We start from the raw sequence: 55,941 nt of genomic DNA, 5'->3' as shown, positions 1-55,941 counted from the left end.
GCAGATCGCGGAACTGCGCGCGCACAGCGAGCGGTTCGCCGAACTGTGGGACTCCGGCGCGGTGGGCCGTCACGAGGCGTCCCGCAAGACCATCGACCACCCCCAGGTGGGCGCCGTCACCCTGGACTGCGACGTGCTCAGTGTCGCGGGCTGCGACCTGCGCATCATGATCTACACGGCCGAACCCGGCAGCCCGGATGCCGAACGCCTCGAACTCCTGGCGGTCCTGGGCAGCCAGACGCTCACCCCCGGCTAGCCTCCCTGGTTCCACGGTGACCGCCTTCGGGCCACCGTCGCCGATACGCCACCCGCGCGATCCCGGCATGCCGGAACGTGTGTCCTGACTCAGGCTGGGCATGCGGTCACACCGCAGACCACGCTTCGACGAGGGAGCAGAGCGCCATGGGGACCGATGTGTTCCGCTCGGAAGTGCCCCTGACGGTGAACGGCGAGCCTCGCCGCCCTACCGTCGACCACCGTTCGACGCTGCTGGACGTCCTGCGCGAGCAGCTGGGGCTCACCGGCGCCAAGAAGGGCTGTGATCACGGCCAGTGCGGTGCCTGCACCGTCCTCGTGGACGGACGCCGCGCCAACAGCTGTCTGCTGCTGGCCGTCGCCCACGAGGGCTGCGACATCACCACCGTGGAAGGGCTGCGCGCCGCTGACGGTGAGGGCCTGCATCCCGTGCAGCGGGCTTTCCTGGAGCGCGACGCCTTCCAGTGCGGCTACTGCACGCCGGGCCAGATCTGTTCGGCCGTCGGCGCCCTCGCGGAGGCCGCGGCGGGCCACGCCTCGCACGTGACGGATCCGGGGGCGGACACCGGCGCCCCCGTGGAGCTGACCCGGGACGAGATCCGTGAGCGGCTCAGCGGCAACCTGTGCCGCTGCGGCGCCTATCCGCACATCGTCGAGGCCGTCGAGGACGTGGCACCGTGAAGCCCTTCCGGTACGTACGCGCCTACAGCGTCGAAGAGGCGACCGCGGCCCACGCCGGCCGCCAGGGCTCCCGCTATCTGGGCGGCGGCACCAATCTCGTCGACCTGATGAAGCTGGGCGTGGAGCGCCCCGGGACGCTGATCGACGTCAGCAGGCTGCCGCTGGACGCGGTGGAGGAGCTGCCCGACGGGTCCGTCCGCGCGGGCGCGACCGTGCGCAACAGCGACCTCGCCGCCCACCCCCTGGTGCGCGACCGCTACCCCGTGCTTGCCCAGGCGCTGCTCGCGGGCGCGTCGGGCCAGCTGCGCAATGTGGCCACCACCGGCGGCAACCTGCTCCAGCGCACCCGCTGCCCCTACTTCCAGGACCTGGGCAAACCGTGCAACAAGCGGGAGCCCGGCACCGGCTGCGGCGCGCGCGACGGCGTCCACCGTGACCACGCGGTCCTGGGCCACTCGCAGCAGTGCATCGCCACGCACCCCTCCGACATGGCGGTCGCGCTCGCCGCGCTCGATGCCCGGGTCGAGCTGCACGGCGTACGGGGCCGGCGCACCCTGCCCGTCGCCGAGTTCCACCGTCTGCCCGGCGACCGTCCGGACCTGGACACCGAGATCGCACCGGGCGAGCTCATCACCGGTGTGGTGCTCCCGCCCGCGGCCGCGGGGCTGCCCTCCGCCTACCGCAAGGCCCGCGACCGCGCCTCGTACGCCTTCGCACTGGCCTCGGTGGCCGTGGTCCTGGACGTCGAGGACTCCGTCGTACGCCAGGCGCGGATCGCGTTCGGCGGCCTTGCCCACCGGCCCTGGCGCGCCCGGCATGCAGAGGAGGCGCTGCTGGGCGGCGCGCCGAGCGACGAGTCGTTCCTGCACGCCGTGGAGGCCGAGCTCTCGGCGGCCCAGCCGCTGCGGGACAACGCGTTCAAGGTCCACCTCGCCCGCAATCTCGCCTGTGACGTCCTGCGCCGCCTGGCCGACCCGTCCCCCACCCACTGACCCCAACACCGACTGACCCCCGCTTTCAGGGAGAACCCCATGCCGGACACCGTCAGCGCCCTCGGGGCGCCCGCCGAGCGCAGGGAGGGCCCCCAGAAGGTGACCGGGACCGCCCGCTACGCCGCCGAGCACACCCCCGAGGGGTGCGCCTACGCCTGGCCGGTTCCCGCCACGGTGGCGCGCGGCACGGTCACCGCCGTCGACGCCGCGGCGGCCCTGGCGCTGCCCGGCGTCGTCGACGTCCTCACCCACCTGAACGCGCCGCGCCTGGAGAAGCCGGACGACGGCACCCTCGCCGTGCTGCAGGACGCGCGCGTTCCGCACCGGGGCTGGTACGTCGCCCTGGTCGTGGCCGACAGCCTGGAGGCGGCCCGCGCGGGCGCCGCGGCCGTCCAGGTCACCTACGCCGAGGAACCGCACGACGTCACCCTGAAGGCCGATCACCCCGAGGCCTACGTGCCTGAGGACGAGGACGGCACATCCGGCGAGCACGTGCGCGGTGACGCGGAGGCCGCGTTCGCCTCCGCGCCCTCCCGCGTCGATGTCGCCTATCGGGTGCCGCCGCTGCACAACCACCCCATGGAGCCGCACGCGGCCACCGCCCACTGGCAGGACGGGCGGCTGACCGTCCACGACAGCAGCCAGGGCGCCACCACCGTCCGCGACGTCCTCGCGGGCATGTTCTCGCTGCCCAAGGAGCAGATCACGGTCGTCTCCGAGCATGTCGGCGGCGGCTTCGGCTCCAAGGGCACGCCACGCCCACACGTGGTGCTTGCCTCCATGGCCGCCCGCGTGACCGGGAGGCCCGTCAAACTCTCCCTGCCGAGGCGCCAGTTGGCTGCCGTGGTGGGCCATCGCTCGCCGACCGTGCACCGGGTGCGTCTTGGGGCGGAGCGGGACGGCAGGCTGACCTCCGTGATCCATGAGGTGAGCGCGCACACCTCGCGCGTCAAGGAGTTCGTCGAGACGGCCGCCGCCGCGACACGCGTCATGTACCCCTCGCCGCACGCGCGCACCACCCACCGTGTGGTGGCGCTCGACGTGCCGAGCCCTTCCTGGATGCGGGCCCCGGGCGAGGCACCCGGCATGTACGCGCTGGAGTCGGCGATGGACGAGCTCGCCCTGACCCTCGGCATCGACCCCGTCGAACTGCGCCTGCGCAACGACACCCAGCGGGAACCCGACAGCTCCAAGCCCTTCAGCAGCCGCCACCTCGCCGAGTGCCTGCGCGAGGGCGCCCGTCGCTTCGGCTGGTCCGAGCGTGACCCGCGCCCCCGCTCGCGCGCAGAGGGGCCCGTCCTGGTGGGCAGCGGGGTCGCCGCGGCCACGTACCCGGTGGTCGTCGCCCCGTCCCGGGCGAGCGCCCACGCCTACCCGGACGGCACCTTCGTGGTCCGGGTCAACGCCACCGACATCGGCACGGGCGCCCGCACCGTGCTCGCCCAGGTCGCCGCCGACGCGCTCGGCGTCCCGCTGGAATCCGTGCGCACCGATATCGGCAGCAGCGACCTTCCGGCCGCGTCGCTGGCGGGCGGTTCCTCCGGGACGGCCTCCTGGGGCTGGGCCGTCCACGAGGCCTGTACGCGGCTTGCCGCGCGCCTGGCCGGACAGCAGGGGCAGCAGCTGCCCCCGGAGGGCGTGGGCGCCACCGCCGACACGGCGGGCGAGGCCGACGCGGACAGCGACTACTCCCGCCACTCCTTCGGCGCCCACTTCGCCGAGGTCGGCGTCGACACGGTGTCCGGCGAGGTCAGGGTGCGTCGGCTGCTCGGCGTCTACGCCGCCGGGCACATCCTCAACTCCCGTACGGCGCGCTCGCAGTTCATCGGCGCGATGACGATGGGCCTGGGCATGGCGCTGACCGAGGGGAGCACCATGGACGCGGCCTTCGGCGACTTCGCGGAGGCCGACCTCGCCGCGTACCACGTACCGGCGAACGCGGACGTACCCGCGATCGAGGCGCACTGGATCGACGAGGACGACCCCCACCTCAACCCCATGGGCAGCAAGGGGATCGGGGAGATCGGCATCGTCGGAACGGCAGCGGCCATCGGAAACGCCGTGCACCACGCGACCGGGCTGCGGCTGCGCGAACTGCCCCTCACGCCGGACCGGGTGCTGGCGGGCGGCATCTGAACCGAAGGGCGCCGGGGCGGTGCCGCCGCCCTCAGGCCACGGCCCGCTTCTCCCTCGTCCAGGCCAGCAGCTTCTCCGCCGTCCAGGTCGTCACCACGCGCTCGGCGGGCACCCCGCACTCCTCGGCCCGCGCGCACCCGAACACCTGCCAGTCCAGCTGACCCGGTGCGTGCGCGTCGGTGTCCACGGAGAAGAGCACTCCGGCGTCCACGGCCTGCCGCAGCAGCCGGCGCGGCGGGTCGAGCCGTTCCGGCCTGCTGTTGATCTCCACCGCCGTGCCCGCCGCCGCGCACGCGGCGAACACCGCGTCCGCGTCGAACTGCGATTCCGGTCTGCCGCGCCCGGTGACGAGGCGGCCGGTGCAGTGGCCGAGCACGTCGGCCCGTGGATTGCTGACGGCGGCGACCATGCGCCGCGTCATCGCGGCGGCGTCCATGCGCAGTTTGGAGTGCACGGAGACGACCACCACGTCGAGCCGGTCGAGCAGCTCCGGCTCCTGGTCGAGCGAACCGTCGTCGAGGATGTCGCACTCGATGCCTGTCAGCAGCCGGAAGGGCGCCCAGCGCTCGTTGAGGTCGGCCACCACCGCGAGCTGCTCGCGCAGCCGCTCCGGCGAAAGGCCGTGCGCGATGGTCAGCCGGGGCGAGTGGTCGGTGAGCACGGCCCACTCATGGCCGATTGCCCGGGCCGCGCGGCCCATGTCCTCGATCGGGCTGCCGCCGTCGGACCAGTCGGAGTGCAGATGGCAGTCGCCGCGCAGCAGCGCCCGCAGCCGGGCGCCGCCCTCGGCGAGCGGGGCGTCCGCCTCGCCCTCGAGCTTCTCCAGATACCCCGGCACGTCACCGGCCAGCGCCTCGCGGACCACCCCGGCGGTCTTGGGGCCGATGCCCTTGAGCGACTCCAGGGACCCTTCGGCGACGCGCCGCGCGGCCTCGCCGTCGGCCAGCTCGCCGACCACCGCGGCCGCGGTGCGAAAGGCCCGCACGCGGTAGGTCGGGGCGCCGCCGCGCTCCAGCAGAAAGGCGATCCGTTCCAGCGCCACCACGGGATCCATCGGCACCTCCGGCCGCCGGGGACTGCGACGGCGTACGTGTGCTTCCAGCGTCGCCCACAAAGGGCGGCGGGGCATGTGAAGGGCCGGAGCCTTCACCGCCCCGGGGGACGCCTACGCCGCGGGTTCGGCGGACGGGGCGTCCGGGACGGCCGCGATCGGCCCCCTGAAGTCCAGCACGGCCTCGGCTCTCTGCTGGGTCTCCTCGGCGGCCTTGCGGGCTGTCGCGAGGACGTCGCCGTGCTCCTGGACGAGGGTGTCGTAGATCGGCGCCTGAGCGGCGTCATTGGCTGGCATGACCAGCGGCTCCTTGTTCGGGTGACTGTATTGGTTCAGTTCGGCCGCATGCGGCCGGTCCGCGACCTTACGCTGCGCTTGCGGGCCTCTGCGGACCGGGGTCGACCGCTGAGACGGCGGGACCGGTGGTCCGGGGAGCGCCCGGGTACGCCGGAAATCCGGCGGACACAGGCGAATGCGCGCCTCGCGCGCCCGCGCCCGGGCGGGATCCGGGGCCCGATGTGAGACTGCTGGTGAGGCGGTGATCACAGATGTCGAGCCAGCCCAGGGAGTCCGGGCCCGAGAGCCCGGGCACCGGAAGCTCCGGTTCCGAGAAGCAAGGCCCCCGGCAGCCCGGCCCCGGGGAGCAGCTGTTTGAGCAGCTGCTCGCCGCGGCGCACGCGGCGGCTCCGATGGAGCTTCCCCTCCTTGCGCAGCGGTTCGCCGATGCCGTCGGGCTCGACCGGGTCGAGGTGTACCTCGTGGACATCCAGCAGCGGTGTCTGGTGCCGCTGGCCGAGGGGCCGCCCGCCCTCGGTGTGGACACCTCCGTCGCCGGTTCGGCCTACCGGGCGCACGAGCTGCGCGTCGAGGAACTGGCCCAGGGCAGGATCGTCGCCTGGCTGCCGCTGATCGACGGCGCCGAGCGCCTCGGCGTGATCGGTGCCACGGCGTCGGTCATCGACGCCGCGCTGCTGCGCCGCTGCCGCATGCTGGCCTCCGTCCTGGCCATGACGATCACCTCGAAGCGGGAGTCGAGCGACAGCTTCGCGCGCCGGACACGGTCCGAGGCCATGCAGCTGCCCGCCGAGATGCTGCGGGCCTTCCTGCCGCCCAGGACGATCGGCAACTCCCATGTGATCTCGACCGCCGTGCTCGAACCGGCGTACGAGATCGGCGGCGACGCCTTCGATCACTCCCTGACCCCTTCGACCCTGCACGTGGCGATCCTGGACTCCATGGGCCACAACCTCGCGTCGGGCCTCACGACCGCCGTGGCGATGGCCGGCTGCCGCAACGCCCGACGGGCCGAGGCCGAGCTGCCCGAGCTCGTCGACACCGTCCAGCACGCACTGGCCGGATGGCTGCCCGAGCAGTTCTGCACCGGAATCCTCGCCCAGCTCGACCTGGCCGAAGGCGTGCTGCGGTGGTGCAACTGCGGCCATCCGCCGCCCCTGCTGATCCGGGACCACCGCGTGCTCGACCGCGCGCTGGAGCGGCCGCCCCAGCCGCCCATGGGCACGCCCGCCCTGCTGGCCGACGTGGAGTGGCAGGTCCACGAGGAGGCGCTCGAGCCGGGTGACCGGGTGCTGATGTACACCGACGGCGTCACCGAACTGCGGACCGGCGGCGGCGCCGAGTTCGGCCTGGAGCGATTCACGGACAGCATCATCCGCGCGACCGCCGCGGGCGAACCAGCGCCGGAGGCACTGCGCCAGCTCATCCACGCCATCCTCGACCGGCAGGACAACCAACTGCGCGACGACGCGACGCTGTTGCTCCTCGAGTGGCGCCCGCCCGGATCGCGCTGACCTGCCGGCCTTTCGCGGCCCGCTCCCTCCCCGCATGCCGGAACGTGTGTTCTGGATCAGGGTGGATACACGGCACAGCAGGACCATCAGTCGCGCGTGAAGGAGGACGAGCAGCGTGGGAGACGACGAGGTCATGGGCGACGAGGTCTACCAGCCTGACGCGGAGGAGGTCCGCGAGGACGAGGGCATCCTCGACGCGGAGGACACCCTGAACGACCGCGGGGCGGATCCGTACGACGAGGGCTGGTCGCCACCCGAGCGACCCCTCGGGGTGGCACATACCGGCACCACCGCCCAGGAGCAGCAGGACGGCGAGAGCCTGGCGGAACGCCTCTCCGAGGAGCGGCCCGACCCCGCGCTCGAAGTCCCCGGGCCGGCCGAGGACGACGACGGCATCGGGGACACGACCGACACCGACGGCGAGCCGATCGACGCGACTGAGGTCGGGGACGCCCGCGCCGGGCGTCTGTTCGCCCCCGACGACGGGGCCAGCGAGGACCCGGAGGACAACGCCGAACAGGACATGATCGGCGAGGACATGGGCATCGACGGCGGGGCGGCGTCCGCCGAGGAGGCCGCGGTGCATCTCATCGATCCGGACGCCGCCGAAGCGGCGGACTCCGCCGGCTGACGGGGGCCGCCCACGGCCGTGCCGGACGGCGATGGCTCCTCCCCCGCCGGCGTACGGCATCGCTGTGTCAGCGCAGGTCGAGTCGCATCAGGATCCGGGGATGACCGGCCAGCACGGAGGTCGTGTCGGCGGCGTGGGTGAACCCGGCACGCTCGAAGTTCTTGCGGATCCCGGCGTACGCCATCGTCAGGTCGACCTTGGCGTCACCGTTGTCGAGCGGGTACGCCTCGACCGCCGGTGCGCCGTGGGCGCGGGCGAACTCGACCGCGCCGGCGATGAGTGCGTGCGAGATCCCCTGCTTGCGGTGACCGGGGCGCACACGAATGCACCACAGGGACCAGACCGGCAGGTCGTCGATGTGCGGAATCTTGCGGTTGCGCGCGAAGGACGTCTCGGAGCGCGGTGCCACGGCCGCCCAGCCCACCGGCTCGTCGCCGTCGTAGGCGAGCACTCCGGGAGGGGGCTCCGCACCGCACAACGCGGCGACGTACTCACCGCGGGCCGGACCGCGGAGCTCGTTGTTGAGCTTGGACGGGATCCGGTAGCTCAGGCACCAGCAGACATTGGCGCCAGGTGACTTCGGGCCGAGCACGGCACGGACATCCTCGAAGACCGAGGCCGGGCGCACGTCAATGGGCATGGCACCACAGTGGCACGCGTTCCGGCCGTGGCAGTAGCAGTGGCAGGGGCAGTGGCTGTGAATGTGGCGCGCGGCGTGCGGGGCCGGGCTACTCGTCCGCCTGACCGTCCCGCGCGGCTTCGGCCTCGGCCACGGACGCGGCGGCGCGGACCAGGGCCGCGGTGGCCGTCGAACGGGACTGCTGCGGCCAGGCGACGGCGAGGATCGCGGGCGGTGCGTCCGTGACCGGCCGGTAGACGACACCCGGGCGCGGATAGCGGTCGGCGACCGAGGCGGGCAGCAGAGGGATCACGCCCCCGAGGCCGACGAGCGTGAGCAGTTGGGCCAGGTCGCGGCTCTCGCGGCGGATCTCGTCGAGGTACTGGTGCATGTCACCGGGGCGCAGGCCGAGGTCGGCGAGGGCCAGGCGGTCCCGGGCGGCGAGCGGATGGCCGACGGCAAGTGCCGCGACGCGCGGTTCGGCGGCCAGCGTCTCGGTGTCAAGGCCGGTGCGGTCGAACGGCTCGTGGACCAGGGCCACATCGGCTTCGCCCAGGCGCAGGAGCCGCGGCTGTTCGTTCCAGCCGCACAGCCGGACGGCCACCGGCAGGGCAGCCGGCTCCGACGCGAAGCGCGCCAGGATCGGCTCCAGGAGGCCCGCGTCCCCGTCGGCCTTCACGGCCAGGACCAGCTTGGGGTCGCGGGCGGCCGCGCGCTGGGCCCGCCGCCCGGCGGCCTGCAGAGCGTCCAGGGCGATCCTCGCCTCGGCGAGGAGCACCGTCCCTGCCGGGGTGAGGGCCACGCTGTGGGTGGTCCGCTCAAAGAGGGTGACGCCCAGCTCCGTCTCCAGCCGGCGGATCGCGCGGGACAGCGGGGGCGGGGAGATGCCGAGCCGCTCGGCGGCGCGGGCGAAGTTGAGCTCCTCGGCGACGGCGAGGAAATAACGCAGCGAACGGGACTCCACGCTTCCACTCCCCTCCGTTCGGTCGGTATTGCCCTGAGGGTAACAAGCCGGAGCGGATCGATCCTTCAGTTCGACCGCGCGACGCAGCAGGCTCGACGGCATCCGACAACGCATCCCTGGGGAGCCCTTTTCATGATCGTCGTCACCACCCCCACCGGCCAGATCGGCCGCCAGGTCCTGGACCTCCTCCTCGACGCCCCGGAAGGCACCGCGGGGATCCGCGTGATCGCCCGCGACCCGGCCCGCCTGCCGGCGCGGGTACGCGCGGGCGTCGAGGTCGTACGGGGCTCGCATGCCGATCCCACCGTCCTGAAGGAGGCATGCGCGGGCGCCGACCGCGTGTTCTGGCTTGTTCCCCCGACGCCGTCGGCCGACAGCGTCGAGGGGCACTTCCGCGACTTCACCGAGCCGCTGCGCGAGGTGATCGGAGATCAGGGCGTCCAGCGGGTCGTCGCCGTCTCCACCCTGGGCCGCTCGGTGGCGGAGAACGCCGGACTCATCTCGGCCTCGCTCGCCATGGACGAGGCCATCGCGGACACGGGCGTGCACTACCGGGCGCTGTGCCCGCCGTTCCTGATGGAGAACCTGCTGGGCCAGGCCGCGTCGATCCGGGACGCGGGCGCGTTCTTCCTTGCGCTGGCGGAGGAGCGCGTACTGCGCACTTGCGCGACCGGCGACATCGCCGCCGCGGCGGCCCGCCTGCTCCTGGACGACTCCTGGACGGGACAGGAGGACGTCCCGCTGGTCGGACCCGACGACCTGTCCCCCGCGGGCATGGCACAGGTCATCTCCGAGGTCCTCGAACGCCCGGTACGCATCCGGCGGACCAGCAGCGCGGACTACAGGGCGACGATGCTGCGCCACGGGGCGAGCGAGGCCTGGGCCCAGGGTCTCGCCGACATGACAGAAGCCCTGAACACCCAGGGCTTCTACGGCGCCGACGTACCGAGCACTCCGGAGGCCGCGCCCACCGGCTTCCGCCAGTGGTGCCAGGAGATGCTCAGGCCGGCCGTCCTGGCCTAGGCCCTGTCCGGCTGCCCTGACAGGGCCCCGGCCGGATCAGATGTGCAGTCGCAGCCACGCGCCGATGGCGGCGAAGTCCTCTTCGGTCAGGCCTCGCCCGGGGTCGATCCGATACAGGAGGGCCGGGCCCGAGTGGTGTGCCGCCACCCAGGCCCGGTCGGCTTCGGAGATTTCGTCATCGACCCAGACGAAAGGGCGGCCGGCCGCCCAACCGAGAAGGGGACGGGTCTTCCAGTGGAGTCCGTGCCATTCATCCTCGCCGGACGGCTCCGGCCAGGCCACTACGGGCAGCTCCGGCAGGCCGAGCCACGGTCCGACGCAGTCGTTCGCGTCGGACATCCACGTCGTGGCCCACACCAGATCGCACGGCAGCGCCAGCAGCCTGGGCCCGTGCGCCGGGTCGATCCGCGTGATCAGCGGATTCACGTCGGCTCCCTGCGGCCCGCGCCCGGTCTCGTAGGTCGGGTACCCGCCCGGAAGCTGTTCCCGTGTCGCCCCGAAGGGGATGAGGGGTCCATCGACGTCGAGAAAGAGTAGGGGCAGCGCAGAACCGATCACGCCTGCACGGTAGCGATGTTCAGGCGCGTCGTCGCAGGGCACCTGAGCGGAATGACCCCATGTGCTCCACATGATCTTCACGTGAACCCCTGCCCAACGGTTGAGGCTTCGACCAACTCCCAGGTCAGGGGCGTTTATTACTCAATCTTTGGCAGATTTTTGCTCTGTCATCAGAGGTTAATGCGATGGCAAAGTGAGAGACACAGCTGCCGTACAGGCTGTCACCGGGGCGACGTGGTGCCCGCTGTCACTCAGCGGTCCGCGCCGCCTCACTGTCACCATCGACCCGACCACACCGCGTCCCGGCTCCGCCGCAGTGACGCAGGAGGCAGGCCATCATGAAGTCCCTGATCGACAACGCCCGTTCCTTCGCCGCGACACATGTCGCGGCGCCCCAGAACACCGCGGCCTTCCAGGCCCTCGGGGCCGGGCAATCGCCCGAAGCCCTGTTCGTCACGTGCTCCGACTCACGCGTCGTACCGGCCCTGATCACCGGCGCACGCCCCGGCGAACTCTTCGAACTCCGTACGGCGGGCAACGTCGTACCGCCCTACCCCTCCGGCGAAGACACCGGCCGGGAGGGCCGCCCCATGAGCGAGGCGGCCACCATCGAGTACGCGGTGTGCGTGCTCGGAGTCCGCGACATCGTCGTCTGCGGGCACTCGCACTGCGGCGCGGTGGGCGCCCTGGTGCGGGGCGAAGACCTGTCGGCCGTACCGGCCGTGCGGGACTGGCTGGACCACTCCGTCGCCGCGGACGCCGCCGTGCGCTCCCTCGTCCCGGCCTCCGCGGACGTGGCGGAAGCCGTGCAGACACACGTGCTCGCGCAGGTGGAGAGGTTGCGCGCGTACCCCTGCGTGAGAGAGCGGATCGCCGACGGCTCGCTCACCCTGCACGCCTGGTACTACGAGGTGCACACCGGCACCGTCACCGCCCACCGCCCGTCGTTCGACGACCGGCCCGCGTTCGGTCCGCTGTGAGAGCCGCCGCCACGCCCCACCGCCCGGCCCGCTCCCACGACAGGACTCCCCACCCTCATGTCCTCCCTTCTCTCCACTCTCCGCTCCCCCTTCAGCCCACTGCGTGAACCCGGCGTCAAGCGCCAGGACTTCCTCGCCTCACTCGTCGTCTTCCTGGTCGCCCTGCCGCTGTGCGTCGGCGTGGCCGTCGCCTCCGGCGTGCCCGCCGAACTGGGCCTTGTCACCGGCATCGTCGGCGGCCTGGTCGTCGGCTTCCTGCCGGGCAGCGCCCTGCAGGTGAGCGGGCCCGCCGCCGGACTGACCGTGCTCGTCTTCGAGGCCGTGCAGGAGTTCGGGCTCGGCATGCTCGGCGCGATCGTGCTGCTCACCGGCGCGCTGCAGATCGCCCTCGGCCTGCTGCGCTGCGGCCGGTGGTTCCGCGCCATCTCCGTGTCCGTCGTGCAGGGCATGCTGGCGGGCATCGGACTCGTACTGATCCTCGGTCAGCTGTACACCATGGCCGGGGCCGAGCAGCCACGCTCCGGGCTCGACAAGATCGCCGGGCTGCCCGGACTGCTTGCCGACGTGCTGGGCGACACCACCTCACTGACCGCCGCGGCCCTTGGCCTCGGCACCATCGCCGTGCTCGTCCTTTGGCCGAAGCTGCCCGCGGCCGTGCGCGTGGTGCCCGCCCCGCTGGCCGCCGTCGCTCTGGCCACGGCTGTGTCCGCAGGGCTGAGCCTGGACGTGGCCAACGTGACGGTGCGCGGCCTTGTCGACGCCATCCAGCCGCCCGGGTTCGGCGACCTGGCCGCCCTGGGCAGCGTGGCCGTACTCGGCACGGTCCTTGCGTTCACCCTCATCGCCTCGGCCGAATCGCTGTTCAGCGCGGCCGCGGTGGACCGCATGCACGACGGCCCACGCACCCACTACGACAAGGAGCTGGTCGCCCAGGGCATCGGCAACGCGACGTGCGGCGTGCTGGGGGCCCTGCCGATGACCGCGGTCATCGTCCGCAGCTCGGCCAACGTCGAGGCCGGCGCACGCACTCCGCTCTCCCGCATCCTGCACGGCGCGTGGCTGCTGCTGTTCGCCGTGCTGCTTCCGGCCGCACTGGGCATCATCCCGCTGGCGGCGCTCGCCGGCGTGCTGGTCCACGCGGGCTGCAAGCTGATCCCCGTCAAGGAGATCGTCCCGCTCGCCCGTGCCCACCGGGGCGAGGCCCTGGTCCTCGCCACCACCGCGATCGCCATCGTGGTGACCAACATGTTCGAGGGCGTGGTGCTCGGCCTGGTGCTCGCGGTGATCAAGTCCGCCTGGGACACCTCCCATGTCCACCTGGACGTACGGGAACTGACCGGCGGCCGGATGGTGGTCACCCTCACCGGCAACGCCACGTTCCTGCGGCTGCCGCGCATCCTGGAGACGCTGGAGGGCCTGCCCAAGGACCGGCCCATCGAGCTGGATCTGACCGCGGTGCGCCATCTGGACCACGCCTGCCGTACGACGCTGGAGAACTGGGCGATGCGCCACAACGACAGCGGTACGGAAGCGGTGCGGATGAAAACAGCCTCGGTGACCGCTGAGCGGAGCTGACACCGCCCGACCGCGCCTGCGGGGGGCCAACGGCCGAATGCCGGGGGCGCGCGAAAATCAATCAGCCGAAGCATGCATGACCTTCGCTTCGCCGGGCACTCGCTTACTTGGCCCCGCCGCGTCCCCCCGTCGCGGCGGGGCCGCTGCGTGCCTCGGTCGACGATGGCCCCCACCGATCGCGGGGTGCTGTTGGGGCGCCTGGGAAAATGGCCCGCATGACACACGACAGTGAAATGGGCGCCGCCCACGACATCGACAGGGAAGGCCCGCTGACCATGGTGGCAGCCGCGATCGTTCAGGCGGGGCGCCTGCTGGTCGTCAGCAAGCAGGCGGCTCCCCACGTCTTCTATCTGCCGGGTGGCAAGCCTGACGCAGGTGAGGCGCAGCTTGAGACTCTCTCCCGTGAGCTGGACGAAGAGCTCGGGGTGGAGCCCTTGGAGCCTCAGTTCCTGGCCGATGTCGAGGCCATGGCTGCCCTTGAGCGGGTTCCGATGAAGGTGTCGGTCTTCGAGGCGCGCATCAGCCAGGTGCCCGAGCCCGCCGCGGAGCTGGCGGCACTGCGGTGGGTTTCCGGGCATGAACGGGACGTTCAGCTCGCTCCCGCGGTCAGGGACCACGTCCTGCCGTTGCTCAGGCAGCGCGGCACCATGGCGTCCTAGCGGGAACGCGGCCGCCGTCCGCTACCGGCGGCTGCGCACCAGCAAGTACACGAAGTAAGGCGTCCCGACGACGGCCGTCATGAGCCCCGCGCCCAGTTGGGCCGGGGCGATCACGGTCCGGCCGAGCAGGTCCGCGAGGCAGACCAGGCTCGCGCCCATCAGCATCGCGACCGGCACGACCCGTACGTGCCGTCGTCCCACCAAGGCGCGTGCCGCGTGCGGTGCCACGAGGCCCACGAAACCGATCGTGCCCGCGGCGGCCACCGCGGTGGCGCTGAGCAGCACGCTCACGACGAGGAAGCCGAGGCGTCCGCGTGCCAGGTCGAGGCCGAGGAGCCGGGGGGTGTCCTCGTCGAGCGACACGAGGTCGAGTTCCTTGCGGCGGGCGACGGCCACGACGGTCGCGGCCACGAGCACGGCCGCGACCGGCAGGATGTCGGTGCCGGTCCGTCCGTAGGTGGAGCCCGAGAGCCAGATGAGCGCCTTGGTCGCGCTGAACCGGTCGGTGAGCACGATCAACAGGCTGATGAGCGCCATCGTTCCCGAGGACACACCGATGCCGACGAGGACGAGCCTGCTGTTCTGGAAGCCGCCCTTCGCCGCGAGTCCGAAGACGACGACAGCGCTGACGGCGGCGCCGGCGAACGCCGCGCCCGCGATGCCCCACGACCCGGAGCCCGGCGCCGATGTGACGAGGATGATGGCGCCGAGCGCCGCTCCGCCGGAGACGCCGAGGACACCGGGTTCCGCGAGTGGGTTGCGGGTCACGGACTGCACGAGCGTGCCGGACAGCGCGAGCGCGGCACCCGCGAGGAGTGCGGCAAGCACCCGTGGCACCCGGGTGTCGAGGACGAAGGTGATGGCCTGACCTGATTGGCCCCGGGCCCAGTTGACCACGTCGCCGAGCAGGAACGTGCTGTCGCCGACGAGCACCGCGGCGATCGTGACGCCGACCAGCACGCCCACGAGGAGCACCACGGTGATGACGTACGCGGTCCTGCTGGGAATGCGCAGCCGGTCCGGCGCGGCGGCACCGGCGCCGTCGCGGGTACGCATCGCCATCACGACGAGGAAGACCGCGCCGACGACGCTGGTGATGACGCCCGTGGGGACGGTGACTCCCGTCTGGGTGGACGTCACGGCGCGCAGGAGTACGTCGGAGCCAAGCACGAGGGCCGCGCCCACAAGACCCGCGACGGGGATGCGGGTCCGGTGGCGTAGGAGGGCACGGACGCGGCCGGCGAGTGGGCGCACCAGGGCCGGCGCGCACAGTCCCACGAAGGCGATCGGCCCTGCCAGCGTCACCGCGCCGGCCGCGAGCAGCGAGGCGAGGACGACGGCCGTGACGCGGGTGCCGCGGACCGGGATGCCTAGGCCGCGCGCGGCGTCGTCGCCCAGGGCCAGGGCGTCGACGCGGCGGGCGATGAGCAGGAGGCCCGCGAGTGCGGCCGCGATGACGGGTGCCATCTGGGCCACTCCGTCGAAACCGTTCTGGCTGATGCTTCCCTGGCCCCACCGGTAGAGGCCCTGGGTCTGTTCGGGGGCCAGCAGGAGCAGCGCCTCGGTGATGGCGTTGAGCCCGAGGGCGAGCGCGCTGCCGGCGAGGACGAGGCGGACGGTGCCCGCGCCGCGTCCGGCGAGTGCGAGGACCACGGCGGCAGCGGCGAGGCCGCCGACGAACGCCACTCCCGACGAGGCGAGCAGCGGCGCCGTCGCACCGCTGGCGACCAGGACGGTCATCGCAAGGTACGAACCGGCGTTGACCGCGAGGGTGTCAGGTGAGGCGAGCACATTGCGGCTGACCGCCTGGAGGGCGGCGCCCGCCGCGCCGAGCGCGACGCCTACGAGTATCCCGGCGATCATGCGTGGCAGGCGTGAGGCGATGACGACGGATGAATCGCCCTGCTCCGCCTGGCCGGTGAGGGCCTTCCACACCTGGCTCGCGCCGACGGAGGCGGTGCCTTGCGTGATGTCGACGACGGCGAGAACGGCGACCAGAAGGACGAGACCGGCCGTCACCGCGACCGCGCCCGAGGGGGACGCGACCGCGCGTTCGGGCGTGGCTGAGGGCGTTGCGGTGACGACCACGGTCTCCTACTTCTTCAGGCTGTCGATGAGGGCGTCGATGTACGCCTCCATCGCCCCGGGGCCGCCGAACATCCAGATGCCGTCGGGCAGGCGGTGGACCTCGTCGTCCTTGACGAACGGCAGCGACTTCCAGACGGAGTTGTCGGCGAGCTCGTCGGTGAACACGTCGGAGCTGTCGTCGCCCTTGTTGCCGATGTAGACGAACTTCACGTCGTCGCCGAGCGCGGTGAGACCCTCGACGTCGGTGGTGGCGAGTCCGTAGTCCTTGTCGCCCTTGAGCTTCCAGTCGTTCTTGAGCCCGAGGTCCTCGTTGACGGCGCCGAGGAGGGAGTTGCTCGTGTAGCCGCGTATGGAGACCTGGTTGGAGGCGGCGTAGCCGTCGGCGAAGGCGATCTTCGAGCCGTCGAGCTTGGCCTCCTTCAGCGCCTTCTTGCCTTCGGCGACCTTCGCCTCGTACGACTCCTTGGCCTTCTTGGCCTCGCTGGTGGTGCCGGTGGCCTTGGCGATGACGTCGAGGGTGTCGAACATCTGGCCCACCTGGTCGGAACCGTCGGCGGCCTTGACCTGGAGGACGGGACCGATCTTCTTCATCTGCTTCACCGCGGAGGCCGACATGTCGGTCGTGGTGACGATGAGGTCCGGGGTGAGACCGGCGAGGGTGTCCATGCTCGGCTCGCCGCGGGTGCCGATGTCCTTGGGGTCGTTCTTCAGCGGAACCGCGGAGTCCCACGCCTTGTAGCCCTTGACGTCGGCGACACCGACGGGGTCCACGCCCAGCGTGACCATGGACTCGACGACGTTCCACTCGGTTCCGACGACCTTCTTGGCCGGACCGTCGAGCTTCACCTGCGCGCCGTTGGCGTCGGTGAGGGTGATCGGTTCGGACTTCTTGTCCGAACTGCTCTTGGCGGGCTCGGACGTGCCACAGCCGGACAGGATGAGGGCGACGGCGGTGGCGGCCGCCGCGGCGATGAGGGGGCGTCTCATGAGGAGGTGTGGAGCCTTTCGCTTCTGCTGTGGTGGCGGCCTATCGCGCGGGTGCGCAGCCGGCCGGTGAGGGGGTCTGTGTCGACCTCGATGCGGATGCCGTACGTCTCGGACAGGCGCTCGGGCTGCAGTACGTCTTCGGGGGCGCCGTCGGCGACGATGCGCCCGGCGTCAAGGAGGGCGATCCGGTCGGCGACGGCGGGCGCCTGGNNGCCCGCCTGGTCGAGGTCGTGCAGGACGACTCCGACGGCGATGCCGCCTTCGTCCGCGAGGTCACGCATCAGGTCGAGGAGTTCGATCTGGTAGCGCAGGTCGAGGTAGGTGGTCGGCTCGTCGAGGAGGAGGACGCCCGTCTCCTGGGCGAGGCAGCTGGCGAGCCACACCCGCTGCAACTGCCCGCCGGAGAGCTGGTCGACGGCGCGATCGGCCAGGTTGTCCACGCCGGTCAGGGTGAGCACGCGCTCCACCACGGCGGCGCCCCCGGCGTCCGCCTGACCCCAGCGGCCCCGGTAGGGATAGCGGCCGAACTCCACGACGTCACGGACGGTCAGACCGCCCGGCGTGGGGCGTCCTTGAGTCAGGAGCGCGACATGCCGGGCGAACTGGCGGGCGGTGAGGTCGAAGCCGTCGGCGGCGTCGGCCGTGCCGGAATCGAGGGTCAGTGTGCCGTGCCGGGCGCCCTGCAGGCGGGCGACGGTGCGCAGAAGCGTCGACTTGCCGCTCCCGTTGGGGCCGACGAGAGCGGTCACTTCGCCGGGCCTGAGCTGGATGGCGGCGTCATGGACGACGTCGACTCCGTCGTACGACACGGTCATGTGCTCGGCGGACAATTCGTGACCGCGCGGACGTGTGGCGCTACCTGCGCGTTCACTGGATCTCACGAGCGTGAAGGTTAGCCTAACCTTAGTCTGGCTGGAAATAGCGGCCCCATAACCGACCTTCACGGCAAGCAAGTCGCACCACGCCTCCTCTCGGCGGGCGCAACGAGAAGAGGCCACCCCGCTCCTTCGCGGGGTGGCCTCTGGCCTGCTTTCGATCACCTGCGCCGTGGACGGCGGCCGATCGCCGTCAGTAGAGCTTCTTGACGGCCTTGATGGTCGTGGACTTGAAGTCGGCCACCTGCGCGTGGGCGAAGTTGCCCATCTGCCCCCACTGGACGAGTGTCACGGTGTTGCCGTCCCGGCCGACCGAGAACAGGTTGATGTCCGAGGCTCCCCACGTGGCCTCGGTGTGGATGCCATAGACGTGGGCGCCTTCCTCGACGTTCAGCTTTCCGTAGTACTTCTGCGTCGCGGTGATCTCGGGATCCTGCTGCATCAGCTTCTTCGCGCAGCCGGCGAGGTCCTTGCGCATCAGGGCCGCGAAGTCCTTGGCACGCTGCTCGCTGCGCTCGACCACCGTCACCTGGAGGGCGCCGGTGTCGTAGTCCGTGCGGTAGGCACGGTGCACGGAGATCGACGGCAGGGCCTCCCCCACACACATCGGCAGCGGGTCGGGCTGCCCGGCGGTCACCGGGCCGGCAGTCCACGCCGACGACGCGTGCGGCGGCAGTTCGGACGGTGCCAGGAACCGAGGCGAGTCGGCGGCGGCCGCCGGAACCGCACCGGCACCAACACCCGCCATGGCCACCGCTGCCCCCAGCGCACACAACCCTCGGCTCATACGAACGCTCATGATCGTCAACTCCCCGTTCTCGAACGACTCCAACGCCACGTACGACCCGCGACACCCCGCACCCGTTGCCCCCGCTCACGTCACAGCCCTGTCCGCGAAGTCACCGAACGGTAACGTCCACTGCTCGGTGCGCGACGGTGCCACGCTCCGGCACCCGCACAGGGCCCAGCACCCCGGGCGACTGCGGTCGGCGAGCGGGGGCAAGGGTGGAGCGGGGAAGGCGGCGCGGTATGCCGCGTTCGACAGACAATGAGGAGTAGCCCATGGACAGTTCCGCGACGCCTGCGCACGCGGCGTCTGCCCGCGAGCCGGACGGATCCGGCACGTGGGCTCGACGGGGCGCCGCACTGCGCCGTACGCCGGCGGCGATGTGGAACGACGACGTGTCGGACTGGGCCGCGGCGTTGACGTACTACGCGATTCTCGCCCTGCTGCCCGCACTCCTGGTCACGGTCAGCCTGATCAGTCTGGTCAGTCCCGACACGACGCAGTCACTCATCACCGAGGTCACCGACTGGGCTCCCGCGCAGTCGGGCAGCGCCTTGAACGAGGCACTCACCGAGATGGCCGGCGCGCGCTCCGCCGCCGTGACCGTGGTGATCGCCGGGGGTGTCAGCGCGCTGTGGTCCGCCTCCAGTTACGCGGCGGTCTTCCGGCGGGCGCTGCACGCCATGCACGGCGTGAAGGACACCCGTCCCGTGTGGCGCAAGGCGCACCGTGTGCTCATGACCGCCCTCGCGCTGCTCGCGCTGCTGGCCGCCAGCGCGCTCGTGCTCGTCCTGAGCGGCTCGCTCGTCCAGGCCGTCGGGCGGCGCGCCGGTGTCGGCGACGCGGGGCAGACCGTCTGGAGTGTCATGAGGTGGCCCGCTCTGGTCTGTCTGGTGGTCCTGCTCGTCCTCGTCCTCTTCCGTAACGCACCGCCCGCGGAGCGCGGTTGGCGCCGCAGCTTGCCGGGCGGACTGCTGGCCGCGCTGCTGTGGCTCCTGTCATCGGGCCTGTTCACCTTGTACGCCTCGGGGTTCGGCACCTACGGCAAGCTCTACGGCTCGCTGGCGGGCGTGGTCGTCTTCCTGGTGTGGCTCTGGGTGTCCAACCTGGCGCTGCTGGCCGGAGCGCAGTTCACGGTGGAGATGACCCGCGGCCCGGTCGCCGTACCCAGGTCCTGAGACTCACCTGCCGATGCGCCCCGCGCGCCTCGCCGCCGTCAGGGACTCCATCAGGCCCCCGGGCCGCATCCAGTTCACTCTCCGTACGACGATGATCAAGTAGTCGGTGTCGATCGCCGCGCCCGCCAGGATGAACAGGCGACGGGAGCGTGCCCACGCCCCGGACACGAAGGCGGCCTGGCGCTCCAGATCACGGACGAGCGACGATGCCAGTTCCTCCCGGGTGGACGCGTCGCCCATCAGGCCGGGAACGCTGGGGCGGCGGTGGACGAGAGGGGCGTCGTCAGCCGTGAACGGGACGAATTTGGTCACGACCCGGAGTGCTTCCTCCATCGTGGGAGGAATGCGGCCGTCGCGGGCGACGACAACGCCCTCGATGCTTTCGGGGTCCGTCGGCACGACGTCATGACGTCCGGTCGGAAGCACCGGGGTCGTCAGTACGCCGTCACAACCGGAGGCCGGGCAGGGCTGCGAGACGATCTCCGCCATGTCGACCGGGTCGGTGTACGACTTGGGCCGCTGGTTCCGGCACTCCCGGCAGAGGGTGTACCGGCAGGACGGGCACTGCAGGCCGAGCGGATTCATCACGTCGAGCGTGGCCGCTGGGCCATGGAGCAGGAGCGGGTGGTTCGAGCACCACACACCGCGACAGCCCGAGCACTCGGTCATGACCGGCGCGAGCAGCGCGCTCGACGTCTGCTGTTCCGTCACGGGTTCGGGGGAGGTCAGCCGGGCCGTGCGGCTCTGCATCAGCGTCAGCTGCGCGGCGAAGAGACCGCTCGTGCTCTCGGGATTCCGGCGCAGGTGCCGCAGGACTTCGTCCAGGGCGGAGCGATGCCGGTCGGCGTACAGCAGCTCTTCCACTCGTCGTTCCAGCGCCCGGTCGTGATTCCAATCCGCCGGCAGGTCGAATCTCCGCATGCCCGTCAACATCCTTCTCCCAAACATCCTTCTCCCATCGCGGCCGCTTCGGCGTGACGGCCCGTTGCCGTCAAGGCCTCCTGGGCCGCCCGGCATGCCGCCGCCACCAGGTCCCCCGGGAGCGATGTGGCCGCCAGCAGCCGGTTCAGACGGTTCACCGCCTCGTCGAATCTGCCAAGCCGGATCAGTACCTGCGACAGCGTCAGTTCCCTGTGCTGCCAGTCGATCTCGGGCAGCGAAGTGGCCGAAGTGTCCGTGCCTTGTACCGGCGGTCTCCGCAAGCCCCTCGAGAGCATGGTGGCCAGGCTCGCGAACGACGCCGGGCGTTCGTCCATGTGCTGCATCAGGCAGCTGGAAATGACCATGCCGATGTCGGAGCTCGGCGGGGCGAGCGGATACTCGGTCGGCGTGAGTGAGCCGTAGTACAGCTCCTGGGTACGACTCCTGGGCCCGGAGGTCTCGTAGTACTCCAGCAGTTGCGCGCGCTGCTCGGCCGGGGTCGGTGCCGGACGGAAGGGGTACGGCAGCCGCCCTGTGCACGCTTCGTACAGGAGCACGCCGAAGGAGAAGATGTCGGCCCGGATGTCGCACGGCTCTTGCCGGAGCACTTCAGGTGCGGCATAGGCCCAGGTGCCGCCGCGCGCGGAAGGGAAGCGTCCGTCGCGGATGCGCACCTGCTGGGCCAGACCGAAGTCGGCGACCTTGGCGTGGCCCGCACCGTCGAGGAGCACGTTCGACGGCTTGAGGTCGAGGTGGGCCATCTCGGTGGTGCGGGACAGATGAGCCATGCCCTCGCACACCTGCTGCAGGACGTCGGCCAGGTCGTCGGGTACGGGCGGGGGCGTGTGGGTGTGCGTGTGCGTGTGCGTGTGCGTCGTGAGGGTGTCGTGGTCGGTCGTCCCGCGTCGCTCCCTGAGGAACTCGGCCAGTGTCGAGGGCACGTATTCGAGGACGATGCCGGGCGAGTCACCGATCGCGATCTCTTCGAACGTCGTGACGACGTGCGGATGCGGTGCGAGCCCGAGCAGCACGGCGAGTTCGGCGTCTCCCGCGAGCGCGCGGGACAGCGGGGTCTTGATCGCCCGGCGGACGCCCCGCTCGACGTCGTCGGCGATCAGGACCCACGCCTGCCCGCCGCGCCGGATCTCCGCCACCGACCAGCGTCCGTCGAGCACCGCGCCCACGGCTGCGGGCGCGCCCTCGAACGGTGGGGGCGGGTCGCACGGCCCCTCGGCTGTCGGCTCGTCCGCCGTCCGGTCATCCACCCCTCGTCAACTCCTCGTCCTCCGACTCCGTCGGCCTCGCATTGGGGTCGTAAAGATCAGGGGCGGAGAATTCGACCAGCATCGTTCCGCTCGCGACCCGCAGCCGGTCCTTGTCGCCGACCGTGCAGGACTCCCCCTTGCCGATCCTCAACTGCCGTGTGGCGCCGTCCAGATACGCGGGATGAGGCCCCAAGTGCCGGTAGACGAGCGCCGTGCCGACCAAGGACAGGTGGCCGTGGAAGCGGCTGTCGCGGGGGTCCGGCAGGTACACGCGATTCGCCGCGTTGCGACCGAGCGAGACATGGAAGTCGTCGGTCTCCAGGACGGGTTCCTTGGCGTCTCCCCGTATCCACGACAGCCGCAGGGTTCCGTCCACGAAGCGGTGGACCGGCGGGACGAGGCGGAGGCGGTCGGGTGCGAGCGCGACGAGCTGCTCGACCGGGGCAAGCAGCACGGAATCCCGGTTCCAGCGTGCGGCGTTGAGGCGCAAGGACACGACGCCGATGACGCAGCCCGTTCCGGTGAGGAGCACAGGAGCACCGCTCATGCCGTGCTGAGCGTGCCGGCAGCTGATCTTCACCCAGGCCCGGCCGTCCTGCGACGTCTCGCCCACGTAGCTGCCCACCCCGGCGTCGTAGTCGCGCGACTCGGCGAATCCGCGCAGGTGAACAGAGGCACCCGGCGTGGCGTTGCCGTGCGGGGCCAGAGTCATCGGCTGCCAGTCGACGGCCCCGCCGATCTGCAGGAGCGCCACGTCGGCCGCCTCGTCGACGAGCGGCAATGTCTCGACCGGCAGTGGCCGGCCGGGCATGGTGAGCGGCACGAACGTCCAATCCGCGTCCGCGTGCGCGCCGATGACATGAGCGGCGGTGGCGGCGAGACCGTCAGCGGTGACCACGAATGCGGTCCCGACGGGAACACCGTCACGTACCAGCCTTCCGATGGCGTCCACAGCGACGCCTACCGGCAGCCCTGGAAGGGACAGATCATCTCGGCCGCACGGCCCCCCTCCACGTATTCCCCTGCGCCGGTCACTCAGATCCCCCTGCTCCGGATGACACCGTCGACACCCTCCCATCGGGCACATCAACTGCCCTTCACTATGCGGGAGTTACTGGTCCGACGCACAATTTCCACCACTTCCGTGTGGTGTTCTCACAAACCGCTGGACGCCGACAGGGGTTCGGCCGGTCACCGGACGCCTCTACCAGGGCGCGATCGGCTCCATGCCCGTGCGGCGGCCGTCGCCGTCCAGGAGATGACCCATGCGCTTGACCGTGCGCAGGCCGACGATGCGGTCGGTGACGGTGAGCGAGGGCAGGCGCGCGCAGAGGGCCGTCTCGCGGCGCTGGATGTCCGCGATGTCGCGCACCCAGAGGGTGGCCAGGACGTTGGCGGGGCCCGTGACGCCCGCGACCAGGCGGCATTCGGGGAGCGCGGCGAGCGTGCGGTGGACGGCGCCCATGTCGCGCGCCGGGACCTGGGCGAGGAGGGTCACCGGCACCGGGTGCCCGGCCAGCGGTGCGGCGAGGTCGCAGCGGAAACCCAGCACGCCCGCGTCCGTCAGGCGGCGCAGCCTGCGGCGGACGGTGGCGGGGCTGGTGTCGGTGCGGTCGGCGAGTTCGGCCAGGGCCAGGCGGCCGTCACGGACCAGTGCGTCGAGCAGGGCCCGGTCGACGGCGTCGAGGTCGAGCACACGGATCTGATCGGCCGCCCCCGCGGTGGAGTTGCCCAGCGCGGAGAGCTGGGCGGGGTCCAGGGAACGCAGCCGCCAGCGGCTCCCCTCGACGTACAGCGACGTGGCGAAGAGGCAGCGCACCGAGGTGATGCCGGGCAGCCCGTCCAGCGTCTCGGTCACGAAGCGGCCGAGCGAGGCGAGGTCCGGGGCGAGCACATCGAGGAACAGGTCGGCGCTGCCGGGCGCGGTCACCTCGATCGTGGCGGCCTCCGTGGACGCGCTGAGCTCGGCGATCAGCCGTGACCGCGCGCCCGGGGCGCAGCGCAGCAGTACGAAGGCGGTGCACCGGCTGCGCGTGAACTCCCGGCCCGGCACGGCGTACACCCAGGCGAGCCCGGCGCCGCACAGCCGCTCCCAGCGGCGTGCCAGGGTGCTCGCCGTGACGCCGAGCAAGGGGGCCAGCTCGGACCAGGGGGCGCGAGGGCGCAGTTGCAGGGCGTTCACCAGGGCGAGGTCCAGCTCACTGGCCGTCGTCTCTTGGCCCATCACTCTCGCCCACCGTTCTTGCCGCACCGCTCGGGCACATCACGTGACCGTTTCGCGCATCCGATGCGCTTCGTGCGTACGAATCCTTCGATATGCACGGCCACTCGCACCATGGCCCGCACAGTAGCCACCACTTCCGGTCCCCGGCCACCAGATGAGGTGAGTCTTTGTCCACGCGCACATCGGAACTGTGGCCACGAGCAGCGGGTTCAGGCTCCGGGATGCTCCCGGCCATGGCCGTCGTCGTGCTGTTCAGCGGCATCGTGCAGGGCTACCTCACGCCCTTGCTGCCCGAACTCGGCCGTCAGCTGCACATCGGCGGCGTCGGCCAGAACAACATCTATCTGCTCTCCCAACTGGCCTTCGCCGTACTGACGCCGCTGCTGTCCCGCCTCGGCGACCTCTACGGACACCGCAGGATGCTCCGCGTGGCACTCGCGATGGTCGCGGGCGGCTCCCTGCTGATGGCCGCATGGCCTACGGCGGTCACGCTCGCCGTCGGGGTGGTGCTGCAAGGCGCGCTGGTCGGCTTCTTCCCGCTGCTCGTCGGGATCCTGCGCTCCCGGGCGCCGGAGCGGAACCGCACCGGGATCTCCCTCCTCGTCGGCGTGCTGCTGATCTCCATCGGGGTGGGCGGTCTCGTCGCGGGCGCGCTCAGCGAGCGGCACGCGGCGGCGGGGCTGTGGACGGCCGTGCCCATCGCGGTGCTCGCCCTGCTCGCCGGGGCCGCGCTGCCCGACAGCGACGTGCCGCGCGGCGGGCGCTTCCACTACGGGGCTGCCGTCCTGCTGACCGGCGGGCTCATCGCGCTCGTCCTTGTCCTGGCGCAGGGCAGCTCCTGGGGGTGGGCCGCGCCCCTGACGCTCGGCCTCGCGGCGGCGGCCGTCGTCCTGCTGGCCGCCTGGGTGGCCGTCGAGCGGCGGTCCACACATCCCCTGGTGAGCGTGCGGATGCTGCGCAATCCGCGGCTCGCGGTGGTCAGCGGCCACACCTTCTGCGCCGCCTTCGGCACGATCGGCTTCCTCGGCGCCAACGCCCTTTTCCTGGGCGCATCTCCGGCCGAAACGGGTTACGGCATGGGCATGGGGCCGCGGACGATCGCCACCGTCTCACTCGCCATGGTCATCGCCGGGTTCGCGGGCTCCACGCTGACACCACGGCTGGCGCGCCGCGTGGGCGACCGTGCGGTGCTCGCCGCCGGGGGCGGCCTCATCGCGCTCGGCTTCGTGGGGATGGCGCTCTTCCACGACACACTCACGCAGTATCTGGCCGCCGCGCTCGTCGTCGGATTCGCCACCGGGCTCTTCGAGTCGATCACGCGCACGCTGTCCGCCGAGGTCGTCGCGGACCACGAGACCGCGCTCGCCGTCGGCCTCAACGAACTGGCCCTGTCGCTCGGCGCGGCCATCGGCGCCGCCGTGATCGGCGCGTTCTTCACCGCGCACGCGGTGCGCGGCACCGGGCACATCGGGATGTCCGGCTATCTGTGGGGCTGGGGCGCGTGCGCGGCGGTCGCCGCCGCGGGCTCGCTCCTCGCCCTGCGCTATCGCGGACCTGGGACGGCAGGAGCGGCAGGAGCAGCAGACGCGGCAGGCAACCGGGCAGTACGTCCGTCCGAACGCGTGGCGGAGAACGGAGGACTGGCATGACGAATGTGACAGCCGTGACGGACATGACTGATGTGAAGGACGTGACGGACGTGACGGACACGGACACCCGGCGGAATCTCGACAAGGTCCGTGACACGGCGACTTCGGCCGTACGCGCCTGGAGCGAACGCCTCGTCGGCCTGAGCCACAGCCTGCACGACGAGCCCGAGACCGCGCTCCAGGAACACCGCTCGGCCGCGAAAATCGCGGACCTGCTCGCGGAGGCCGGGTTCCAGGTGGCCCGGGGCGTGGGCGGACTGCCCACCGCGCTGGTCGCCACCTACGGCAGCGGAGAACTGGTGCTCGGGTTCTGCGCCGAGTACGACGCGCTGCCCGGCATCGGGCACGCCTGCGGGCACAACGTCAACGGCGCGGCGGCGGTCGGCGCCGCCCTGGGCCTGGCGGCCGTCGCGGACGAACTCGGCCTGACCGTCAAGCTGATCGGCACCCCGGCCGAGGAGGACGTCGGCGGCAAGGTCCTGCTCCTGGAAGCCGGGGTCTTCGACGACGTCGCCGCGGCGATGATGGTGCACGCCGCCCCTGACGACACCGTCGGCGCCTCCTCGCTTGCCATCGGCGCCTGGGACATCACGTACACGGGAACGGCATCGCACGCTGCCATCGCCCCGTGGGAAGGGGTCAACGCCCTCGACGCGATGGCCCTCGCGCACACCGCGATCGGACTGCTGCGCCAGCAACTGCCGCCCGGCACACTGGTGCACGGCATCGTCACGGACGGCGGCCAGGCCGTGAACGTCATCCCCGCGCGGACCGCCGCCCGTTACGAGATCAGGGCGCCTTCCCTGGAACTGCTCTCCGAGGTACGCGGGCGGGTGCGGGCGTGCTTCGAAGCGGGCGCCCTCGCCACCGGCGCCGGTCTCGAACTACGCGTCCACGGCCGGGACTTCGCCGAGCTGCGTCAGGATCCGTACCTGACTGAGGCGTACGTCAGAGCGGCCCACAGCCTCGGCCGCACGGTCACCTCACGCCAGGGCGAGACCCTGGCCTCGACGGACATGGGCAACGTCTCGCGGCTCGTGCCCACCATCCACCCGACCATCGGATACGACACCGGGGGCGCCCACCAGCACACCCCCGAGTTCACGGCCCACGGCAAGAGCCCCGGCGCGGACCGCGCGGTGCTCGACGGCGCGACGGCCCTCGCCCTCGTGGGCGCCGACCTCGCCACTTCGGCCGAGCAACGGCGCAGACTGCTGGCCGGGGTCTCCCGACGGAGCAGCAAGGGGTAGCGGTCGACGGCAGCCAAGCCGGACCCGAGTTGTGCGCCCCCGGCGGAAATCCTGGCCGATGTGCCCGCGTGCGCCCTTCCCTGCGCGCCGCGTGCGCTCCCCCCGCGGGGGCTCGTGTCAGGCACCCACCGGTGATACGCCTGAAGGACAAACTGCTCGTGCGCGTGTTCGCCCCTGCGGCATCGAAGAGGAGTCATCCCATGGCCTCGTTCGACACGGGACGGTTGTGTGCGATCGTCAAAATCCTGGACCAGGCAAGCACCCACCTTCGGCTGGCTGCCCGCGAGTGCGCCGTCGCCGGACCCGCACCCGGCCCCTCACCCGCACCCGCACCCGCCGTGACCCGGCCGACCGCAGACCCCACCGCGTCCGGCATCACCGCGCTCCTGAGCGTCTCGGAACAGGCATCAGGGAGTGTGCGGCGCGCTCTCGTCCACATCCGCAACGGCGAGGACCAGCGCGCCCAGCACGAACTCGACCGAGCACGGACCCAGCCCTGCGGGGCAGCCCTCACTCCAGCGGGGCTGCCCAGGCCACTCCCCCAGCGCGTGACCATGGCGTTGCGTCTGATGCAGGGGATCACCAACTTCTTCCCGTCGGAAACGGAACAGGTCCTGGTGCGGGCAGCCCTCCCCTAGGCAGCTAGGCAGCTAGGCAGCTGGGCAGCTGCAAGAGCTCAACCGCGAGTGCTCCGCGGCCCCTGACGGGACCGGCCGGACCCCCGGCCAGACCCTCACCCGTATGGGCTAATCGAGCGGACGGTGGGCCAGATCGGCCCGATCGCCGCAAACAACCCTCCGAAGCGCTTTCATCGAACTGTCCGCGCACGCTCAGTGACTCTCCTGGTTGCGTCCCGCACCGGTCGGGCGCGCGATGGAGGGGACGCGTGCGACGTCCGTGGCGAGATTCGATTCTGCCCGTCGCGCGCTGCGAGGGAGTGATCACCCATGACTCAGGGCGAGGCCTTCACCAGCGCCGACGGGCTCGCGGGCCTGACGGCCTACGACCGGACCGGCGAGAAGATCGGCAGCGTCGAGCAGGTTTATCTCGACGACCGAACTGGGCGTCCCGAGTGGGTGACCGTCAAGACCGGTCTCTTCGGCATGAAGCAGAGCTTCGTCCCGCTCGCCGGAGCCCGCCGCCAGCAGGACGAGCTGCACGTGACGGCCACGAAGGAGGCCGTCAAGGAAGCCCCGCGCGTGGACGCCGACCAGCACCTCGAGCCGGGCCAGGAGCAGGACCTCTACACCCACTACGGACTCACCCGGACCGGTGGCACGCCCCGCTCCGCACCGACGGCAGGTGGTCGCGACCGCGCCGGTGCCGCGGGCATGGCCGGAGCCGGAGCGGGCGCCGGTATGGGTATGGGCGCCGGCGAGGGCCGCGGACGCAACGCGGGCGCGCGTGAGTTCGCGACGCGCTCCGCCGCGGGCGACGACGGCAAGACGGACGAGATGATCCGCTCGGAGGAGCGGCTGCGTGTCGGGACGGAAGAGCAAGAGGTCGGGCAGGCTCGACTGCGCAAGGTGGTCGTCACCGAAGACGTGAAGACCTCCGTCCCCGTCTCCCACGAGGAGGTTCGCGTCGTACGCGAGCCCATCCGCGAGGGCGACCGCACGCGGGCCAACATCGGCGAGGAGCAGACCGAGGTCACCCTGCACGCCGAGAAGGCGGTCAGCCGCAAGGAGGCCGTGCCGGTCGAGCGCGTCCGCCTGGAGACCGAGAAGGTCACCGAGACCCAGGAGGTCTCGGACACCGTGCGCAAGGAGCAGATCGAGTTCGACGACGCCAAGGGCGAGCGCGGCGTGAAGGGCGAACGCGGCGCGAAGGGCGAGGACTGGCGCGACCGGAAGCAGGGCCCGCGTCACTGACGCCCCTCAGTGCGCCCTGATCGAGGGCACCTGACGGACGGAGGGAGGGAGCACTCGGCGGGAGTGCTCCCTCCCTACCTCCACGTCCGGCGCCTTCAAGGCTTGCCGCGGCCCGCGTCCGCGCACTCGAGGCAGGCAGGCTTTCCGTCGACCGTCACCCCGTCCTCCGAGGCGGCTTCGCAGATGCCCGGCCGCCCGGGGTGGTTGGCCAGGCAGTGGCAGGTGCAGGTGTCGGTGACCGCTTCCAGGTCGGAGTCGCGTTGGGGGGCCAGACCCATGCGGATGTCGTGGCAGTTGCGGCACAACGGCACGTGCCGCTGGCCGGCGGCGGGCGAGTTGGCGACCACGCTGAGGCCTGGTTCGGCGTAACCGCGGCACGTCGCGGGGAACTCGGGGTGGGTGTCGCACAGGCAGTGGCACGAACCGAGCTCGGGGTGCCGGAGGTCGGACATCCGCCGCACGGCGGTCACCACCGCACGCCTGAGCGCCTCGGAGAAAACCTGGAACTGCTCTGCGTTCGGTGCGGGCGGTGCAGGCTTCGTCATGTGTCCATTGTCCCGCCAAGTCGCGCACCAGGGGCCGAGTACGACGACGCCCCCACCCACCGGGTGGGGGCGTCGCGCTGATCAGGCGCCGGTTCGGGCGGGGTTGGCAACGAAGGCTCGCTGCGGGCTCCCTCGTGTGGCTGCACACCGGTCCGTTCGGCGTTGCGCTTCGAGCGGAGTGCCGCAACACGCCTCGATATCGGGGCCGTTACCTGTTCGGCCATCTGAATAAGAATCATGTACATGACCATTGACGCGTTCATGGCCTGGCAATAGCTTCCAAGGCAAGCGCTTTCCCTCGGCAAATGCAAGGCATTGCTGCCTACCCATTCATCCTGCCGAACTAGTCCGCTTCGCCGTACCCAGAACTCAGAACCCGGAACCTGGAACAGGCCGGCCAATCAATCTGGAGACCATCGATGCGAATAAGACCCGTCACCGCCTGCGTCGGCTTACTGGCCGGCACGCTCGTCGCGCTGTCCGGCAACGCGGCGCAGGCCGCGCCCACCCTCTACGAGGCCGAGAACTCCCCGGCGGTCTGCACCGGCACCGTCGACTCCGACTGGGCCGGCTACTCCGGCAGCGGGTTCTGCAACGGCACCAACGCGACGGGCGCCCACGCACAGTTCACCGTGAACGCCTCCGCCGCGGGCACCGCGACACTGAAGGTCCGGTTCGCCAACGGAACAACCACCGCTCGGCCCGCGGACGTCACGGTGAACGGCTCGGCAGCCACCTCAGCGTCGTTCGAGAGCACCGGCACGTGGGAGACATGGTCGACGACGACGCTCACGGTGCCGGTGAAGTCGGGCAGCAACACGATCCGCCTCAGCCCCACCACCTCCGCGGGCCTGCCCAACATCGACTATCTCGATGCCGAGGCCGGAGACGACACCACGCCGCCGCCTTCGGCCTCCGCGCTGTACGTGGCCCCGAACGGAACCGACGGCGCGAGCGGAACGCAATCGGATCCGACGACGCTCACCTCGGCGATCACCCGCATCACCCCCGGCGGAACGATCTACCTGCGCGGCGGGACCTACCGCCACTCGCAGACGGTCACCGTCCCGCAGGGCAACAACGGCACCGCGAGCGACCGCACCGAGCTGTCCGCCTACCCGGGTGAGACGCCGGTCCTGAACTTCTCGGCCCAGAGCGAGAACACGTCGAACCGCGGGCTCGCCGTGAACGGGTCGTACTGGCACGTCAAGGGCATCGTCGTCGAGCGCGCCGGTGACAACGGCATCTTCGTCGGCGGCAGCAACAACATCTTCGAGCGCACGGTGACGCGCTACAACCGTGACACCGGCCTGCAGCTCTCACGGATGCTCTCCACCACCCCCGGCAGCCAGTGGCCCTCCAACAACCTCATCCTGAGCGCGGAGTCGCACGACAACGCCGACTCGGACGGTGAGGACGCCGACGGCTTCGCCGCCAAGCTCACCTCCGGGCCCGGGAACGTCTTCCGCCACGCCGTGGCCCACAACAACATCGACGACGGATGGGACCTGTACACCAAGTCGGACACGGGCCCCATCGGCGCGGTGACCATCGAGGACTCCCTCGCCCTCGGCAACGGCACCCTCAGCGACGGCTCCCAGGCCGGCAACGGTGACCGCAACGGCTACAAGCTCGGCGGCGAGGACATCGGGGTCAACCACGTGATCCGGCGCAACATCGCCTACAACAACGGCAAGCACGGGTTCACCTACAACAGGAACCTCGGCACGATGTCGATGTCGGACAACGTCAGCATCGACAACGACGAGCGCAACTACTCGTTCGACGGGGGCACTTCGGTGTTCCGGAACAACACCTCGTGCCGCAGCGGCAGCGGGACGAACGACAAGATCGTCGGCAACTCCGACAGCTCGAACCAGTTCTGGTCCGGTTCGAACGGGTCGCGGTGCTCCTCGTACGCCGGGGCCCTGAAGTGGTCCTACGCGGCCGACGGGCGTCTCGTCGTGTCCTTCGGCGGCAACGCGGTTACGCCGTAACCGCTCGGTGCCCCGCGTGCGACACACGCGGGGCACCTCCGTGCTCAGGCGCCGGGAACCGACCCGGTGGCGAAGTACGGCTTGCAGACCGAGCCGGACCAGTCCGTGGCGATCTCCAGGAGCCTGTTGCCGTCGGCCGACGGCAGCAGGCTTGAGCTGTAGTTGGGGCAGTAGTCGACGGTCGTCGACTCGACGGCCACCGGTGCGGGGATCTCCCGCCAACTGCCGGAACCACCGGAGCTGTTGACCCAGACAGTGCGCCCGCTCCCGGCCGCCCGACTGCCGTCGCGGTTGTACAGGACCTGGCCGACGAGGAACAGCCTGCCCTTGGGGTTCCCCGCCTCGGGCGCCCACGCCAGGTTCGGCGCGTGCTTGAAGTACTTGCCGTCAGCGGTCTCCGGGCGGATGCCAAGGGAAGTGGTGGCGCCCCAGTTCCAGCCGTCGGACGAGGTCCTGTAGTGCACCACGCACTGGAACTGGCCCGCGGCAGCGCAGATCTCGAACGACATGAAGTAGGTCCCGTCGCCCATCTTGCGCACCACCGCCATGCCGGGCCGGTCCGAGGCCAGGGTGCTGGCGACGGTGTCGTGGTGCCCGGTCCAGTTCACCCCGTTCGCGGTCCGGGCGGCCACCAGCTTCTGGCTGTGCGCACCGTCGGTCTCGTCGGAGTAGTGCGCCACGAGCTGCCCCGATGCGTCGACGGAGAACTCGGGCTCCCACAGTCCCTTGTCGTTCGACGCCGTGGCGATCGTGGACAGATAGCTCCAACTGCGGCCCACGTCACTGCTCTTGAAGACCCGCAGGGCCATCCGCCGGTTCGGCTCGTCCTGCCCGACCGACGCCGCCCACAGCAGCGTCCCCGCGGGCAGTTTGCCGATGCGCTGCGGGAGTTCGTACAGCGTCGAGCAGCACAGACCCTGCCCGCCCGCCGCGTCGGGGTCGCGCACCGTGCCGACTTCACGGAACGACGCGCCCCCGTCCGTACTCTCGTGAATCGCGCCGAGCCCGTTGTTCCCGGAGAACGTGACCACGGAGGCGAGGACGCGGCCGTTCGCGTCGCCGCTGTGGGCGAGTCTGACGGCGCGCGGGTACAGGCCGGTGCCGTCGCGCAGCAAGGTGCCGGTCGCGGCGTCGGCGGACGCCCCGGCCTGCGTGACGAACAGCGCCGCCAAGAGCGCGAGCAGCAGCGGGAACAGGACGGTGGGGCGGAGGAGACGTGGTCGTGCGGGGTCGTGCGCTGACATGGGCCTCTCCTGACTCTGCGGTGGATGGAGGGGGCGAAGCGGTTCGAACTGACCGTCTTCTCAGGCGCCTTGGGGTGCGAGGCGGATGACGTTCCAGGAGACCGGCGGCAGTTCGGCCGCCAGAGCGCCATCGGCGGTGATGTGCGTCCCGGACGCGCGGCGCGGCACCACCCGGTCCGGCTCCGCCTCGGTGTTGACCGCGTCGGGGTCCTGGTCCGCCAGTACCAGGTGTTCCACGACGCGGTATCCGGCGGCGTCCCCGCGCAGCACGGCCTCGAGTCGCAGCGGCTGCTCCTGGTCACGGTTGACGGCGAGGACGGTGAGCGCGCCGCTCTCCTCGTCGTGCGTCACCACGGTGTCGAGGGCGGACACGTCCCCGTACTGAGGTGTGTCGATGCGGGGGCCGGTGGCATCGGTGCGCAGGACGCGGCCGGTCGCGAAACGGGCCGCCTGGGCGAAGGGGTGGAAGATGGTCTGGCGCCAGCTGGCGCCGCCGGGTTCGGTGCGGATGGGTGCGATGACGTTGACCAGCTGGGCGAGGCAGGCGACGGCCACCCGGTCGGCGTTGCGCAGCAGCGTGATGAGCAGCGAGCCGACGACGGCGGCGTCGGTCACGCTGTACGTGTCCTCGATGAGCCGGGGTGTCTCGGCGGTCTGAAGGTTGCGCTCGCCGGGGAAGCGGGCGGCGTACCAGACGTTCCACTCGTCGAAGGAGAGCTTGATGTGCTTCTTGGCGCCCCGCACCGCACGGACATGGTCGGCGGTCGACACCACGTCGCGGATGTACTGGTCCATGTGCGCGCCCGAGGCGAGGAAACTGGCGCGGTCGCCGTCGAACTCCTCGTAATAGGCGTGCAGGGAGAGGTAGTCGACCTCGTCGTACGTCTGCTCCAGGACCTCGCGCTCCCAGGTGCCGAAGGTCGGCATCCGCGAGTTGGAGCTGCCGCACGCGACGAGCTCGATGGACGGGTCGACCTGGCGCATCGCCTTTCCGGCCTCGGCCGCGAGCCGTCCGTACTCGGTGGCCGACTTGTGGCCCGTCTGCCAGGGTCCGTCCATCTCGTTGCCCAGGCACCACAGCTTCACGCCGTGCGGCTCGCTCACGCCGTGTTTGATGCGCAGATCCGACCAGGCGGTGCCGCTCGGGTGGTTGCAGTACTCGACCAGGGCGCGGGCGGCGTCGATGCCGCGCGTTCCGAGGTTCACGGCCATCATCGGGTCGAGGCCCAACTGCCGCGCCCAGCCGAGGAATTCGTTGGTGCCGACGCGGTTGGTCTCGATGGAGCGCCAGGCGAGGTCGAGGCGGCGCGGGCGGTCGGCGACCGGGCCGACGCCGTCCTCCCAGTGGTAGCCGGAGACGAAGTTGCCGCCGGGGTAGCGCACGAGTCCTGTGCCGAGTTCGCGTACCAGCTCGGCGACGTCGCCGCGGAATCCGTCGGCGTCGGCGGTGGGATGCTCGGGGTCGTGGATGCCGGTGTAGACGCAGCGTCCCATGTGCTCGACGAAGGTTCCGTACAGGCGCGGGTCGACGTCGCCGACGCTGAACTCGGGGTCGATGACGAACCGTGCGGTGTGCGGCATGTTCTGGTGCCTCTCTTTGCGGTGCGGCTTGTCTCTGTGGTGCGGCTTGCTGACTTGGGCAGGGGTGGGCTATTTGAGGCCGGTGCCGGCGATGCCCTCGACGATGCGGCGCTGGAACAGCGCGAAGACGGCGAGCAGCGGGATCGCGCCGAGCACGGCGGACGCCATGAGCTGGGCGTAGGGGACGCCGAACACGTCCTGGACGGAGGTGAGTCCGACGGGCAGTGTCATCATCTCCGGGTCGGTCACCACGAGCAGGGGCCACAGGAAGTTGTTCCAGACGCCGACGAACACGAAGATCGTGACGGCGGAGACGGCCGGGCGGGAGATCGGCATCACGATCTGCCAGTAGGTGCGCAGCCAGCCCGCGCCGTCCGCGCGCGCCGCGTCGATCAGCTCCCGCGGGATCCCGTCGAAGAACTGCTTGAAGACGAACACGGCGACCACATTGGGGACTTGGGGCAGTACGACACCCCAGTAGGTGTTCAGCAGGCCCGCCGACTGGAGCGCGAGGAACTGCGGGATCATCAGGACCTGCCCCGGGATCATGATCCCGGCGAGCAGCATCACGAACGCGGCCCGGCGCATCCGGAAGCGGGTCTGCGACAGGGCGAACGCGGCGAGGGAGGCCATGATCACCGTGAGGACCGTGGTGAGGATCGAGGTGATGAAGCTGTTGGCGTACCAGTAGGGCAGCTTGCCCGCGTCGAAGATCTCCCTGTACGCGTCCAGGGTCGGGTGGGCGGTGAACCATCCGGTCGGATTGGTGACGACCTCCTGCGCGGGCCGCACCGACGTGGCGAGCGCCCACGCCAGGGGTACGAGCCACAGCAGCGCGAGGGCGATGAGCGTGCCGAGCGCCACCCGGTTGAACAGGCGCTCCGAGTCGCGGCGGCGGGCCGGTGGCGCGGTGGTGCCGCGCTGTCCGGTCTCGGGGCGCGTGGCGATCGCGGTCATGGGTCAGTTCTCCTTCTCGGCGCGGCGTACGAGGGCGAACCAGACGAGGGAGACGAACAGGATCACCAGGAACAGCAGCAGTGACACGGTCGAGGCGTAGCCCACGCGGCCCTCGACGAACCCGGTGTCGTAGATGAGCTGCAGCGAGGGGCGGGTGCTGCCGTCGGGGCCGCCGCCGGTCATCATGTAGATCTGGTCGAAGACCTTGAGCGAGGCGATGACCTGCAACACCGTCACCAGCGTCGTCGTACGGCCCAGCATCGGCACGACCACGTGCCGGATGCGCTGCCAGGGCCCGGCCCCGTCGATGGCGGCCGCCTCGTGCACCTCGCGCGGCACGTCCTGCAGACCGGCCAGATACAGCACGAAGTTGAAGCCGATGGTCCACCACACCGTGGCCGCCGCGATGGAGATCATCGCCCAGTCCGGGTCGCCGAGCCAGGACGGCGGCGTCTCGACGCCGAACCACTTCACCGCCTCCTGGGCCAGGCCCAGTTGATCGGCGTAGATGAACATGAAGAGCAGCGAGACGACGGCGGACGGCAGCACGAACGGCGCGAAGAACGCGAACCGGAAGAACCAGCGGCCGCGCACGAACCGGTCGGCGAGCAGCGCGAGGGCCAGGCTGAGCAGCACGAGCGGCACGGTCGTGAGGACCGTGAACCACAGCGTGTTGCGCAGCGTTCGCCAGAATTCCGCGTCGCCGAGCACCGCCTTGTAGTTGGAGAGGCCCGCGAAGTCACCGAGGCCGCTCTTGAGCAGGCTCGTCTCGAAGAATCCGGCGACCACGGTGTAGAGGAGCGGCCCCACCAGGAACACCAGGTAGAAGAGGGCGAAGGGCAGCAGCATCCCCGGTCCTGCCCAGCGGTCGCCTCTGCTGGACGTCGGGGTGGGAGCGGTTGTCGTGGCCACGGTTCGGCCTTTCGGTCAAGGCGTACGGGATCCAAGGGAGGGTGGTACAGGGGGAGTTGAGCGGCAGCTTGGGGCGCGTCGGGTCATACGGGGGCGGGGCGCGACGCCAGGTCGCGCAGCTCGCGGCGCATGCGCGCGGCGCCCGCCGTGGGGCTGGTGTCACCGGTGAAGACGGAGGTCACCGCGTCGCCCACCACGATCTGCATGGTGCTTCCCGCGCCGCCGTACCAGGCGGCCGGGTCGTAGACCGCTCCGTCCGCGGCCGTGGCGTAGTGCGACTGCGGGACCAGCTCCTTGTACGCGCGCGAACGCTGCGTCGGCAGCCATGCCGGCACGTGGCCGCCCTCCGCCCACTGCTTGCTGGAGTGCAGCATCGAGGCGATGAACCCCAGGGAGAGATCGAGGCGTTGGGCCGTCTCTGAGGGAGCCTTCGGCAGCACCAGCGCGTGCGAGTCGGCGGCGCAGGCGTAGGGCGCGTCCTTGAAGACGCGCGGCAGGGGCCGCATGTCGAACTTCACCTTGGCCGACTGGACCGCGAGAACCTGCCAGACACCGTCCATCAGGAACCCGGCCTTGCCCGAGGTCAGCAGCGTGATGGCGCCCTTCCCGTCGGTGTTCGCCGGGATCACCTTCTCCTGGCTGAGGCGGCGGATGTACGCGAGCGCCTCGGCCGCGGCGGCCGTGTCGATGACCACCCGCTTGCCCTGGTCGGCAACGAGATCACCGCCACCGACCTGCCGGTACAGCGACCAGAACAGCCGGAACTGCATCGAGGACTCCTTCACCGAGGCGATGGAACCGCCCCAGGCGCCGGTGACCTCCTTCGCCGCACGCAGCGCGTCGATGAACGCGTCGGGCCCGTCGACATCCGCCAACCGGCCCTGCCCGTCGAGCAGTCCGGCCTTCTCGGCGATGTCCGTGCGGAAGTAGAGGACGAAGGGGTGCGTGTCGAGCGGCACGGCGTGCGGCGCCCCGCCGAACTGGGACTTCCGCCACGGCCGTGCGTCGAACTTGTCCTCGGTCAGCCCGTGCCTTGCCAGGTCCTCGGTGTGCAGCTCGGCGATCAGACCGGCCTCGGCGAGGGTGGGCAACTTCGACAGATGGACCACCGCGACCTGTGGCGGCCGGTCGCCGAGCGTGGCGAGGGTGAGCTTCGTGTAGTACGGGTTGCCCCACAGGAACGTCGCCGATTTCAGTTCGGTCGAGCGGTGCGCGGCGCGGTAGGCGTCCTGCATGGCCAGCATCCGCTCGCCGTCGCCACCGGTGAACGGGTTCCAGAAGTTCAGCCGCGACGGCGAAGGCGCGCCGCCGGTGAAGCCCTGCGCCAGCGTGCTGCCGCAGCCTCCGGCGGTGAGCGCGACGGTGCCGGTCGCACCGAGCGCGAGCCCTCCGCGCAGCACACGGCGGCGGGACGGGGCGGGCGGCGACGGGGTCGGTATGCGGTCCCGCATGGGCATGCGTCCTTCCACGGCGGACAAGGAGAACAGCTGACACATAGTGCAACGTTGGAATCTGCAGCGAAGACAATCGCGCCTCGTGACTGCCCGCTGCGTTTACAACGTTGTACTCAGCTGGCAATACGGCGTCAACACCTGGGAACGCATTACCTGTTCACGTGTCCGGAGGATCCATACCCGCACTCACCGGTTACAACGTTGGACCATGACGTACGCTGCTGCTGTCAAGGGAGGTCAGGGGGAGGGAGGACACCGTGGCAGGCACTCGCCTGAAGGACGTCGCGGAGCGCGCCGGAGTATCGATCAAGACGGTGTCCAACGTCGTCCGCGGCGAGACCAGAGTCGCCGACCGGACACGCGAACGCGTCCTGCGCGCCATAGCCGACCTCGACTACCAACCCAACGCCTCCGCAAGACACTTGCGCACCGGACGCAGCGGCATCATCGCGCTGGCCGTGCCCGAACTCGTCGCGCCGTACTTCGCCGAACTGGCCGCGCAGGTCATCGCGGCCGCGAAGAAGCGCGGCTGCACCGTGCTCATCGAGGACACCGGAGGCAGCGCGGACGAGGAACTCCGCATCGCCTGCGGGCTCAGCGACCCGCTCATCGACGGCGTCCTGCTCAGCCCGCTCCGCCTCGACGAACAGGCCCTCGCCGCCCGCGAACGCCGCGTGCCGCTCGTCCTCCTGGGCGAGCGGTCCTACGAGATCCCCGCCGACCACGTCCTGATCGACAACTCGGCGGCGGCACGCGAGGCCACCGACCACCTGCTGTCCCTCGGCAGGCGCCGCATCGCCGTCATCGGACAGCCCTCCGGTCCCGCCCACGCCACGACGGTCCAGCGCATGCACGGCTATCTGACCGCGCTGCACGCGGCGGGCGTTCCGCACGACCCCCGACTGGCGCCGGACACCCGGGCGTTCACCCGCGCCGAGGGTGCCACCGCCATGCGCGCGCTCCTGACCCTTGACGACCCGCCGGACGCCGTCTTCTGCTTCAACGACCTGTTGGCGTCCGGGGCGCTGCGGGTGGCGCACGAGCACGGCCTGCGCGTCCCGCACGACTTGGCCGTGGCCGGCTTCGACGACGTGGAGGAGTCCCGCTACAGCGTGCCGAGCCTGACCACCGTCGCCCCGGACAAGCGAGGCATCGCGGAACTGGCCGTGGACGCGCTGCTGCGCAGGATCGACGCCGGCGCGATGGCCCCGCACACGCGGCTCACCGCGGGGTACGAGCTGGTGGTCCGGGAGAGCACGCGCGCGACCGGCTGAAACGCCGTTCATCGATTCCAGCAATGTATTCCTTGACACGAATATTCTCGACAGTGAATACTCGTCGTCATGGACGCACTCCTTAGCGCACTGGCCGACCCGGCCCGCTGGCGGCTCGTGAGCCTGCTAGCCGAGCGGCCCCGTCCGGTCGGTGTCCTCGCCGAGCTCGCCGAGGCGCGCCAGCCGCAGACGACCAAGCACCTGCAGACCCTTGAGCGCGCCGGCGTCGTCACCTCCCAGCGCACCGGCCAGCGCCGCATCTACGCGCTCCGGCCCGGTCCCCTGCGGGATCTGGCGGCCGCGCTCGGCCGGCTCGCCGACAGCACAGAGCAGGCCGGGGGCCCGCGCGAGACCTACGACCGTTACGGGGCCAGCCTCCACGCGGAGCGGCTCGCCGCGGAGGAGCCGGGGTGGGCCGACGGCCGTTCGTTCAGCTTCCGCCGGTCGCTGACGGGGCACCCCGAGCTGGTGTGGCGCCACTTGACCGAGCCCTCCCTGCTCGCCCGCTGGTGGACGCCCCACGACCTCCGGGTATCTGAGCTCGTCTTCGAGGCGCGAGAAGGCGGGCGGATCGTCCAGGAGTACCGCGACGTCGAGGACGCCGACGGCTCCGACCTGGTCGCCGGGCGCGCGGAGGGAGTCGTCGACGACGTCCGCCCTGGTGAGCGCCTCGCCTACCGGCTCTCCCCGCTGCTTCCCGACGGCGGCCTCGCCTTCACCGCCCACGTCGCCTTCGACCTGCGGCCCACCGGGACCGGCACGGACCTAGACGTCCACTGGCGGATCACCGACAGCACCGTCGACTCCGCCGACTTCATCGCAGGCATCGAGATCGGCTTCGGCCAGAGCCTCGAAGAGCTCGCAGCGGCCCTCGCCGCAGACCCGCACGACACCGACAGCACCGACAGCACCGACAGCACCGACACAAGGAGCACGCGATGACTGACTCGACCGGACGCAGGGTGACCGCGAACCTGAGCCTCTCCCTCGACGGGCGTTACCACGGCCCTGGCGGGCCCAACGACTTCAGCATGTTCGCGCCGTATGTGACCTCCGAGGTCGCGCGGGGCCAACTCACCCGCATCTGGGAGGGCGCGACGACGGCGCTGCTCGGCCGGATCAACGCCGAGGGATTCCTGGGCTACTGGCCGACCGTCGCCGAGGACGAGAACGCCGATCCGCGCGACCGCGGATACGCGAAGTGGCTGGTGGACACGGAAAAGGTGGTCTTCTCGAGCACCCTGACCGAAGCGCCGTGGGAACACACCCGCGTGGTGAACGCCCCAGCCGCCGACGTCGTTGCCGAACTCAAGGCCACCGGCGAGGGCGACATCCTCGTCAACAGCTGCCCGAGTGTCATCAAGCCGCTCCTTGCGGCAGATCTGCTCGACCGGCTGTACCTCATGATCTTCCCCGAGATCGCCGGAGACGGGCAGCGACTGTTCGACGACGGCCTGCCGGCTTCGAAGTGGAAGCTCACCCACCAGGAGACCGGCGAGCTGGGCGAGATCGCCATGGTCTACGACCGAGTCCGCTGAGCCGGCCCCCTCGGGCGCGGCGCCACATCAACCCTCACCCTCACGCTCACCTTGAGGGTCAGACACCACTCGATAAGCCCACCGCCGCCACCCCGGAACATCCTGGCCAGATCCTTGCACCTCCTGGCTATCTGGCCACTCGTCGCTCGTCGGGCCGCGGCGGAGGATCGACGGCATGAAGATTCTTTGGGTATTCGCACACCCCGAACCGCGATCCCTCAACGGCTCCTTGCGCGACGACGGGACGCAGGCGCTGCGCGACCTCGGGCACGAGGTCCGCGAATCCGATCTCTACGCCATGGACTGGAGGCCCGTGGTGGACTCCGGCGACTTCCATCGCGAGACGGTCGACCGGCTCCTGGTAGGCGCCGAGCAGGAACATGCCTACAGCGCGGCCAAGCTGACCGACGACATCACCGCCGAGCAGGAGAAGATCGCCTGGGCCGACGCGCTTGTGTTCCAGTTCCCACTGTGGTGGTTCGGACCGCCCGCCATCCTCAAGGGATGGTTCGACCGGGTCCTCGTGCAGGGCTTCGCCTTCGGACTCCAGGACCACGCGGGGCGCACCCTGCGCTACGGGGACGGTGGCCTCGCCGGGAAGCGCGCCATGGTCATCACCACGGTCGGCGCGCGGGAGTCGGGCTTCGGTCCACGCGGGATCCACGGGCAGCTGGACGAGGTGCTGTTCCCGCTGCTGCACGGCACCTTCTGGTACACGGGGATGGACGCACTCCCGCCGTACGTCGTCTACGGCGCCGACCGCCTCGACGCCGCGGGCTACCGCACCCGCGCAGCCGAACTGCGCGAGCGGCTCCGCACGCTGCCGGTCACCGAGCCGCTCCCCTACCGCCACGAGCACCGCGGCGACTACGACGACGCGCTCGTCCTGCATCCGGAGATCGAGCCGAATCTCACCGGCGTCGCGGCACACCGGTCACGCACACCAGAACGCTGACGCATCCCTCCCCGTCACGGGGACTCATCCTGCCGCAGCCGCTACGTTCGATCACCATGCAGAGCTTCGGTTCGGACATCCTCGCCATCGCCGACCGCCTCACCGACGCCTACGTCGAGGTGTTCACGGCTCCGCCCTGGGACCACCGGGACCCCGCCGCCACCCGGCAGGCGTTCCGCGAGCGGTTGGAGGCCGACGCGCACCGCCCGGGTTTCCGAGCTGTCCTCTCCCTGGCGGCCGACGGCGAAGTGGACGGCTTCGTCACCGGATGGATCACGCAGGCGCCGTTTCGCGCCGACCGCGCCTACGGCAAGGTGACCCAACGGCTCGGCGCCGACCGTGTCGACGAGCTGTTGGTGGGTGCCTTCGAGATCGATGAACTGGGGGTGCACGCCCGCGTTCGCGGCACCGGGCTCGGACGACAGCTGCTGTCCGCCCTCACCGTCACCGCTCCCGGCGGCCGGGCATGGCTGCTGACGTGGGATCAGGCTCACGAGACGCTCGCGTTCTACCGCCGGATGGGCTGGCACGAGCCCGAGCCCCTGCCGGGGTGCCGGGCGACCGACATCGTCGTGTTCTTGTCCCCGTCGACACCGGTGGTGCAGCGGTGACCGACTCCGAGGCGTGCTCACCGGCGCGGTTCCCAGCGGAAGAGGCGGGAGGCCAGTGCGACGGAGACGATGACCCAGCCAAGTGTGGGCAGCAGCAGAGGCAGGGACTCCGCCACGGGAACTCCGCCTGGCGCAAGGCACCGTACGCAACTACCTCTCGAACGCCATGCAGAAGACCCAGACCCCGCGCCTCACTCCCCCGCGGTGCCGCCGTCGCCCACCCGCGCCAAATACTCATCGACCAGCGCGATCTGCCGCTCGGCAGGGAACTCCCGCGGAGCGAACAGCGCCTGGACGACCAGTCCCAGGACAAAGCTCTGGGCAGCCGCCGCGGTGTCATCGGTCGGTGTGCCGAGCGGCAGTTCGCCCAGCTCCTTGGCCTGGGCGATGTGCCCGGCCATCCGCTCGCGCGCGCGGCGGTAGCGCTCGGCGTGCTCCCGGGCCAGCTCCGGGTCGGCGAGCGCCACGTCCCAGGAGGCCACCCAGATCCGGTTGCTCGCCGCGCTCTCCGCGTCAAGCGGCAGGATGTCGAGCAGCGTCGCCCGCACCATCACCAGGCCTGACGCCTCCCCGGCCCGCTCGGCCGCCGGGCGCGGGCGATCGGCCGAGCGCCGGTCGAGCACCTCCAGGGCGTGTTTCAGCAGGGCGCGCTTGCTGGGGAAGTAGTGCGTCAGGAGGCCGGTGGTAGCCCCCATCTCCGCGGCGACCGCGCGCAGGGTGAGGCCGCCGAAGCCGTGGACGGCAAGGACTCGCCACACGGCCTGGGAGACCTCGATCCGGCGGGCGTCATGGTCTGTACGGGCTGGCGGGGTCATAGCCGTTAGAGTACATACCCAACGTTCGTTACGTACCTGGTGCGCAGCGCCCGACACCGCGCCCGCCCAGCCGGACAACCGCATAGGACCAGCCATGTACGCGATACCGCTGACCGAGGATGCCGAGCTCCGCATGCTGGAGCCCTGGCAGGACGCCGAGTTCCTGGCCCACATCGACCGGGCCCGCGCCAACACCGATCCCTGGATCCCCTGGGCCTCGCGCTCCACCGACCTGGAATCCGCCCGCACCACCCTGCAGAAGTTCGCGGACAAACAGGCCGCGGACGCCGGACGGATCTACGGGATCTGGCGGGACGGCACCCTCATCGGTGGCGTGATGTTCGTGCGGTTCGACGCGGAGGCCGGCACCTGCGAGATCGGCGTATGGGCCGAGCCGGCGGGCGAGGGCCACGGTCTGATCAGCGCCTCGGTCCGGCACTTGATCGCGTACGCGTTCGGCGAGCGCGGCATTCACCGCGTCGAGTGGTGGAACAGCGCCGGGAACACCCGCAGCCGGGCCGTCGCCCAGCGGATGGGCATGCACCTGGACGGCACCCTGCGCGAGCAGTCCCTGTACAAGGGCGTCCGCCATGACATGGAGATCTGGTCCCTGCTCGCGCACGAGTGGAAGGGCGCGCCGAACGCCGCGTGACGGCCCGCCCGCCTCAGGCGGCGACGCGTTCCGCGAGCAGCAGTACGCCGATCACGATCATGGCGGCGCCCGAGACGCGGGTGACCATGCGAGCGGCCGCGGGGCGTGCGCGCAGGATGGTGCGGGCCAGTACGCCCACGCACAGATAGATCGCGGCGCAGCTGAGCGTGTGGACCAGGCCGAGCGTGCCGATCTGCGCCGCCAGCGGCCAGCTGCCGTGCGGGGCGGTGAACTGCGGCAGCAGGGCCAGGAAGAGCAGGAGCGCCTTGGGGTTGAGGCCGCTGATGCCCACCCCCTTGAGGACCCGGGCCCCCACCGCCCCGCTCTCCGCGTCCTGCCCCGCGGTCCCGCCGACGGCCGGCCTTGCCAGCGTCGTGGCGCCGAGCCACACCAGGTAGAGGGCGCCGAGGACGGTCAGGGCGGTGAGGACGGACGGCGTCCGCGCCACGACCGCCGCCACCCCGGCGGCGACCACGGCGGTCAGCGTGACGTAGCCGAGCAGCAGGCCGCTGACGGCCGGTACCACGGACCGGTCGCGGAGCCCGGCGTTGATCGCATAGGCCCAGTCCGCCCCCGGCACGAGGATGAGCAGGACTGAGACCGCCCAGAAGGCGGTGATGGAGCTGACTGCCACGACGTACTTCTCCCTCTCAAACTGGTTCCGAGAAGGAGATTAGTTCCGATTCGCCCAAAGGTGTTTCCAAGTATTGCCAGCTGGGGCGGCTGTAGTGGCAGGATCTCCCCCATGGATGATGTGGACCGGAAGATTCTTGCCGAGCTCCAGAACGACGGCCGTCTGACGGTCACGGAACTGGCGGCCCGCGTGCGGCTGAGCCTCTCGCCCTGCCACCGTCGGCTGCGCGAACTCGAACGCATGGGAGCCATCCGCGGCTACCGCGCGATCCTGGACGCGCGCGCCGTGGGCCTGAGCTTCGAGGCGCTGGTCTTCGTCACCATGCGCCAGGAGGACCGCGACACCGTCTCCGCCTTCGAGCACGCCCTCACCGAGATCCCCGAGATCCTGCAGGCCGAGCGCCTCTTCGGGGATCCCGACTATCTCGTACGCATCGTCAGCAAGGACCTGCCCGCCTTCCAGCGGCTCTACGACGACAAGCTCGCCACCCTGCCCGGTGTGCAGCGTCTGAGCTCCACGCTCGTCATGAAACACGTGGTGAACGAGCGCGCCATGCCCTTGTGAGGCCCCTGTGAGTGTCAGCACGGCTCCGCGTCGATGACGCCGTCGTGTGTCTTGGCGAGGAGCAGAACAAGGGGGTTCCACCAGGCCGTCGGGGCGGCGTACCCGTGAATCAGCACCAGGGCGGGCGCGTTCGGCGATCCGCTCTCGGCGACGGTCCCCGCGGGGTCATGGCTTGGCATGGCCCCACCCTCACCGGCCGTAGCGCGTCACGTCTTGGACGAATGTTCCCCGCTGCTCGCCGTCAGGGATTCGTTCCTGTCCCCTGCCGTGTTCGTCTCCGGCGGCGACCCCAGCGCGCCCGGCGTGCAGCCGGCGAAGGCCAGTACGTCGCGATGCAGGTGGGACTGGTCGACGTACCCGCACACCACGGCGACATCGGCGGCGCTTCGGCCCGCCGACAGGCCTCGGACGGCGCGGTCGAAGCGTACGAGCATCGCGGCGCGCTTGGGCGTCAGGCCGACCTGGGCGGTGAACCTCGACCACAGCCGCTTGCGGCTCCACCCGCACGACACCGCAAGGTCACCGACCCGCACCTGGCCCCGGCGGGAGACGATGTGCTCCCAGCTTGCGACGACCTCCAGATCCATCGACGGTGCAGAGGCGTGGCGCCGCGCGAGGAAATCGTCCATCAGCGCGAAACGGTCTTCCCACTCCCTGGCGCCCGTCAACTGCTCGCGAAGCCGGGGCTCATGGCGCCACAGATCGTCCAGGCCGATCACGACGCCGCTCAGATCGGAGAGTGAGACGCCCAGCAGCGAGTAGGCACTCACCGGGGACATGCGGATCTCTACGCAGTCCACACGCTCCCCGCGGATGCGGGCCTCGCCCGGAGAGAGTCCGGCCGCGAAACTCCTCAACGCCCGGCTGCCGCTGGTGTTCTCGACGTCCAGGGCGTCGTCGCCGAGTTCGATCACGACCGTCACGATCGGCTGCGGGATGACCCTCAGGTCCAGTCCGCCCGCCGCCCGGTCGCGGAATCCGGCCACCTCCACGCCGTCGAACGGCGACGGGCGGCGCGGGCACGCGACTTCCCACCCGCTCAGGCGGTCGCCCTCGTACAGAGCTGAGTCCACGACTCCCACGCTACCGGCCCGCGCTCACCACTCGGCGAACGAACCGTCCTCGTGCCGCCAGACCGGGTTGTGCCAGTCCGCCTGGCTGTCGTCGGCCGCGCGCACCGCCTTCTCGTCGATGTCGATGCCGAGTCCCGGTCCGGTCGGGCGCAGGAGATGGCCCTGGTGGAAGCGGAACACCTCGGTGTCGGCGAGGTAGGAAAGGACGTCGGCGCCGGTGTTGTAGTGGATCCCGATCGACTGTTCCTGGATGAGGAAGTTGGGCACGCTGACGGCGATCTGCAGGCTGGCGGCCAGCGAGACCGGGCCCAGCGGACAGTGCGGCGCGATGAGCGTGTCGAAGGTCTCGGCCAGCGAGGCGATGCGGCGGACCTCCGAGATGCCGCCCGCGTGGGACAGGTCGGGCTGCAGGACCGCGACGCCGGCCTGCAGGACGGGCAGCACGTCCTGCCGCGAGTACAGGCGCTCGCCGGTGGCGATCGGCACGGGCGATGAGGCGACCAGGGCGGGCAGCAGGTGGTCGTACTCCGGCAGGATCGGTTCCTCGACGAACATGGGGGCGAGCGGGGCCAGGTGCGGCAGCAGCCTGCGGGCGTTCGCGGCGTGAAAGCGGCCGTGGAAGTCCAGCGCGAAGTCCCGCCCCGGGCCCAGGACTTCGCGGGCCGCGGTGGCACGGTCGACGATCTCGTCGATGTCGGCGACGGTGGCAAGCCGGTTCATGCGGCCGCTCGCGTTCATCTTGACCGCAGTGAAGCCCGCCTCGACCTGGACGGTCACCTGATCGGTGATGTGGGCGGGAGAGTCACCGCCCACCCAGCTGTAGGCGCGTACCCGCTCGCGGACCGGGCCGCCGAGCAGCACGTGCACCGGCACGCCGAGTCGCTTGCCCGCGATGTCCCACAGCGCCTGGTCGAGCCCGGCCACCGCGCTGGAGAGGACGGGTCCGCCTCGGTAGAAGGACCCCTTGGTCATCACCTGCCAGTGGTCCTCGATGCCCGACGGGTCCTTGCCGATGAGGAGTTCGGCCAGCTCGCCGACGGCCGCACGGACCGTGGCCGCACGCCCCTCGACCACCGGCTCGCCCCAGCCGACCACTCCCTCGTCGGTCTCCACGCGGCACAGCAGCCAGCGGGGCGGCACGGAGAACGTCTCGATGCGGGTGATCTTCACGGGTGAACCTCCTTGTGCGGCACGGCAGATGACAGGGCGGCGAGAGGTGAACCTGCTTCTTCAGGCGGACGTCTTGAACACGCTCCATCCGCCGTCCACGACGAGACTGGCCCCGGTGACGAAGGACGCGTCGTCGCTCAGCAGGAACGCCGCGCTGGCCGCGACCTCGTCCGGGCGGCCGAGCCGGCCCGCGGGTGTCTGCCCGATGCTGCGCGCCCGGTCGTCGGCACCGATCGTGTCCCAGGCCCGGGTCAGGATGGGGCCAGGCAGGAGTGCGTTGACCCGTACGCCGGGTGCGTACTCCACCGCGAGCTGGCGCGCCAGACCGGTCAGGCCCGCCTTCGCCGCCGCGTAGGCGGGACGTCCGGGCAGCCCCATGACGGCGTGCACGGACGAGACCAGGACGATCGCGCCTCGCGTGGCACGCAGGTCGTCAAGGCAGGCGCGTACGCCGAGGAACGCGCCGGTCAGCATGACCGACAACTGCCGGTTCCAGTCGGCCGGTTCGATCACGTCGGCCGCGCCGCCGCGCACTGTGTAGGCGTTGCTGAGCAGCCCGGTGACCGGGCCGAAGCGGGCGCGGGCGACCGCCACCGCCCGCGCCCACGATTCTTCCTCGGCCACGTCACACACCTCGAACACCGCACGCCCGCCGTCCTGACGGATGGCATGGGCGGTGCGCTCGCCCTCCTCGACATCCACATCGGCGATCACCACCCCGGCCCCTTCTGCCGCGAGCCGCCGTGCCGTCGCCGCACCGATCCCCTGGGCTCCCCCGCTCACCACCACACAACGATCGACGAACCGCCGACCGGAGCCCGCCGAACCCGACGACTCAGCACTCACAGGCCACTCCCCGCCCTTCGCACCGGCACACACAGCAACAGACGTCCCATACCCACGCCATTAACCACCACCGAACACCTTGCCGCCAACACCCCCTCCATCCCCAGATGAAGCTCGCGGCGTCACGTGGGACGGATCGCGTCCGCGGCAAGGTCGAGGGTGAAAGCCACCCGGTCGAGCCCGGGTCCGTCGTAGTCCGCCTTCACCGTCGAGGCCGTGAAGCCGAGCCGGGCGTGGAAGGACTGCGAAGCGGTGTTCTGCGGGCTGGTGATGCAGTGCACGTACCGGCGGCCGTGCGACCGGGCGAGAGCGAAGAACGTCCGGTACAGGGCTCGCCCGATGCCCTGCCCGTGCAGTTGCGGGTCGACACCGACGAAGTGCACGTACGCGGCGTCGGGCTCGGTCTGCGACAGGAAGCCGACCAGGAAGGCTGCGACCTGTCCCCCGTCGCGTTCGATCAGAAAGCTGGTGGTGGTGAAGTGCTGGAAGTACAGCCTCGGCAGGAGCAGCGCACGCTCCAACGCCCCTGCCTGCCCCTTCAGACCGCCCCACCACGGGTCCAGGACCGCGAGCACCCGCGCATGGTCCTCCTCAGCGAGGTGTCGTGCCGTCAGTCCACCAGGAAGATCGTCGATCATCGGCGCAGTGTGTCATCGCCGCCGGGCACTCCGCCATGCCGGATGGCTATCCCCGCCGTCGACTCCGCGGCGGGAGAACGGAGGTGCTCACCAGGGAGCTTCGGCGCCACCGGTTCGGCTGCGTCACCGCCACCCCAGCCGGCTTCGGCGTACCGCTTCTCGGCATCGCCGCGCCGGGTCGAGTACGGCGATGACTGCCGACCGTTGTCCTTGGCCCCGTCGCCCCTCGGCCCCGACCCCTGCTCGCGGGGCGAGGTCGGCTCGCAGATCGAGCCGGTGCAGACGTCGCCGTTCCCACGCGGTGCCTCTGGGCCGCCTTTGACGGAGGGATCGCCCTTCACGGAGAGGTCGCCCTTCTCAGAGGGGGCACCCGTCTCGGAGGGGGCGGCCCTTCCGCCTATCGACCGGGAATTCGGGGCGGCCTTCGAGGAGTCGAGCATCCATCGCTGCTCCGCGGATCCGTCACGGACCTTGACCACGACATCCGCACCCTTGCGCAAGGAGGCAGGCGCGACCGCGATCCCCTCGTGCCACCTGGGCAGCAACTCCCCCTGCACGGTCAGGTCGTAGCGCACCTCGTCGGCGTGCGCGGCCGACGGTGCCACACATGCGCCAAGGACGATCACGCCGTCGTCCCGGTGGGAGTCGAGGCAGAGGTCGGGGTGCGGGACACTGCTCAGCAGTCCGTTCTCCTCGTACGACCATTGCTGACTCGCCTTGTTCGAGCACTTCGCCAGCTTCGTCCCGGCACCGGGCTTCACCTTTCCGCCCCGGATGTCGAGGCACAGATCCGCCGCCTCATTGCGGAGCCGGCCCTGATCGGAACTGCCGGGGTACTCCGCCGAAGTGGGAGCGGGAGAACCGGCGGGCGGCGCCTCGGAATCCGCGCCCGGAGGGGCTTCACGGCTCCCCGCCATACCCGTCGGGGACACGGACCCGCCGCCGTCGCCGTCACCCGACGAGAGAGTGGTGACGAGCACGGCCGCGAGCAGCGCGGCGGATCCCAGGGCTGCTCCGGTGCGCAGCGCCCTGGAGTGTGTTCGCGCCGCTACGAGCGCACCGCCCGGCAGGGGAATGCGCGCGGCGGGGCGATGGCGTCCGCCGCTGCCCGCATGCCTGCCGCCGTGTCCGGCGGATCCTGCGCCACGCGTCGCGGGGCCCCCGCGCCCCGGCCTCGACTGCAGGTAGCGACGGGCGCCCCAGCCCAGTACCGCTTCGGCGAGAAGAGTGCCGAGACCGCTCTCGAAATGGCTGAGTTGGTCAGCCACGTCACTGCAATGACGGCATTCCGACAGATGCTGTTGAACATCGGGCAGCAGGGATCCGCCGCGGCGGATCGTGACGTCGAGGAGTCGGTTGTAGAGGGGGCATTCCTTGGTCGCCGCGAGTTCCCGGTGAGCACGCACGATGTCTGCCCGGAATTGTTCGAGCGCCTGCTCGAGGGCGTCGGCCGCGGTATCGGCACTCAAGCCCGACAAACCAGCGGGTACGGATATGTGCTCGGCCTCGACCTCGGTGTGCCACAGCAGGCACTGGGCGACTCCCGGAAGAGCCCAGAAGGAGCGCGCGGCGAGTTGCCGCTTTTCGAGCGTCATGGACCTTGCCGCCCGCATGCCGCGACCGCCGGTCGGTTTGCGAAGTTCCGGCATGAGGGCGGATATGCGGTCGTCCCCGACCCACCCGCGGACCGTCTCCCGGACAGTCACCAGGAGATGCGGGCGCAGGGCACCGAGCGGTTCCCCACGCGTCATGTGCCCGAGCGCCTGATGGAAGGATGCCGTGGCGACCATCGATGCCGAACTCGCCGATGTGGCCAGGCAGATGGCCGCGTAGTCGTACGTCGACTGCCAGTGCCGCTCGAGCAGGAGGGCGATGGGCCGGCCCGACTCGCCCTCAGGCCGGTCTCGGAGTCGAGCGGCGAGGTTCATGTCGGATTCCCCGGGGCTCACACCGGGACGAGGGGGGCGGGACGGGCGCGGGGGGTGGGGGTATTGCACGGAACCTTTTCCTTCCAAGCCGAAGGACGGCACACGGGAAAACGCGCCCACCGATAGTGGGCGTCTGATTGGTTCATACCTGGGACTCACCGAGGCAGGAAAATGGATCAGCAAACCGCGGGACTGTCCGAATACGGCCGGCTGAAGACCTTTTGGGTCGACCGGCACGAAATCGCGAACAAGAAAAGTGGGCCTGACCATTGCCTCAGCGCGAGGAGGCTCACCCTCGCACAGCCGACTCACAGGAAACAAGAAGTTCGAACGACTTCGATTCGAGAATAGAGAGGAAGGCCGGAGTTACCGGCAGTACTCGCACCCGCTTTCGAAATCTGCCGCGCATCGCCCTGCCCGGAGGCCGTCGGCCGCGGGCACGGAACGTCCACTCCGTACTCTCGTCCGCGCCGAAACCGGCCCGAGGGGCCAGGAGTTGGGCCCGGCCGGACATGGAGTGGCCTAAGCATCGGATTCCAGTTGATCGCGCTGGATCTCATGCGCGAGGGCGCGGCGCACGGAGGCCGAGCCCGTGGCGGTGACCGTCGCGGGGAGGTCGAGGCGGCGGCTGATCTCGTCGTACGCGTCCCGGTAGCCGCCGGGCAGTTGTGCCTGATGCTGCCTCAAGTCCTCTTCGAGGAGACGCCGCAGCTCGTCGACGTTCTGGGGGGTGAAGCGCTTCTTTCCCCGGGCGAGGGCATTGACGTAGCGGGTGCAGTGGGCAGTGTCGTCCAGGGTCTCGGAGACTTCCTCGGCAAGGCCCCACAGGCGCCCTTCGAGCCAGGGGAGGTCCCGCTGATCGAGGTGGAGCTCCATCGGCGCCGGCCGGTCGCCCGCCTTGTACTTCGTCATCTGCTTGGACACGGCGGGCTGACTCATGTCCGCCAGCTCGGCAATCCTGTCCTGCGTCCAGCCGAAGGCGGCGAACAGCTGGATCATTTCCGCGCGCAGCTTCCGCATCTCCTCGCCCGCACGGATGACCTCGTTCATGCCGGCGAACATCCGCTCGGCCTGACTCTCGGTCAGTTCCCCGGACTCTTGATGGTTGCTGCCCTCTCTAGCTGCCATGGCTCGGTTATACAGCTCAGCACAAGGATCGCCATAACCGGGTTGTATAACTTGGTTATGGCTGTCAGGATTCGCGCCATGCCCACCTACTCCGCACCTGACGGAACCCAGCTCGCCTACCACGTACACGGAGACGGCGACCCAGTCGTCTGCATCCCCGGCGGCCCCGCCGACTCGCGCTACCTCGGCGACCTCGGCGGCCTGGCCGCGCACCGGCGGCTGATCGTCCTGGACACGCGCGGCACCGGCCGGTCCGCGATTCCCGAGGACCCCGCCTCCTACCGGTGCGACCGCCTCGTCGAGGACGTCGAGGCCCTGCGCGAGCACCTCGCACTCCCCCGGATGGACCTGCTCGGCCACTCCGGCGGCGCGAACATCGCGACGCAGTACGCGGCCCGGTACCCACAGAACATCGGCAAGCTCGCCCTGGTCAGCCCCGGCACCCGAGCCGTCGGCGTGGAAATCACCGGTGACACGCGGCGTGACCTCGTGCGATTGCGCAAGAACGAGCCGTGGTTCCCGTCCGCGTTCGCCGCCTTGGAGGCGATCACCGAGGGCACCGGCACCGACTGGGAGGCCATCAGCCCCTTCTTCTACGGCCGGTGGGACACCGCCGCCCAGCATCACCATGCGGCCAGTCGGCCGAGCAACGAGGAAGCGGTCGCCGGTTTCGCGGCGGAGGGAGCCTTCGACACGGAGGCCACTCGTGCGGGGCTCGCGCGCTGCGAGGTGCCCGTTCTACTGCTCACCGGGGAGTTCGACGTGAACAGCCCGCCTCAGCCGGTGGCCGAGTTCGCGGCGCTGTTCCCCGACGCGACGTTCGTGGTGCAGCCCGCCGCGGGGCACTATCCCTGGCTCGACGACGCCGGACAGTTCGTGGCGACCACCGCGGCGTTCCTGGAGTAGGGACTCCCCTGGCTCCCCTGGCCGGGTGCCCGGCTTGCCTGCCCGATGGCCGTGGGCATGTATGACCGGCTGAATTCGGGTCAGATGGGGATCATGACGCGTTTCGCAACGGTGGGCCTGCTGATCGCCTGCGCGGTGAGCGGTGTGCTGCTTGCCCTCCTGGCATCCCCATGGTGGTGGTTCGCGGCGGCTCCGTTCGTGGCCGTGGCGCTGACCGGAGCGTACGACCTGGTCCAAGGGCGGCACTCCGTGCTGCGGAACTATCCCGTGCTCGGCCACCTGCGGTTCCTCATGGAGGCGCTGCGCCCGGAGCTGCAGCAGTACTTCGTGGAGCGCGACTACGACGGCAGGCCCTACGACCGCGACACCCGCAGCATCGTCTACGAACGGGCCAAGGGCGTCGCCGCCGAGGAGCCGTTCGGCACCGAGCGGGACATGGACGCTCGCGGCTACGAGTTCCTCGTGCCGTCCATGGCGCCCGCGGAGGTGCCCGACGAGCCGCCCCGCGTGCGGATCGGTGGCCCCGACTGCGGCAAGCCGTACGACATGGCACTCCTCAATGTCTCGGCGATGAGTTTCGGCTCGCTCTCCTCCAACGCCGTCGTGGCTCTGAACACGGGCGCGGCACGCGGCGGATTCGCACACGACACCGGCGAGGGCGGCCTGTCCACCTACCATCTGCGGCCCGGCGGCGACCTCGTCTGGGAGATCGGCACCGGCTACTTCGGCTGCCGCACCCGTGACGGAGATTTCGACGCGCGGCAGTTCGCGGAGAAGGCTGCCCACCCTGCCGTGCGCTGCGTGTCGCTCAAGCTGTCGCAGGGCGCGAAACCGGGGATCGGAGGCGTCCTGCCCGGCAGCAAGGTCAACGCCGAGATCGCCTCGGTACGGGGCGTGCCCGAAGGCGAGACCGTCGTCTCGCCGCCGTACCACCGCGTCTTCTCCACCCCTCGCGAACTGGTCAGGTTCCTCGCCCGGATGCGGGAACTGACGGACGGCAAACCGGTGGGCTTCAAGCTGTGCCCCGGATCGCGGACCCAGTTCCTCGCTGTGTGCAAGGCGATGCGGGCGGAAGGGATCACCCCGGACTTCATCGTGGTGGACGGCGCGGAGGGCGGCACGGGCGCGGCGCCGCTGGAGTTCGCCGACAACCTCGGCATGCCGCTCACCGAAGGCCTTTTCACCGTGCACAGCGCCCTGACGGGCACGGGACTGCGGGACCGGATCCGCATCGGGGCCAGCGGCAAGGTGGCGACGGGCTCCGACATCGTCAAGCGCCTCATCATGGGCGCCGACTACACCAACGCGGCCCGCGCGATGATGTTCGCCGTCGGCTGCATCCAGGCCCAGCGCTGTCACACCAACCGCTGCCCGACCGGCGTCACCACCCAGGACCCGCGCCGGGCCCGCGCCCTGGACGTCGCGGACAAGGCCGCGCGCGTCACGCGCTACCAGCAGGCCACGGTCCACAGCGCGCTGCAGATCATGGCCGCGATGGGCGTACGCGACACCGCGGATCTGGGCCCGCATCTCCTGCGGCGCCGTGAGGACCACGGCGAGTTCCGCTCGTACGCCGAGCTGTACGAGTGGCTCTCCCCCGGCGAGCTGCTCGCCGCGCCGCCCGCACACTGGGCCGCCGACTGGCAGGCAGCGGATCCGGACACCTTCACCGCCTGACGGAACTGCCCGACGATCCGGTGCCTGACGACGCGGCCGCCGCCCTCTCCGACGGCGTCAGGAAACGGAGGGGATCGCCACGTATTGGCGGCGCCAAGTCGGGCACTCGGAGGGGGTCCGACCGAACAAATGGCCACACCGGGAGAAAAGCCGCAAAATGGACTCGACGTCGGCAGACCGCCGATCCGCCGAGCCAGAGGCAGACCCACCCCAGACAGCCCTTCGCAGCTGCGGGCCCCGACCTTGCGGCGCAGAGAAGATCACCCACCGAAAGGCACTCGTAACCCATGAGCGACGTCACAGGTAAGGCGACCACCACCGACGCCGGCGTTCCGGTCGAGAGCGACGAGCATTCGCTCACCGTCGGCGCCGGTGGGCCGATCCTCCTGCAGGACTCCTATCTGATCGAGCAGATGGCGCAGTTCAACCGGGAGCGGATCCCTGAGCGGCAGCCGCACGCCAAGGGCAGCGGCGCCTTCGGCTTCTTCCAAGTGACCGGAGACGTCAGCGCCTACACGAAGGCCGCCCTCTTCCAGCCGGGCACCCGAACCGACCTGGTGATCCGGTTCTCCACCGTCGCCGGCGAGCGCGGGAGCCCGGACACCTGGCGTGACCCGCGCGGATTCGCGGTGAAGTTCTACACCACCGAGGGCAACTACGACATGGTGGGGAACAACACCCCGGTCTTCTTCGTGAAGGACCCGATGAAGTTCCAGCACTTCATCCGGTCCCAGAAACGCCGGGCGGACAACAACCTCCGCGACCACGACATGCAGTGGGACTTCTGGACCCTCTCCCCCGAGTCCGCCCACCAGGTCACCTGGCTGATGGGTGACCGAGGCATCCCGCGCAGCTGGCGCCACATGAACGGCTACACCTCGCACACCTATATGTGGATCAACGCGCAGGGCGAGCGGTTCTGGGTGAAGTACCACTTCAAGACCGACCAGGGCGTCGAGCACTTCACCCAGCACGAGGGTGACCAGATGGCCGCGGCCGACACGGACTATCACACCCGGGATCTCTTCGAGCACATCCGTGACGGGGAGTACCCCAGCTGGACGCTGTACGTGCAGCTCATGCCGTACGACGACGCGGCCACCTACCGCTTCAACCCGTTCGACCTGACCAAGGTCTGGCCGCATGGCGACTACCCGTTGGTCGAGGTCGGCAAGATGACCCTGGACCGCAACCCCACGGACAACCACGCCGAGATCGAGCAGGCGGCCTTCCAGCCGAACAACCTGGTCCCCGGCATCGGCCCGAGCCCCGACCGCATGCTGCTCGCGAGGCTGTTCTCCTACGCCGACGCGCACCGCCACCGCATCGGCGGCAACTACCAGCAGCTGCCGGTCAACGCTCCCGTCGCGCCAGTGCGTACGTACTCCAAGGACGGGGCCATGGCCTACCGCAAGACGGAGGACCCGGTCTACGCACCGAACTCCAAGGGCGGCCCGGCAGCCGACACGAACCGCTACGCCCCGCCCAGCTGGTACACGGACGGTGACATCACCCGGGCCGCCTACGTCGATCACGCCGAGGACGACGACTGGGGCCAGCCGGGCACCATGGTGCGCGAGGTCCTCGACGACGCCGCGCGCGACCGCCTGGTGGACAACGTCGTCGGACATCTGCTCAACGGCGTGAGCGAGCCCGTGCTCGCCAGGGCCTTCGAGTACTGGTCGAACATCGACAAGTCCATCGGTGAGCGCATCCAGCAAGGCGTGCGCGCCAAGGCGAACGAGAAGGACCCCAAGGCCGCGGAGCAGGCCAACCCGGCTCGCAGCAGCATGCAGGACAAGGCCTGACCCACCC

The 55,941-nt window shown here is 70.6% G+C and carries 54 protein-coding genes (1 of these 54 cut by a window edge); 26 read left to right on the top strand and 28 right to left on the bottom strand.

Annotated elements, in window-relative coordinates; genetic code table 11:
* The 4 genes from ABD378_RS07360 to ABD378_RS07345 form a co-directional block, all read left to right on the top strand.
* Positions 1-256 carry the end of a helix-turn-helix transcriptional regulator gene (locus ABD378_RS07360; RefSeq protein WP_344519636.1) on the top strand. 578 nt of this gene lie to the left of the window's left edge, so the window shows 256 of its 834 coding nt (coding positions 579-834); its start codon lies off the left edge, out of view; the stop codon is at positions 254-256.
* A 146-nt stretch (positions 257-402) separates the two neighbouring features.
* A complete protein-coding gene (locus ABD378_RS07355; protein WP_344519635.1) occupies positions 403-936 on the top strand; it encodes a 2Fe-2S iron-sulfur cluster-binding protein in 534 nt (177 codons plus the stop codon).
* Entirely contained in the window at positions 933-1,928 is a 996-nt protein-coding gene (locus ABD378_RS07350) for an FAD binding domain-containing protein (RefSeq protein ID WP_344519634.1), read from the top strand. Before ABD378_RS07355 ends, ABD378_RS07350 begins: the two co-directional genes overlap by 4 nt.
* Positions 1,929-1,967: 39 nt before the next feature.
* Complete coding sequence (locus ABD378_RS07345) at positions 1,968-4,064, top strand: xanthine dehydrogenase family protein molybdopterin-binding subunit (RefSeq protein WP_344519633.1); 2,097 nt, start codon at positions 1,968-1,970, stop codon at positions 4,062-4,064.
* A 31-nt stretch (positions 4,065-4,095) separates the two neighbouring features.
* Here ABD378_RS07345 and ABD378_RS07340 read toward each other — a convergent pair whose 3' ends face one another.
* A complete protein-coding gene (locus tag ABD378_RS07340) occupies positions 4,096-5,118 on the bottom strand; it encodes a PHP domain-containing protein (protein ID WP_344519632.1) in 1,023 nt (340 codons plus the stop codon).
* A 111-nt stretch (positions 5,119-5,229) separates the two neighbouring features.
* Positions 5,230-5,412: a hypothetical protein gene (locus tag ABD378_RS07335; protein WP_344519630.1), complete on the bottom strand. Its 183-nt coding sequence runs from the start codon at positions 5,410-5,412 to the stop codon at positions 5,230-5,232.
* A 251-nt stretch (positions 5,413-5,663) separates the two neighbouring features.
* Between ABD378_RS07335 and ABD378_RS07330 the strand changes: the two genes are divergently transcribed.
* Both ABD378_RS07330 and ABD378_RS07325 read left to right on the top strand, forming a co-directional pair.
* Positions 5,664-6,923 (top strand): PP2C family protein-serine/threonine phosphatase, encoded by a 1,260-nt coding sequence (locus ABD378_RS07330; RefSeq protein WP_344519629.1) that lies wholly within the window; start codon positions 5,664-5,666, stop codon positions 6,921-6,923.
* Positions 6,924-7,056: 133 nt separating this feature from the next.
* The gene (locus ABD378_RS07325) at positions 7,057-7,554 is read left to right on the top strand and encodes a DUF5709 domain-containing protein (RefSeq protein ID WP_344519768.1); all 498 of its coding nucleotides are present in this window, start codon (positions 7,057-7,059) and stop codon (positions 7,552-7,554) included.
* A gap of 67 nt (positions 7,555-7,621) precedes the next feature.
* Here ABD378_RS07325 and ABD378_RS07320 read toward each other — a convergent pair whose 3' ends face one another.
* Both ABD378_RS07320 and ABD378_RS07315 read right to left on the bottom strand, forming a co-directional pair.
* Complete coding sequence (locus ABD378_RS07320) at positions 7,622-8,194, bottom strand: GNAT family N-acetyltransferase (RefSeq protein ID WP_344519628.1); 573 nt, start codon at positions 8,192-8,194, stop codon at positions 7,622-7,624.
* Positions 8,195-8,282: 88 nt separating this feature from the next.
* Entirely contained in the window at positions 8,283-9,137 is an 855-nt protein-coding gene (locus ABD378_RS07315; RefSeq protein WP_344519627.1) for a LysR family transcriptional regulator, read from the bottom strand.
* Between the two features lie 132 nt (positions 9,138-9,269).
* Between ABD378_RS07315 and ABD378_RS07310 the strand changes: the two genes are divergently transcribed.
* A complete protein-coding gene (locus tag ABD378_RS07310) occupies positions 9,270-10,160 on the top strand; it encodes an NAD(P)H-binding protein (RefSeq protein ID WP_344519626.1) in 891 nt (296 codons plus the stop codon).
* 36 nt (positions 10,161-10,196) lie between these two features.
* On the opposite strand, the gene ABD378_RS07305 is transcribed toward ABD378_RS07310, so the two are convergent.
* Positions 10,197-10,718 carry an HAD domain-containing protein gene (locus ABD378_RS07305; protein ID WP_344519767.1) on the bottom strand — a complete coding sequence of 174 codons (522 nt, stop codon included), beginning with the start codon at positions 10,716-10,718 and terminating at the stop codon, positions 10,197-10,199.
* 338 nt (positions 10,719-11,056) lie between these two features.
* Here ABD378_RS07305 and ABD378_RS07300 point away from each other — a divergent pair, with 338 nt between their 5' ends.
* The 3 genes from ABD378_RS07300 (at position 11,057) to ABD378_RS07290 (ending at position 13,932) form a co-directional block, all read left to right on the top strand.
* Entirely contained in the window at positions 11,057-11,698 is a 642-nt protein-coding gene (locus ABD378_RS07300; RefSeq protein WP_344519625.1) for a carbonic anhydrase, read from the top strand.
* Between the two features lie 57 nt (positions 11,699-11,755).
* Entirely contained in the window at positions 11,756-13,273 is a 1,518-nt protein-coding gene (locus ABD378_RS07295) for a SulP family inorganic anion transporter (protein ID WP_344519624.1), read from the top strand.
* A gap of 215 nt (positions 13,274-13,488) precedes the next feature.
* Positions 13,489-13,932 carry an NUDIX hydrolase gene (locus tag ABD378_RS07290; protein WP_344519623.1) on the top strand — a complete coding sequence of 148 codons (444 nt, stop codon included), beginning with the start codon at positions 13,489-13,491 and terminating at the stop codon, positions 13,930-13,932.
* A 21-nt stretch (positions 13,933-13,953) separates the two neighbouring features.
* Here ABD378_RS07290 and ABD378_RS07285 read toward each other — a convergent pair whose 3' ends face one another.
* The 4 genes from ABD378_RS07285 to ABD378_RS07270 form a co-directional block, all read right to left on the bottom strand.
* Positions 13,954-16,020 carry an iron ABC transporter permease gene (locus tag ABD378_RS07285; protein ID WP_344519621.1) on the bottom strand — a complete coding sequence of 689 codons (2,067 nt, stop codon included), beginning with the start codon at positions 16,018-16,020 and terminating at the stop codon, positions 13,954-13,956.
* A 6-nt stretch (positions 16,021-16,026) separates the two neighbouring features.
* Positions 16,027-17,007, bottom strand: coding sequence for an ABC transporter substrate-binding protein (locus tag ABD378_RS07280; RefSeq protein WP_344519620.1), 981 nt, complete (start codon positions 17,005-17,007; stop codon positions 16,027-16,029).
* Positions 17,004-17,822, bottom strand: a complete 819-nt coding sequence (locus tag ABD378_RS07275; RefSeq protein WP_344519619.1) for an ABC transporter ATP-binding protein — start codon at positions 17,820-17,822, stop codon at positions 17,004-17,006. Before ABD378_RS07275 ends, ABD378_RS07280 begins: the two co-directional genes overlap by 4 nt.
* A 253-nt stretch (positions 17,823-18,075) precedes the next feature.
* Complete coding sequence (locus ABD378_RS07270; RefSeq protein ID WP_344519618.1) at positions 18,076-18,681, bottom strand: hypothetical protein; 606 nt, start codon at positions 18,679-18,681, stop codon at positions 18,076-18,078.
* 263 nt (positions 18,682-18,944) lie between these two features.
* On the opposite strand from ABD378_RS07270, the gene ABD378_RS07265 reads away from it, so the two are divergent.
* Positions 18,945-19,847, top strand: a complete 903-nt coding sequence (locus ABD378_RS07265; protein ID WP_344519616.1) for a YihY/virulence factor BrkB family protein — start codon at positions 18,945-18,947, stop codon at positions 19,845-19,847.
* 3 nt (positions 19,848-19,850) lie between these two features.
* On the opposite strand, the gene ABD378_RS07260 is transcribed toward ABD378_RS07265, so the two are convergent.
* The 4 genes from ABD378_RS07260 to ABD378_RS07245 form a co-directional block, all read right to left on the bottom strand.
* Positions 19,851-20,768 carry a hypothetical protein gene (locus ABD378_RS07260; protein WP_344519615.1) on the bottom strand — a complete coding sequence of 306 codons (918 nt, stop codon included), beginning with the start codon at positions 20,766-20,768 and terminating at the stop codon, positions 19,851-19,853.
* A 5-nt stretch (positions 20,769-20,773) separates the two neighbouring features.
* Positions 20,774-22,033 (bottom strand): serine/threonine-protein kinase, encoded by a 1,260-nt coding sequence (locus ABD378_RS07255; RefSeq protein WP_344519614.1) that lies wholly within the window; start codon positions 22,031-22,033, stop codon positions 20,774-20,776.
* Positions 22,026-22,931 (bottom strand): trypsin-like peptidase domain-containing protein, encoded by a 906-nt coding sequence (locus ABD378_RS07250; protein WP_344519613.1) that lies wholly within the window; start codon positions 22,929-22,931, stop codon positions 22,026-22,028. Before ABD378_RS07250 ends, ABD378_RS07255 begins: the two co-directional genes overlap by 8 nt.
* Positions 22,932-23,237: 306 nt before the next feature.
* Entirely contained in the window at positions 23,238-24,257 is a 1,020-nt protein-coding gene (locus ABD378_RS07245) for an Lrp/AsnC family transcriptional regulator (RefSeq protein ID WP_344519612.1), read from the bottom strand.
* Positions 24,258-24,490: 233 nt separating this feature from the next.
* Between ABD378_RS07245 and ABD378_RS07240 the strand changes: the two genes are divergently transcribed.
* The 4 genes from ABD378_RS07240 (at position 24,491) to ABD378_RS07225 (ending at position 29,027) form a co-directional block, all read left to right on the top strand.
* Positions 24,491-25,906 carry an MFS transporter gene (locus tag ABD378_RS07240; protein WP_344519611.1) on the top strand — a complete coding sequence of 472 codons (1,416 nt, stop codon included), beginning with the start codon at positions 24,491-24,493 and terminating at the stop codon, positions 25,904-25,906.
* Positions 25,903-27,156 carry an amidohydrolase gene (locus ABD378_RS07235; protein ID WP_344519610.1) on the top strand — a complete coding sequence of 418 codons (1,254 nt, stop codon included), beginning with the start codon at positions 25,903-25,905 and terminating at the stop codon, positions 27,154-27,156. The genes ABD378_RS07240 and ABD378_RS07235 overlap by 4 nt, the downstream gene beginning before the upstream one ends.
* Before the next feature lie 200 nt (positions 27,157-27,356).
* Entirely contained in the window at positions 27,357-27,794 is a 438-nt protein-coding gene (locus ABD378_RS07230) for a hypothetical protein (RefSeq protein ID WP_344519609.1), read from the top strand.
* A gap of 309 nt (positions 27,795-28,103) precedes the next feature.
* The gene (locus ABD378_RS07225; protein WP_344519607.1) at positions 28,104-29,027 is read left to right on the top strand and encodes a DUF2382 domain-containing protein; all 924 of its coding nucleotides are present in this window, start codon (positions 28,104-28,106) and stop codon (positions 29,025-29,027) included.
* 95 nt (positions 29,028-29,122) lie between these two features.
* On the opposite strand, the gene ABD378_RS07220 is transcribed toward ABD378_RS07225, so the two are convergent.
* On the bottom strand, positions 29,123-29,572 hold the full coding sequence (locus tag ABD378_RS07220; RefSeq protein WP_344519606.1) for a hypothetical protein: 450 nt from the start codon (positions 29,570-29,572) through the stop codon (positions 29,123-29,125).
* Positions 29,573-29,991: 419 nt separating this feature from the next.
* Here ABD378_RS07220 and ABD378_RS07215 point away from each other — a divergent pair, with 419 nt between their 5' ends.
* Complete coding sequence (locus ABD378_RS07215; RefSeq protein ID WP_344519605.1) at positions 29,992-31,569, top strand: carbohydrate-binding protein; 1,578 nt, start codon at positions 29,992-29,994, stop codon at positions 31,567-31,569.
* Positions 31,570-31,613: 44 nt separating this feature from the next.
* Here the strand turns inward: ABD378_RS07215 and ABD378_RS07210 are convergent, their stop codons facing one another.
* The 5 genes from ABD378_RS07210 to ABD378_RS07190 all read right to left on the bottom strand — a co-directional run bounded on the left by ABD378_RS07210 (position 31,614) and on the right by ABD378_RS07190 (position 37,714).
* Positions 31,614-32,813, bottom strand: coding sequence for a sialidase family protein (locus ABD378_RS07210; RefSeq protein ID WP_344519604.1), 1,200 nt, complete (start codon positions 32,811-32,813; stop codon positions 31,614-31,616).
* A 60-nt stretch (positions 32,814-32,873) separates the two neighbouring features.
* Entirely contained in the window at positions 32,874-34,394 is a 1,521-nt protein-coding gene (gene arfA / locus ABD378_RS07205; RefSeq protein WP_344519603.1) for an arabinosylfuranosidase ArfA, read from the bottom strand.
* Between the two features lie 69 nt (positions 34,395-34,463).
* The gene (locus ABD378_RS07200; RefSeq protein ID WP_344519602.1) at positions 34,464-35,351 is read right to left on the bottom strand and encodes a carbohydrate ABC transporter permease; all 888 of its coding nucleotides are present in this window, start codon (positions 35,349-35,351) and stop codon (positions 34,464-34,466) included.
* A 3-nt stretch (positions 35,352-35,354) separates the two neighbouring features.
* Positions 35,355-36,263 carry a carbohydrate ABC transporter permease gene (locus ABD378_RS07195; RefSeq protein ID WP_344519601.1) on the bottom strand — a complete coding sequence of 303 codons (909 nt, stop codon included), beginning with the start codon at positions 36,261-36,263 and terminating at the stop codon, positions 35,355-35,357.
* 83 nt (positions 36,264-36,346) lie between these two features.
* Positions 36,347-37,714, bottom strand: coding sequence for an extracellular solute-binding protein (locus ABD378_RS07190; protein WP_344519600.1), 1,368 nt, complete (start codon positions 37,712-37,714; stop codon positions 36,347-36,349).
* A 260-nt stretch (positions 37,715-37,974) separates the two neighbouring features.
* On the opposite strand from ABD378_RS07190, the gene ABD378_RS07185 reads away from it, so the two are divergent.
* The 5 genes from ABD378_RS07185 (at position 37,975) to ABD378_RS07165 (ending at position 42,095) form a co-directional block, all read left to right on the top strand.
* On the top strand, positions 37,975-38,991 hold the full coding sequence (locus ABD378_RS07185; protein WP_344519599.1) for a LacI family DNA-binding transcriptional regulator: 1,017 nt from the start codon (positions 37,975-37,977) through the stop codon (positions 38,989-38,991).
* Between the two features lie 69 nt (positions 38,992-39,060).
* Complete coding sequence (locus ABD378_RS07180) at positions 39,061-39,933, top strand: metalloregulator ArsR/SmtB family transcription factor (RefSeq protein WP_344519597.1); 873 nt, start codon at positions 39,061-39,063, stop codon at positions 39,931-39,933.
* Positions 39,930-40,529 (top strand): dihydrofolate reductase family protein, encoded by a 600-nt coding sequence (locus tag ABD378_RS07175; protein ID WP_344519596.1) that lies wholly within the window; start codon positions 39,930-39,932, stop codon positions 40,527-40,529. The genes ABD378_RS07180 and ABD378_RS07175 overlap by 4 nt, the downstream gene beginning before the upstream one ends.
* Before the next feature lie 175 nt (positions 40,530-40,704).
* Positions 40,705-41,484 (top strand): NAD(P)H-dependent oxidoreductase, encoded by a 780-nt coding sequence (locus ABD378_RS07170; RefSeq protein ID WP_344519595.1) that lies wholly within the window; start codon positions 40,705-40,707, stop codon positions 41,482-41,484.
* 56 nt (positions 41,485-41,540) lie between these two features.
* Positions 41,541-42,095, top strand: coding sequence for a GNAT family N-acetyltransferase (locus ABD378_RS07165; protein ID WP_344519593.1), 555 nt, complete (start codon positions 41,541-41,543; stop codon positions 42,093-42,095).
* Between the two features lie 191 nt (positions 42,096-42,286).
* Here the strand turns inward: ABD378_RS07165 and ABD378_RS07160 are convergent, their stop codons facing one another.
* Positions 42,287-42,910, bottom strand: coding sequence for a TetR/AcrR family transcriptional regulator (locus ABD378_RS07160; RefSeq protein WP_344519592.1), 624 nt, complete (start codon positions 42,908-42,910; stop codon positions 42,287-42,289).
* Between the two features lie 94 nt (positions 42,911-43,004).
* On the opposite strand from ABD378_RS07160, the gene ABD378_RS07155 reads away from it, so the two are divergent.
* Positions 43,005-43,562, top strand: coding sequence for a GNAT family N-acetyltransferase (locus tag ABD378_RS07155; protein WP_344519591.1), 558 nt, complete (start codon positions 43,005-43,007; stop codon positions 43,560-43,562).
* Positions 43,563-43,575: 13 nt separating this feature from the next.
* On the opposite strand, the gene ABD378_RS07150 is transcribed toward ABD378_RS07155, so the two are convergent.
* Entirely contained in the window at positions 43,576-44,196 is a 621-nt protein-coding gene (locus ABD378_RS07150; RefSeq protein WP_344519590.1) for a LysE family translocator, read from the bottom strand.
* A 111-nt stretch (positions 44,197-44,307) separates the two neighbouring features.
* Between ABD378_RS07150 and ABD378_RS07145 the strand changes: the two genes are divergently transcribed.
* Positions 44,308-44,760 (top strand): Lrp/AsnC family transcriptional regulator, encoded by a 453-nt coding sequence (locus tag ABD378_RS07145; protein ID WP_344519589.1) that lies wholly within the window; start codon positions 44,308-44,310, stop codon positions 44,758-44,760.
* A 14-nt stretch (positions 44,761-44,774) separates the two neighbouring features.
* Here the strand turns inward: ABD378_RS07145 and ABD378_RS07140 are convergent, their stop codons facing one another.
* The 7 genes from ABD378_RS07140 to ABD378_RS07110 all read right to left on the bottom strand — a co-directional run bounded on the left by ABD378_RS07140 (position 44,775) and on the right by ABD378_RS07110 (position 51,543).
* Positions 44,775-44,939 carry a hypothetical protein gene (locus tag ABD378_RS07140; RefSeq protein WP_344519588.1) on the bottom strand — a complete coding sequence of 55 codons (165 nt, stop codon included), beginning with the start codon at positions 44,937-44,939 and terminating at the stop codon, positions 44,775-44,777.
* Between the two features lie 27 nt (positions 44,940-44,966).
* Positions 44,967-45,833, bottom strand: coding sequence for a helix-turn-helix domain-containing protein (locus ABD378_RS07135; RefSeq protein WP_344519587.1), 867 nt, complete (start codon positions 45,831-45,833; stop codon positions 44,967-44,969).
* Positions 45,834-45,857: 24 nt separating this feature from the next.
* Positions 45,858-47,003, bottom strand: a complete 1,146-nt coding sequence (dgoD, locus tag ABD378_RS07130) for a galactonate dehydratase (RefSeq protein WP_344519586.1) — start codon at positions 47,001-47,003, stop codon at positions 45,858-45,860.
* Between the two features lie 60 nt (positions 47,004-47,063).
* Positions 47,064-47,849 (bottom strand): SDR family NAD(P)-dependent oxidoreductase, encoded by a 786-nt coding sequence (locus ABD378_RS07125; protein WP_344519585.1) that lies wholly within the window; start codon positions 47,847-47,849, stop codon positions 47,064-47,066.
* Between the two features lie 122 nt (positions 47,850-47,971).
* Positions 47,972-48,487 (bottom strand): GNAT family N-acetyltransferase, encoded by a 516-nt coding sequence (locus ABD378_RS07120; RefSeq protein WP_344519584.1) that lies wholly within the window; start codon positions 48,485-48,487, stop codon positions 47,972-47,974.
* A complete protein-coding gene (locus ABD378_RS07115; protein WP_344519583.1) occupies positions 48,484-50,415 on the bottom strand; it encodes an RICIN domain-containing protein in 1,932 nt (643 codons plus the stop codon). The genes ABD378_RS07120 and ABD378_RS07115 overlap by 4 nt, the downstream gene beginning before the upstream one ends.
* A 522-nt stretch (positions 50,416-50,937) precedes the next feature.
* Entirely contained in the window at positions 50,938-51,543 is a 606-nt protein-coding gene (locus tag ABD378_RS07110; protein WP_344519582.1) for a sigma-70 family RNA polymerase sigma factor, read from the bottom strand.
* 78 nt (positions 51,544-51,621) lie between these two features.
* On the opposite strand from ABD378_RS07110, the gene ABD378_RS07105 reads away from it, so the two are divergent.
* The 3 genes from ABD378_RS07105 to ABD378_RS07095 all read left to right on the top strand — a co-directional run bounded on the left by ABD378_RS07105 (position 51,622) and on the right by ABD378_RS07095 (position 55,934).
* A complete protein-coding gene (locus ABD378_RS07105; protein WP_344519581.1) occupies positions 51,622-52,449 on the top strand; it encodes an alpha/beta fold hydrolase in 828 nt (275 codons plus the stop codon).
* 93 nt (positions 52,450-52,542) lie between these two features.
* A complete protein-coding gene (locus ABD378_RS07100) occupies positions 52,543-54,126 on the top strand; it encodes an FMN-binding glutamate synthase family protein (RefSeq protein ID WP_344519580.1) in 1,584 nt (527 codons plus the stop codon).
* A 287-nt stretch (positions 54,127-54,413) separates the two neighbouring features.
* Positions 54,414-55,934, top strand: coding sequence for a catalase (locus ABD378_RS07095; protein ID WP_344519579.1), 1,521 nt, complete (start codon positions 54,414-54,416; stop codon positions 55,932-55,934).
* Positions 55,935-55,941 lie beyond the last annotated feature (7 nt).

This window comes from Streptomyces rectiviolaceus, from assembly GCF_039533825.1.
In the GTDB taxonomy this organism is placed as follows: domain Bacteria; phylum Actinomycetota; class Actinomycetes; order Streptomycetales; family Streptomycetaceae; genus Streptomyces; species Streptomyces rectiviolaceus.
This window is presented reverse-complemented; position numbering and strand designations above follow the sequence as displayed.

Bases quoted from the DNA above. Each gene is read 5' to 3' on its own strand.
- ABD378_RS07100 (WP_344519580.1), top strand. From the start codon at position 52,543: ATGACGCGTTTCGCAACGGTGGGCCTGCTGATCGCCTGCGCGGTGAGC.
- ABD378_RS07260 (WP_344519615.1), bottom strand. From the start codon at position 20,768: ATGCGGAGATTCGACCTGCCGGCGGATTGGAATCACGACCGGGCGCTG.
- ABD378_RS07230 (WP_344519609.1), top strand. From the start codon at position 27,357: ATGGCCTCGTTCGACACGGGACGGTTGTGTGCGATCGTCAAAATCCTG.
- ABD378_RS07200 (WP_344519602.1), bottom strand. From the start codon at position 35,351: ATGACCGCGATCGCCACGCGCCCCGAGACCGGACAGCGCGGCACCACC.
- ABD378_RS07330 (WP_344519629.1), top strand. From the start codon at position 5,664: ATGTCGAGCCAGCCCAGGGAGTCCGGGCCCGAGAGCCCGGGCACCGGA.
- ABD378_RS07210 (WP_344519604.1), bottom strand. From the start codon at position 32,813: ATGTCAGCGCACGACCCCGCACGACCACGTCTCCTCCGCCCCACCGTC.
- ABD378_RS07175 (WP_344519596.1), top strand. From the start codon at position 39,930: ATGACTGACTCGACCGGACGCAGGGTGACCGCGAACCTGAGCCTCTCC.
- ABD378_RS07105 (WP_344519581.1), top strand. From the start codon at position 51,622: ATGCCCACCTACTCCGCACCTGACGGAACCCAGCTCGCCTACCACGTA.
- ABD378_RS07235 (WP_344519610.1), top strand. From the start codon at position 25,903: ATGACGAATGTGACAGCCGTGACGGACATGACTGATGTGAAGGACGTG.
- ABD378_RS07270 (WP_344519618.1), bottom strand. From the start codon at position 18,681: ATGAGCGTTCGTATGAGCCGAGGGTTGTGTGCGCTGGGGGCAGCGGTG.
- ABD378_RS07215 (WP_344519605.1), top strand. From the start codon at position 29,992: ATGCGAATAAGACCCGTCACCGCCTGCGTCGGCTTACTGGCCGGCACG.
- ABD378_RS07225 (WP_344519607.1), top strand. From the start codon at position 28,104: ATGACTCAGGGCGAGGCCTTCACCAGCGCCGACGGGCTCGCGGGCCTG.
- ABD378_RS07220 (WP_344519606.1), bottom strand. From the start codon at position 29,572: ATGACGAAGCCTGCACCGCCCGCACCGAACGCAGAGCAGTTCCAGGTT.
- ABD378_RS07300 (WP_344519625.1), top strand. From the start codon at position 11,057: ATGAAGTCCCTGATCGACAACGCCCGTTCCTTCGCCGCGACACATGTC.
- ABD378_RS07245 (WP_344519612.1), bottom strand. From the start codon at position 24,257: ATGGGCCAAGAGACGACGGCCAGTGAGCTGGACCTCGCCCTGGTGAAC.
- ABD378_RS07165 (WP_344519593.1), top strand. From the start codon at position 41,541: ATGCAGAGCTTCGGTTCGGACATCCTCGCCATCGCCGACCGCCTCACC.
- arfA (WP_344519603.1), bottom strand. From the start codon at position 34,394: ATGCCGCACACCGCACGGTTCGTCATCGACCCCGAGTTCAGCGTCGGC.
- ABD378_RS07310 (WP_344519626.1), top strand. From the start codon at position 9,270: ATGATCGTCGTCACCACCCCCACCGGCCAGATCGGCCGCCAGGTCCTG.
- ABD378_RS07355 (WP_344519635.1), top strand. From the start codon at position 403: ATGGGGACCGATGTGTTCCGCTCGGAAGTGCCCCTGACGGTGAACGGC.
- ABD378_RS07190 (WP_344519600.1), bottom strand. From the start codon at position 37,714: ATGCGGGACCGCATACCGACCCCGTCGCCGCCCGCCCCGTCCCGCCGC.
- ABD378_RS07155 (WP_344519591.1), top strand. From the start codon at position 43,005: ATGTACGCGATACCGCTGACCGAGGATGCCGAGCTCCGCATGCTGGAG.
- ABD378_RS07095 (WP_344519579.1), top strand. From the start codon at position 54,414: ATGAGCGACGTCACAGGTAAGGCGACCACCACCGACGCCGGCGTTCCG.
- ABD378_RS07170 (WP_344519595.1), top strand. From the start codon at position 40,705: ATGAAGATTCTTTGGGTATTCGCACACCCCGAACCGCGATCCCTCAAC.
- ABD378_RS07295 (WP_344519624.1), top strand. From the start codon at position 11,756: ATGTCCTCCCTTCTCTCCACTCTCCGCTCCCCCTTCAGCCCACTGCGT.
- ABD378_RS07240 (WP_344519611.1), top strand. From the start codon at position 24,491: ATGGCCGTCGTCGTGCTGTTCAGCGGCATCGTGCAGGGCTACCTCACG.
- ABD378_RS07160 (WP_344519592.1), bottom strand. From the start codon at position 42,910: ATGACCCCGCCAGCCCGTACAGACCATGACGCCCGCCGGATCGAGGTC.
- ABD378_RS07280 (WP_344519620.1), bottom strand. From the start codon at position 17,007: ATGAGACGCCCCCTCATCGCCGCGGCGGCCGCCACCGCCGTCGCCCTC.
- ABD378_RS07345 (WP_344519633.1), top strand. From the start codon at position 1,968: ATGCCGGACACCGTCAGCGCCCTCGGGGCGCCCGCCGAGCGCAGGGAG.
- ABD378_RS07180 (WP_344519597.1), top strand. From the start codon at position 39,061: ATGGACGCACTCCTTAGCGCACTGGCCGACCCGGCCCGCTGGCGGCTC.
- ABD378_RS07115 (WP_344519583.1), bottom strand. From the start codon at position 50,415: ATGAACCTCGCCGCTCGACTCCGAGACCGGCCTGAGGGCGAGTCGGGC.
- ABD378_RS07290 (WP_344519623.1), top strand. From the start codon at position 13,489: ATGACACACGACAGTGAAATGGGCGCCGCCCACGACATCGACAGGGAA.
- ABD378_RS07145 (WP_344519589.1), top strand. From the start codon at position 44,308: ATGGATGATGTGGACCGGAAGATTCTTGCCGAGCTCCAGAACGACGGC.
- ABD378_RS07325 (WP_344519768.1), top strand. From the start codon at position 7,057: ATGGGCGACGAGGTCTACCAGCCTGACGCGGAGGAGGTCCGCGAGGAC.
- ABD378_RS07340 (WP_344519632.1), bottom strand. From the start codon at position 5,118: ATGGATCCCGTGGTGGCGCTGGAACGGATCGCCTTTCTGCTGGAGCGC.
- ABD378_RS07265 (WP_344519616.1), top strand. From the start codon at position 18,945: ATGGACAGTTCCGCGACGCCTGCGCACGCGGCGTCTGCCCGCGAGCCG.
- ABD378_RS07110 (WP_344519582.1), bottom strand. From the start codon at position 51,543: ATGGCAGCTAGAGAGGGCAGCAACCATCAAGAGTCCGGGGAACTGACC.
- ABD378_RS07335 (WP_344519630.1), bottom strand. From the start codon at position 5,412: ATGCCAGCCAATGACGCCGCTCAGGCGCCGATCTACGACACCCTCGTC.
- ABD378_RS07320 (WP_344519628.1), bottom strand. From the start codon at position 8,194: ATGCCCATTGACGTGCGCCCGGCCTCGGTCTTCGAGGATGTCCGTGCC.
- ABD378_RS07120 (WP_344519584.1), bottom strand. From the start codon at position 48,487: ATGATCGACGATCTTCCTGGTGGACTGACGGCACGACACCTCGCTGAG.
- ABD378_RS07140 (WP_344519588.1), bottom strand. From the start codon at position 44,939: ATGCCAAGCCATGACCCCGCGGGGACCGTCGCCGAGAGCGGATCGCCG.